Origin of the sequence: Pseudomonas citronellolis (assembly GCF_900112375.1) — a bacterium.
GTDB classification, from domain to species: Bacteria; Pseudomonadota; Gammaproteobacteria; order Pseudomonadales; family Pseudomonadaceae; genus Pseudomonas; species Pseudomonas citronellolis.
The window spans coordinates 1-57470 of record NZ_FOLS01000010.1 but is presented as its reverse complement, the minus strand read 5'-3'; the positions used below and the strand labels follow the sequence as shown (position 1 = coordinate 57470).

Genomic DNA, 57470 nt, shown 5'->3' with positions numbered 1-57470 from the left:
GACCTACATCGGCATCGACACCACCGGCATGGGCACCGGCGTGGCCCAGCTGGTGCGCAACTTCTTCCCCGGCCTGACCACCTTCAGCTACTCGCCCGAGGTGAAAGTCAGGCTGGTCATGAAGGCCTGGGACGTGATCAAGAACGGCCGCCTGGAATTCGACGCCGGCTGGACCGACTTCGCCGCCTCGCTGATGGCGATCCGCAAGACGATGACCGCTGGCGGGCGGCAGTTCACCTACACCGCCGGCCGCAACGACAACACCGGCCACGCCGACCTGGCGTGGGCACTGTTCCATGCCCTGCACAACGAGCCGCTGGAAGGCCAGACCAAGGCCAACACCGGATTCATGGAGACCTATTGATGAGCACCGACACCCGCCAGGACCTGGCTACGACTCCGAATGCCGCCCAGGGCGAACTGCTGCCGCGGGAGACCGCCATGGAGGCTTTCACCTTCGGCGAACCGGTTCCGGTGCTGGATAGCCGGGGCATCCTCGACTACGTCGAATGCTGGTCGAACGGGCGCTGGTACGAGCCACCGCTGTCCATGGCCGGCCTGGCCAAGGGGATGCGCTCGAGCCCCTACGTGCAGAGCGCGCTGATGTTCAAGCGCAACATGCTGGCCAAGACATTCGTCCCGCATCGGTTGCTGAGCCTGGCGGCCTTCGAGCAGTTCGCCCTGGACTGGCTGACGTTCGGCAACGCCTACCTCGAGAAGCGGCGCGCCCGGTTGATGAATACCCTGACTCTGCAGCCGCCGCTGGCCAAGTACGTGCGCCGCGGCGTCGAAGACGGGGTTTTCTTCCAGGTGCTGGGCTGGAAGGACGAGCACGAATTCGAAGCCGGCAGCGTCTTCCAGCTCCGAGAGGCAGACGTCAATCAGGAGCTGTACGGCATCCCCGAGTGGTTCTGCGCCCTGCAGAGCGCGCTGTTGAACGAGTCGGCCACGCTGTTCCGCCGGAAGTACTACAACAACGGCAGCCACGCCGGGTTCATCCTCTACATGACCGACGCCGCCCAGGACCAGGCCGACATCGACAACCTGCGCACAGCCCTGAAGAACGCCAAGGGCCCGGGCAACTTCCGCAACCTGTTCATCTACGCGCCCAACGGGAAGAAGGAGGGGATCCAACTGATCCCGGTCAGCGAGGTGGCGGCGAAGGACGACTTCGGGGCGATCAAGAACATCAGTCGCGACGACCAGCTCGCCGCGCTGCGCGTCTACCCGCAGCTGCTGGGTGTGGTGCCGCAGAATGCCGGCGGCTTCGGCTCGATCACGGACGCGACGGCGGTGTGGGAGGCGAACGAACTGGCGCCGCTGCAGGCCCGGCTGCGCCAGGTGAATGACTGGGTGGGGGAAGAGGTGATGCGGTTCCGCGAGTCCGCCTTGCCAGCGTAGCGCCAGACTGAAACGACAAAGCCGCCCTCGAGGCGGCTTTTTTCTGTCCTGCAGGCGAGGATTTTCGCCGTTCAGCAATACGAAAAACCCCAGCAAAACATACCATTCTCGCCCCTCGCAAACCAGCAAGAACGGGCTGAAAGCCCCGTATTTACTGGCCTGGCGACCAGTGGTGCGTGTCACGCCAGGGGATTGCGCATGCGCGCGCCGGCATCGTTGAGCAGCCGGTGCCGGCGCGCCAGGTCGGGGGCTGGGTGGGGGCCATGAGGGGGCGGAAAGGCACTGTATGGACAGCCAGTATTCACGGCCGGACAGGGCCTGGCAGCACCCGGCGCGCGCAGTCGTCCCCCCACCACGCCTGCGGGCTAAAGGGGGCACTTTTTCTTCACCCCTGCGGAGCCCTCCAGGCGGCCCAGGCTGGGCGCTGGCTGCACGTTTCGGCGGTGGGGAATACCTGCGAATCCCTGCACCGGAGCCCCTTTTCCTGGGCGCGGCAGAGGGCTGTCCCAGGCCGTGTTTTCGGTTGAGGCCTCGGAAAAAGGTAATTTTGGTAATTCGGGGTTCGAACACCCCTGGAAGCCGCGTCGTTACTGGCTTTGGGCGATTACCTTGAAAGGTAATTTGAGGTAATTGGAAAGGTAATTTTTCTGTAAGTGCTTGATTTACAAGGGGTTGATAAAACCGAAAACTTACCTTGGGGAAAGGTAATTCGATTACCCTAAAATTACCTTATTATTACCTTTAAGAAATCCTTGTAATCCATTGAATACAAAGGGAAAAACGGCATTTCAAAAATGAAATTACCAAAATTACCCAATTTCGATGGGTCAACATAAAATGGAGGGCTGGTACTGGAAAGGCGGTTTCGAGCCTGGCTCTCTGCCGCGATCCACTCTCTTGTGCATGCCCGCTGTCACGCTGGCACCCACACCAGCCTGGTGCAGGGATGGAGCGGCCGTAGCCGCCCCGCTTGTTACGTCGCTTGTTACGTAGAGGCCATTTCCAGGCCACGGGATGCGCCGCAAACCCTTGATGTAGATGGTGCCGGCACCAGGAGTCGAACCCGGGACCTACTGATTACAAGTCAGTTGCTCTACCAGCTGAGCTATACCGGCAAGGAGGGACGCCATTATAGCCACGCGCCGGGCGGTGTAAACCTCTGATTTTCCAGCTTGTGTCCGCTTGCTCAATGGCCGCTGGCGGCGGCTCCCGGCTTGGCGCCGAAGGGGGGCTTGGCCAGCCAGATGATGGCCAGCAGAGTCAGGAACAGCCAGCCGAGCAGGGTGAAGTATTCCACCGTGGAGAGCATGTAGGCCTGGCCTTCGACGATGCGGTCGAGCATGGCTGCGCCGTGCTGGTTGGCGCCGCCGAGCAGGTCCAGGGCGTCGCGGGTGGCCGGGTCGTAGGTGCTCAGGCTCTCCGTCAGGTGGGCGTGGTGCAGCGTGGCGCGGCGGTCCCAGATCCAGGTGGTGAGGGAGGCCGCGAAGCTGCCGCCCAGGGTGCGCAGGAAGGTGGCCAGGCCCGAGCCGTCGGCGATCTGGTCCGGCGGCAGGTCGGAGAGCAGGATGCTCAGGATGGGCATGAAGAAGAAGGCCACGCCCAGGCCCATGAGGGTCTGCACCAGGGCGATGTGGGCGTAGTCCACCTCGGTGTTGAAGGCGGCGCGCATGAAGCTGGTGACGGACATCACCAGGAACGCCAGGCCAGCGAGGATGCGCAGGTCGAAGTTGTTGGCGTAGCGGCCGACCAGCGGCGAGAGGAACACCGGCAGGATGCCGATCGGCGCCGCGGCCAGGCCCGCCCAGGTGGCGGTGTAGCCCATCTGCGTCTGCAGCCACTGCGGCAGCAGCAGGTTCATGCCGAAGAAGCCGGCGTAGCCGCCCACCAGCGCCAGGGTGCCGAAGGTGAAGTTGCGGTGCACGAACAGGCGCAGGTTGACGATCGGGTGCTTGTCGGTCAGCTCCCAGATGATGAAGGCCGCCAGGGCGATGACCGACACCACGGTGCCGCCGACGATGAAGTTCGACTCGAACCAGTCCAGGTCGTTGCCCTTGTCGAGCACGATCTGCAGGGCGCCCACGCCGAGGACCAGCAGGATCAGCCCCATGTAGTCCATGGGCGCGTGCTTGATCACCACCGGGCGTTTCTTCAGTTGCTGGTAGACCACGAAGGCGGCGAACAGGCCGATCGGCACGTTGATGAAGAAGATCCACGGCCAGCTGTAGCTGTCGGTGATCCAGCCGCCGAGGATGGGCCCGGCGATGGGCGCCACCACCGTGACCATCGCCAGCAGCGCCAGGGCCATGCCGCGCTTGGCCGGCGGGTAGATGGAGATCAGCAGCGTCTGGGTGATCGGGTACAGCGGCCCGGCGACGAAGCCCTGCAGGGCGCGGAAGCCCACCAGCATGCCCATCTGCTGGGCCACGCCGCAGAGGAAGGAGGCGATCACGAAGAGAATGGTGGCGGCGATGAACAGCCGCACCTCGCCGACCTTGCGGCTCAGCCAGCCGGTCAGCGGCAGGGCGATGGCGTTGCTCACCGCGAAGGAGGTGATCACCCAGGTGCCCTGCTCGGCGCTCACCCCCAGGTTGCCGGAGATGGTCGGCAGGGCGACGTTGGCGATGGTGGTGTCCAGCACCTGCATGAAGGTCGCCAGGGACAGGCCGATGGTGGCCATCACCAGGCTGGGCGGGCTGAAGGCGCCGTTGCTGCTGTTCTCGCTCATGATGCTTCCGGGCTCAGCGCGCGGCGGTGCTGCGGCCGCGGCCGTCGGCCATGTTGGCGTGGATCAGCTGCTCGATGAGCTGGTCCGCCGAGGCCAGTTGCTGCTGGTAGACGTCGGTGGAGAACAGCGCTTCCTTCGGCGGCTGCTGCGACAGGGCCGGGCCGCTCTGGTCGTGCAGGTCGACGTTGACGTCCATCGACAGGCCGATGCGTAGCGGATGCTCGTCCAGTTGCCTGGCGTCGACGCGGATGCGCACGGGCACGCGCTGGACGATCTTGATCCAGTTGCCGGTGGCGTTCTGCGCCGGCAGCAGGGAGAAGGCGCTGCCGGTGCCGACGCCCAGGCTTTCCACGCTGCCCTGGTACTTGACCGAGCTGCCGTAGAGGTCGGAACGGATTTCCACCGGCTGGCCGATGCGCATGTGCTGCAGCTGGGTTTCCTTGAAGTTGGCGTCGATCCACACCTGCTCCAGCGGGATCACCGCCATGAGCGCAGTGCCTGGCTGAACGCGCTGGCCGACCTGCACGGTGCGCTTGGCCACGTAGCCGGTCACCGGCGCGACTATCACCGCGCGGGCGTCGTCCAGGTAGGCCTGGCGCAGCTTGGCGGCGGCCGCCTTGACGTCGGGGTGGGAGGCGACGACGGTGTCGTCCACCAGCGCGCGGTTGGTGTCCAGCTGCTGCTCGGAGCTGGTCAGGGCGTTGCGCGCGGTATCCAGGGCATCACGGGCGTGGGCCAGCTCCTCGCGGGAGATGGCGCCGTCGTCGGCCAGGTGCTGGCGGCGCTTGAAGTCGGCCTCGGCCTTGGCCAGGGCGACCTTCTTCGCGGCGACGTCGGCCTTGTAGCCGTCGACGTTGCTGAACAGCCCGCGCACCTGGCGCACGGTGCGCGCCAGGTTGGCTTCGGCCTGCTGCAGGGCCACGTCGGCGTCGCTGGGGTCGAACTTCACCAGGACCTGGCCCTTGTGCACCAGGTTGCCGTCGTCGGCGCCGATGCTGACCACGGTGCCGGTGATCTGCGGGGTGATCTGCACCACGTTGCCGTTGACGTAGGCATCGTCGGTGTCTTCGTGCCAGCGCCCGTAGAGGAACTCCCAGAGCGCCGCGGCGATGCCGGCGAGGATGACGACGACCAGCAGGATCAGCAGCCAGCGCTTGCGCTGGGGGTTGCCGCCGGTGGTTTCTTGGGTATCGGTGGTCATGGCGGTTGCCTCTTAGTGCACGGCGGCTGCGCCCGCCTGGGCGAGCGGGGCGGAAGACGGGGGAACGGAGTCGGCCTGGAAGCCACCGCCCAGGGCTTGCACCAGCTGGACGGAGAGGTCGATGCGCTGGGCTTCCAGGTTGGCCAGCTGGCGCTCGGCGAGCAGCAGTTGTTGCTGCACGCTGAGGGCGTCGAGGTAGTTGCCGACGCCTTCGCCATAGCGGCGCATGGCCAGTTCGAAGTTGGACTTGGCGATGTCGCGGGCCTCGCGCTGGTCGACCAGTTGCTGCTCCAGCGAGTGCAACTGGCCGAGGTCGTCGCTGACCTCGCCCAGGGCGCCGACCAGGGTTTTGTTGTACTGCGCCACGGCGAGGTCGTAGTCCGCGTCCTTGCCGGCCAGGTTGGCGCGCAGGCGGCCGCCGTCGAACAGCGGCAGGGAGATGGCCGGGGCGACCTGGAAGAAGCGGCTCGGCGCCTCCAGCAGGTCGCTGGTGTGCATGCTGGCCAGGCCGATCATCGCGCCCAGGTTGAGGTTCGGGTAGAACTGCATCTTCGCCGCCTGGATGTCCTTGCCCGCGGCCTCGACGCGCCAGCGCGCGGCGACTATGTCCGGGCGGCGGCCGAGCAGTTCCGCCGGCAGGTCGGGCGGCAGGCTCAGAGCGTCGGTCTTGAGCGGTTGCGGGCGCTGCAGGTCGAGGCCGCGGTCCGGTCCCTGGCCGAGCAGCACGGCCAGGGCGATACGGTCGCTGGCGATCTGCTGTTCGGCGGCGGCCAGCTGCTGGCGGGCGCTGGCCACCTGGGTTTGCGTCTGCTGCAACTGCACCTTGCTGTCCAGGCCGGCGTCCATGCGCTTGCGGCTGAGCTCGAACAGGCGCTGCGAACGCTCCAGCTCATCGCGGGACAGGTCGCGCACGGCGAAGGCGTGGCCCAGCTCGCTATAGGCGCGGGCGACGTTGGCCGAGAGGGTGATGGCCGCGGCCTGGCGGTCCACCTCGGCGGCGTTGGCCTGGCCGAGGGCGGCTTCCCAGGCGGCGCGCTGGCCGCCCCAGAGGTCGAAATCGTAGTTGAAGCCCAGGGACAGGTACTTCACCGCCGAATAATGCCCGCCCGTTGGCGCGGGGAGCACGCTGGTGGGCGCGCGGATGCCCGCATAGCTGGCCTTGCCATTGAGCGTGGGCATGCGCTCGGCATCGGCGGCGCTGGCCGCGGCGGCGGCCTGGCGCGCGCGGGCGTCGGCGATCTGCAGGTCCGGCGTGCCTTTCAGGGCCTCGTCGATCAGGCTGTCGAGCTGGGCGTCGCCCAGGCTGCTCCACCAGTTCCGGCGCGGCCAGGCGGCACTGGACAGCGGCGTGCCGTCGAGGCTGCGGCCGGCCTGCAGCGAGGCGCTGTCGAGCGCCTTGCCGCTGGGCGCCAGGCCCGAGGAGCTGACGCAGCCGGCCAGCGCCACGGCGCTGGCCAGCAGGGTAGCGGCGGGTAAGCGGAATGCACGCATGGCCTACTTCTCCTGGGTCGCGCCGGGCGCGACGCCATGGCTGGCGAGGATCTTGTCCAGCAGCCGGGTGAGAGTCAGCAGTTCCTCGGGGTTGAGGCAGCCGACCAGTTCGTTCATCGCCCGCACGGCGATCTGTGGCGCCTGGGCGTTCACCGCCTCGCCGGCGGGGCTGAGCTGCAGGCGCACGCTGCGCCGGTCGTTGGGGCAGGGCTGGCGCAGCAGCAGGTCTTTCTTCGCCAGGCGATCGAGCATGCGCGTCATCGAGCCGCTGTCGATGGACAGCTCGCGGCACAGCTCGCCCGGGGTGTTGGCGCGGTTCTGGCCGATGAAGAACAGCACCTTGAATTGCGCGGCGGTGATGTCCAGGTGGATCAGGTGCTTGTCCAGCAGGCGGTCCTTGAGGATGGCCGCCAGCCCCAGCAACTGGCCGATCGAGCCCCTGAACGGGAAGTCCGTGACGCGGTAGTGATCCATGGCAAGGCTAATAACTGTCTAGGCAGGTAATGTGTTTCGAAATAATACTGCCTAGGCAGCTAATGACAAATAGCAGATTGTTGCAAATGGGCAACAATCCGTTCCTGAAAGCACTATGCGAGCGTTCCGTGAAACAGGATGTGCCCGCTCGGTGTGCGACGCGGCCCCGGCAGCAGTGCTTATGCACAATGCCGGGGCATGGCTTGGCGGCTAGTGCTAAAAAAGCCTCAGCGCTTTTCAGGTTTTTCTTAAAGCTATGTTTTTAAAAGAAATTATCTGATCTGTTCAAAATTCGAACAGAGCCGCGCCGGCAGGCCAGCAGCGGGCCGCGTGAGCGATTTTCCCGGTGTTCTCAACAGAGTTATCCACAGGTTCTGTGGGCTTCTCTCTGGAACGCTCGTACTAGACGTGCTCGGCGAGGATGAGCAGGTTTCGCGGCGTGACCTGGCTGGCGCAGAAGCGCCCCAGGCGTACCCGGTAGCCCTGTTCGACGAGGAACAGCGCGCGGTCGAGCAGCAGCCAGAGTTCCAGCGGGCGGCGGAACAGGCCGCGCACCAGTTCGAGATTGCGCACTTCGGCCAGGCGCCGCCAGCCTTGGGCCTCCAGCGCGCTCCAGTCGCGCTCGGCGGGGCGGGGCAGGCCCTTGAGCGCGGCCAGGTCGCGGCAGTAGTCGGCGAAGGGTTTGTGCAGCCAGTCCACGGGCACCGAGGGCACCGGCAGGTAGCTGTCCTCGCCGCGTAGTTCGCGCTGCAGCAGGTCGAAGGCCAGGCGCCGGGCCATGGAGTTGTCGCGCTGGCGCCGTATCCGGGCGCCGGCGGTGACCGTCTCGGCGAGCGGTAGGCGCAGGTCGTCCTGATCCAGCTTCAGGCGGGAAGCACCCGCGGCTGTGGATAACGGCTGGTAGTGCTCGCTGGCGATGCGGTTGTAGCAGCAGGGCGCCACCGCCAGTTGCCGGCAGCGCTTGCCCGCCGCCAGGCGCAGCAACTGGACGTGCAGGTCGCCGCAGGCGTGCAGGGCCACGGCGGTCTGGCCGGGCTGCAGGTAGCGGGCGGCGCCTTCGGCGAGTACGTCCTGCTCGACGTGCATGGCGCGCAGGCCCAGGCGGTCGCTCAGGCGCTGGCCTTCGCTGACCAGCGCGAGGTCACGCTCCAGGCTCAGCAGCGGTTGCCCGCCGTGGGCCAGCAGGCGCCCGAGGTGGCCCTTGCCGGCGCACCAGTCCAGCCACTGCACGGAGGGCGTGGCGAACTCCAGGCGGCTGGCGAAGGCTTCGATCTGCTGCCATTTGCGCCCGGGCACGTCGACCTGGAACTGCGCCGGCAGCCTGGGCAGCGGGTGGGACGGCAGGTCCTCGACTTCGCTCAGTTGCGCGGCGCGGCTCGCCAGCTCCGGGAAGGGCGCCGGCGCGGGCAGGCGTTCGGGCTGGTTGTGCGCGGTGTCGGCCTGTTCCAGGTCGCGCCCGCGCAGCCAGGTGGCCAGTTCCCGGTGTTCGGCTTCCCAGGGCAGTTCCAGCAGGGTGAAGGGCTTGGGCCGCCACAGCCCCTGGTGGGCGAGCAGGAAGGCGTCCAGAGCCTGGAAGCGCTGGAGCAGGACGTCGTCGGTGAGGCGGTTGGCCACGGCGGTGCGCTGGGAGTGAGTGGCGGGGCGGCGATTATAGCGGCCCCGCCACATCCGGGAAGCGCCGGTCAGCGCCCCTGCATGGAGTCCACCCGCAGCCAGCGCTCGGCGAGGCGGAACAGGCGGGTGAGGACCAGGGTGATGACCAGGTAGAACACCCCGGCGAGGCAGAAGAACAGCATGGCCTCGTAGGTGCGGGCGATGATGGTGCGGGTCATGCCCATGATGTCGAACAGCGTCACGGTGTAGACCACGGCGCTGGCCTTGAGCATGAGGATCACCTCGTTGCTGTAGGCCGGCAGGGCGATGCGCGCGGCGCGCGGCAGGATGATGTGCAGCAGTGCCTGGCGGCGCGACATGCCCAGGGCCCGCGCGGCTTCCACTTCACCCACCGGGATGGCGTGGATGGCGCCGCGGAGGATCTCGGCGATGTAGGCCGCGGTGTGCAGGGTCATGGTCAGCAGCGCGCACCAGTAGGGATCGCGCAGGTAGGGCCAGAGCGGCCCCTGGCGCACCGACTCGAACTGCGCCAGGCCGTAGTAGACGATGAACAGCTGCAGCAGCAGCGGGGTGCCGCGGAAGAAGAAGATGTAGGTGTAGGGCAGCGCGCGCACGTACCAGTGCCGCGAGGCGCGGGCGATGCCCAGCGGCACGGCCAGGGCCAGGCCGGCGACCACGGCGAAGGCCAGCAGCTCGAGGGTCAGCCCGGCGCCCTGGAGCATCTTCGGCAGCCACTTGAGGATCAGCTCCATGTCGGTCATAGCTCGTTCCTCACGAAACCGCGGCCGGCGCGGCGCTCCAGGAAGTGCAGGGCGGCCATGACGAATACGGTCAGGCCCAGGTAGATCAGCGCGGCGGTCATGTAGAAGGTGAAGGGCTCTTTGGTCGCGTTGGAGGCGACCTGGGCCTTGCGCATGATCTCGTCGAGGGTGATCAGCGAGACCAGGGCGGTGTCCTTGAGCAGGATCAGGTACAGGTTGCCCAGGCCCGGCAGGGCCACGCGCCACACCTGCGGCAGGACGATGCGCCAGAAGATCCGCGGGGCGGACAGGCCCAGCGCCTGGCCGGCCTCGCGGTGGCCCTTGGGCACGGCCAGCAGGGCGCCGCGGAAGACTTCGGTGGCGTAGGCGCCGAAGCACAGGCCCAGGGCGCAGGTGCCGGCGGCGAAGGGGCTCAGGGCCAGGTCGGGCTTGCCGAACAGGTCGCCCACGGCGTTCAGCCCGGCCACGGTGCCGAAATAGATCATCAGCACCCAGAGGGTTTCCGGCACGCCGCGCACCAGGGTGGTGTAGGCGCCGCCGAGCATGCGCAGCAAGGCATTCTTCGAGGTCTTGGCGATGGCGCCGAGCAGCCCGAGGATCAGGCCGAGGCAGACCGCGGCCAGGGACAGCTTGAGCGTCATCAGGGTGCCGGCCGCCAGCTGCGGGCCGAAACCGTGCAGGTCGAAAATCATGGGGATCGCGCCTGAAGGGGCGCGCCCTGGGTCACAGGGCGCGCCGGGCTGGCATCAGTAGATGCTGAAGGGGAAGTACTTCTCGTTGATCTTCTTGTAGGTGCCGTCGTCGACGATTTCCTTCAGGGCGGCGTTCAGCTTGTCACGCAGCGGGTCGCCCTTGCGCACGGCGATGCCGATCTTGTCGTTGTCGAACACCGGCTCGCCCTTGAACTCGAAGTCCTTGCCGGCGTCGCTCTTGAGCCAGTCGTACTGCACGAACTTGTCGGCCAGCACGCCGTCCAGGCGGCCCGAGGACAGGTCCAGGTAGGCGTTTTCCTGGGTGTCGTAGAGCTTGATGGTGACGGTGTCGGACATGTTGTCCTCAAGCCAGGTGCCGGCGATGGTCGCGCGCTGGGCACCGATCACCTTGCCCTTCAGGTAGCCCTTGTCGGTCTTGAAGTCCACCGACCTGGGCGCCACGAACTGCAGCTTGTTGGTGTAGTAGGGGTTGGTGAAGTCCACCGCCTGCTTGCGCTCGTCGGTGATCGACATGGAGGCGACGATGAAGTCGAACTTCTTGGCGTTCAGCGCCGGGATGATGCCGTCCCAGTCGGAGGTGACCACCTCGCACTCGACCTTCATCTTGGCGCACAGGGCCTTGCCGACGTCGAGGTCGAAGCCGACCACCTGGCCGCTGGCGTCGATGCCGTTGAAGGGCGGGTAGGCGCCTTCGGTGCCGATGCGCAACTTCTCGGCGGCGACCGCGTGGGCGCCGAAGGCCAGGGTGGCGGCAGCGGCCAGAAGGATCTTCTTATAGTTCTTCATGCAAAGTTGCTCCGTTAGCGGTGGCTGGACATGAACTGCTTGCAGCGCGCGGACTGCGGGTTCCCGAAGACCTGCTCGGGGGAACCCTGTTCCTCGACCAGGCCCTGGTGGAGGAACACCACCTCGCTGGAAACCTGGCGGGCGAAATTCATTTCGTGGGTGACCAGCAGCATGGTGCGGCCTTCCTCGGCCAGCGCGCGGATCACGTTGAGCACTTCCTGGACCATCTCCGGGTCCAGTGCGGAAGTGGGCTCGTCGAACAGTATGACCTTGGGCTGCATGGCCAGGGTGCGGGCAATGGCCGCACGCTGCTGCTGGCCGCCGGAGAGCTGCGCGGGGAAGCTGTGGCGCTTGTCGGCGATGCCGACCTTGGCCAGCAGGGCCTCGGCGATCTCGATGGCTTCGGCGCGGCTCTTGCCCAGCACGCGGCGCGGCGCCTCGATGATGTTGTCGAGGATGCTCATGTGCGGCCAGAGGTTGAAGTTCTGGAAGACGAAGCCCAGTTCGCTGCGCAGGCGGTTGATCTGGCGGTTGTCGGCGGCGACCAGCGCCCCGTCCTTGGCCTTCTTCAGCTTCAGCTCTTCGCCGGCGACGATGATCTGGCCCTGGTGCGGGTTTTCCAGCAGGTTGATGCAGCGCAGGAAGGTCGACTTGCCGGAACCCGAGGAGCCGAGAATGGAGATCACGTCGCCTTCGCGGGCGGTCAGGGAAATGCCCTTGAGCACTTCCAGGTCGCCGTAACGCTTGTGCAGGTTACGGATTTCCAGTGCGGGTATGGCCTCGGCCATTGGGGGCTCCTCTATTGTTGTTCGGATGCTTCGCGGCGCGCCGCGGCAGGGGGTAGGGCCTTCCTGGCGAACGCAACCTATCACGCGACCCGGGGGGCGCCAAGCGTCCGGGGGCCGCGCCGGGCCTGGATGGTGGCATCTTGTCGCATTGCCGCAGTGCCTTGTCGCCTGGGCTGAACACCGGGGGCCCGGAAGCCTGGCGAGGGGGCCGGCGAAACGAGGGGCGCGATAGTGCCAGCTTCGCCGGCGGGGGAAAAGACCGCAGGCCCCGACATTGGTCGGGGCCCGGGTTCACTGGGTGATCTGCGGCTCGGCGGCGTTGCTGTCGCGGCTCTCTTCGTCGAGCTGGTCGAGTTGGCCGGCCATCAGCGCCGGGCGGCCACCGATGCGCGGGCCGGGCAGCACGCTGCCGCCGGCCAGGCGGGTGGGATGCTCGCTGGCGTCGATGGTGGATTTGCGCGGCTGCGTCTGCACGTGGAAATCGGTGATCTCGATGATGCCCTTGCCTTCGGCCAGCAGGTGGAAGGAGAAGGCCTTGCGCGCCCGCTCGTTGTCGAAGCCGAAGCTTACCTCCAGCGGCTTATCGCGGGTCAGCCGCGGGAACTCGGGGATCGCCAGGTCCACCGGGCGCTCGAACTCGCGGGTCTTCAGCTGCACCTTGGCCCCGGCCTTGTCCATCTGCAGCGCGCGGATCTTCAGGTTCACCGTAGTGTGGCTGTCGGCCGGGAACTCCAGGTACTGGGCGCCGATCAGGTTGTCGGTGTACTCGTTGGTGACCTGCGGCTTGATGCGGATCTTCTCCTGGGTGGCGAACTGGTATTCGCCGCCCGGGCCGCTGCCGGTCACCGAGTGGTCGAGGATGCCGGCGCGGGCGGCGACCAGGCGGGCGTCGCGGCCGCTGAAGCGCCCGACGAACTGGGCGCTGTCGGCGATGAAGCCATCGCTCTTGTAGCGCCGGCAGACCTGCTGGAAGTCGCACTCGGTGAAGGTCTGCCTGCCGTCGTGGAAACGCAGCATGCCGTTGGTGAAGGAGACCATCTCGCGGCCCTTGTCGTACTCGCGGAACAGCGAGCGGCCGGAAACGTCCTTCGGCGGGGTGAAGCCGAAGTAGTCGAGGATCGAGGCATCCATGTCGACGTGGCCGTAGACGCCGCTCTTCACCGGCGGCAGCGCCGCCTGCTCGGGGGCCAGCACCAGGTTCAGGCCCCAGGACGAGGCCAGGCGCACGTTGTCGATGCCGTGGGATTCGTCGGAGGTGACGATCACCAGGGTGTCCTTGAGCACGCCCTGTTTCTCCAGGCCGGCGAGGAAGGCGTCGACGGCGTCATCCAGGTAACCGACTGCGGCCTGGCGCGGGGTGGGATACCTGGCCAGGTATTCCGGGGTGGCCGAGTAGGGCTGGTGGGTGCCGACGGTGAGCAGGGTGAGCATCCACGGCTTCTTGTTCTTGCGCAGCTCGCCGACGTAGTCCAGCGCGCCCTCGAAGAAGGCCTTGTCGTCCATGCCCCAGGCGAACTCCAGGTAGGGCTTCTTCTTGAACCAGTCGCGGCCGAGGGTCTTGTCGAAGCCCATGGCCGGCATCACCTTGTCCTTGGCCATGAAGCGCAGGCCGGCGCCCTGCAGGAAGTGGGTGCTGAAGCCGTGCCGGCGCAGCTGCGCCGGCAGGCACTCGGCGGCGCGGCCGGGGTTGGACAGCAGTTCGACGCCCTTGGGCGTGCCGTTGTCCAGCTTGCTGTAGTCGCCGCAGAGCAGGGCATAGAGGCCACGGATGGTCTGGTGGCTGTGCACCACGTAGTCCGGGGTGGTCATCGAGCGTTCGGCCCAGGCGCTGAGCCTGGGCATCATGGATTCTTCGTAGCTGCTGCTCAGCGCCGCGCGGTTGGTCGCCACGTAGGCGCCGGGGATGCCTTCCATGGTGATGATCAGCACATTCTTCGCCGTGCCCGGGCCGGACAGCAGCGGGGTGCCGGAGAGGTCGAGCTGGGTCAGCCCGGTGACGTCCGGCGGGGTGTCGCCCTGGTCGCCGGCCAGCCAGTCCTCGGCGGCGAGCTGGCCCTGGCTGGCGACGCCGGCCAGCAGGCGGTGCGGCAGGTTGAACTGCTTCCACACGTCGACGTCGTTGGGGATCACGTACTGCAAGCCGAAGTGGGCGCCCAGCAGGGCCACCGGCACGGCATAGGCGAAGCGCGACAGGCGCTGTTCGCGGCGCCGCCACAGCACTGCGCAGAGCACGATGGCGCCGAGCAGCGCACCGGCCAGCCATGGGTGGGCGATGCCGCCGCCCTGGGTGGAGTTGCCGACGAAGGTCGGGTCGGCCATGAAGTGCAGGTCGCTGGGATCGGGCATGCGGCCCACGGCGCTGACCAGCTCGGCGTTGCCGATCGTCATCAGCGCCCACAGCAGCATGATCGGCAGGGCTACGAACAGGCGCAGGCGGTGCAGCAGCAGGACCAGCAGGCTGCCGATGGCCAGATCCGAAAGGTAGCCATAGAGGTTGCCCCAGCCAAAGGCATGGCGGCTGGCCAGCGGGATCGCCAGGAACAGGATGGCAAGCGTCGCGAGGTTGCCGCGTTGTTGCCACCAGCGTTTTAGAGGATGCACGAGCACTCCCTTTTCAGGCATCGAAGGGCCTGAAAGTATCCCATCCATCGGGCGGAAATCATCCGGAATGTCATCATTCTGAAAAAACGTTGTGCTACGCGCCAGTAGACAACGGAAACAGAGGGAGTTTCGCCGGGCGGGCGACCAGTGGCGGAAGCGCGGCCGTGATCGGCTGAGGGCGGAAATGCAAAAGGCCCCTGGTTCTGGTGAACGCAGGGGCCTTTCGGAGTCTTGGTGCCCAGGGACGGAATCGAACCGCCGACACGGGGATTTTCAATCCCCTGCTCTACCAACTGAGCTACCTGGGCAACGTGGCGCGCATTAAAAGGGTTTTCCGAAAGGGTGTCAAGCGTGCCGCGAAAAAATTTTCAGTTAATACCGGAGCTTACGCGCTCGGCGGGACGTAGCCGTCGGCCTGGGCGTATTCCTCGCCGGAGAGGAACTTGTCCATCTCGCCCTGGAGGAACTTGCGGTCCTCGGCGTTCATCATGTTCAGCCTGCGCTCGTTGATCAGCATGGTCTGGTGCTTCTGCCACTCGTCCCAGGCCTGCCTCGACACGTGCTCGTAGATGTCCTGGCCCTTGGCGCCGGGGTAGGGTGGGCGATCGAGGCCGGGCAGCTCTTCTTTGTACTTGCGGCACATCACCATTCGGCTCATGTCATCTCTCCTGCATTCAACGCGTCGGCTGCTCGCTTGAGCAGCTTCTTGACCGGGGCCGCGAGACCGAGCCGCGGCGGGGTGGCCAGGTTATACCAGAGCCAGTCGCCCTCGGCCACGCCGCCGGCTGCGTCCTCCACGCGCACCAGCCAGGGCTCGATGGCCAGCTGGAAGTGGCTGAAGGTATGGGTCAGGCCGGGCAGTTCGTGGCGCTGCCCCAGGCGCAGGGCGTGCTGCGCGGCGAGCGGATCGAGCTGGGCGAGGTCGTCCAGTTCCGGGAAGCTCCACAGGCCGCCCCACAGGCCGGTGGACGGGCGGCGGTAGAGCAGGATGGCGCCTTCGCGGTTGGCCAGGATCGGCATCAGCGTGCGCCGCTGCGGCAGCTCCTTGCGCGGCTTGGGCACCGGGTAGGCGCTTTCGCGGCCGAGCAGGTGGGCGCGGCAGCCCTCGCTCAGCGGGCACAGCAGGCAGCTGGGCTTGCTGCGGGTGCAGAGGGTGGCGCCCAGGTCCATCATCGCCTGGGTGTAGTGGTTGACCCGCGCGTGCGGGGTGAAGCGTTCCGCCGCTTCCCACAGCTGCTTCGCCACCCTGGGCTCGCCCGGGTAGCCGTCGCAGGCCAGGTAGCGGGCCAGCACGCGCTTGACGTTGCCGTCGAGGATGGGCGCGCGCAGGCCCATGGAGATGCTGGCGATGGCCCCGGCGGTGGAGCGGCCGATGCCGGGCAGCTCGGTGAGCTGCTCGACGTCGCGGGGGAACTCGCCGGCGTGGCGCTCCATCACCAGCTTCGCGGTCTTCTGCAGGTTGCGCGCGCGGGTGTAGTAGCCCAGCCCGGTCCACAGGTGCAGGACTTCGTCCTCCGGCGCGGCGGCCAGGTCGGCGACCGTGGGCAGCGCCGCCATGAAGCGGTCGAAGTAGCCCAGCACGGTGCTCACCTGGGTCTGCTGCAGCATGATTTCCGACACCCACACCCGGTAGGGGTTGATGTCGCGCTGCCAGGGCAGGTCGTGGCGGCCGTGGCGGTCGTACCAGTCGAGGACCGCGGTATTGAAGCGTTCGGGGGTCATTTCTTCTTCAGCAGGTTCTTCAGGGCGTCCTTCAGGTCGGGGCTGACCTTGTCGCCGAATTTCTCTTCGAGTTTCTCGTTCAGGCGCTGCCCGGCCAGTTGCCCGGCGATGCGGCCGATGCCGTCCTGGTCCAGGCGGCAGGCCTTGGCGCCCAGTTCCAGCGGGCCGCGGCAGCGCAGCGGCCATTCGATGCCGACGTAGCGCTTGTTCACCTCGCAGGCCGGGTCGGGCATGTCGCTCTTGTCGCCTTCGATGATCACGCCGACGCGGTAGTCCATGCCCAGTACGCGCAGGTCGAGGTCGCCGTCGCCCTTGACCGTCAGGCCGGGCACCGCGACGCGCAGGTCGGGGTTGCTGGCCACGCCGTTGTGGAAGGTCAGGCTGCCGTTGAGCTCGCGGAAGGGCGTGTCCTTGCCGCCGTGCTCGGCGCTCAGGCTCTTCCGGTTGAGGGTGGCGATGCCGCGGCACAGTTGCTCTTCCAGGTTGGCGTTGAGCAGCACGCCCTTGCTCAGCTTGAAGTTGGCCTTGCCGTTGAGGTTGTCGATCCAGGCCTTCTGGCTGTTGCCCTGGGTGGTGATGTCCGCGTCCAGGTTCAGCAGGCCGGTGACCGGCGGCTTCTGGCCCTGGGCCTGGAGGAGTTTCTCCACCGGCACGCCTTCGATGTGCTTCTGCGCCGCCAGCAGCGCCACGTCCTGGCGCACGTCGAGGCTGGCCTTGGCGTTGAAGCGGCCGTCGTAGAGTTCGCCGCGCATGTCGTCGAGGCTGAACTGGCCGTTCTGCCCGCGCAGCTTGAGCACGGCGTTCTCGATCGGCAGCTTGTCGAGGGTGAGCTGGCCGAGGTTCAGGTTGAGGTCCAGGTCCAGCGTGCGCAGCTTGGCCAGCGGCAGCAGCGGTGCGTCGCTCCAGGCCTGCTGGGTGGGGGCGTTGGGCAGCGGGCTGTCGCCCTTGCCGGTGGCGCTGGCGACGGTGGCGTCGACTTCCGCCTTGCGGCTGGCGCTGGCCGCCTCGGCGCCTTTGGCGGCCTTGGCCGGCAGGTAGCGGTCGAGGTTCAGCTTGTCGCCGCTGAGCTGGGCGCGCACGGCCTGCTTGGCGATGTCGGCCAGGCCCAGGCTGCCGCTGAAGCTGCTGTCGTCGAGCTTGAGCTGGATATCGCTGAGGTTGACGGCGTTGCGGCTGCCGTCCAGGCGCGCGGCCAGTTCCAGCTTGGTCAGGGTGTTGCCGTCGGCCATCTCCGGCAGCTTCTGGCCGAGGCCTTCGAGGAATTCGCGCAGGTTGAACGGGGCGATGGACAGGCCGCCAGTGAACTGCGGTTCCTTGTCGAGGTTGCGCGCCTTCAGCTCGCCGAGGGCGCGCAACTGGTTGATCGACAGTTTCAGGCCGTTCCATTCGGCGACCTGCGCGGCCTGGTCGAGCAGCAGCTGGCCCTGGGCGGAGAAGGTCGCGGTGCGGCCCTGCAGCTGGTCGCCGGCCAGTTCGCCGGAGAGCTTGGCGTCTTCCAGCTGGTAGCGCTTGAGCGCGCGGTCGAAGCGCAGGTTGCCGGTCAGTTCGGTCTTGGCGCGGGTCACCGGCTGGTTGGTGCCCAGGTAGGCGTTGAGCTTGAAGGGGATGCTGCTGCCTTCGCGGATGGCGCCGGTGTTCAGGTCCAGGCCTTCGACGGTGTACTGCTTGCCGCTCTGCTCGTCGCTGTAGTCGATGCGCGCGCCGCTGACGTTGAGGCTGTCGATGTCCAGCTTCATCGGCGTGGAAGCGGTTTCGGCCGGCGCCTTGGGCGCTTCGGCGGGTGCGCCGGCCTGGCCGGCCGGCGTGGCGGGGGTGGCGCCAGCGGGCTGGGCCGGCTTGCCGATGTCTTCCCAGTTGCCCTTGCCGGCCTTATCGCGGTTCAGTGTGAGGGTCAGGCCCTGCACGCGGATGTCGCTCATCTGCACTTCGCGGCGCAGCAGCGGCAGCACCCGCACCGACAGGCCGAGCAGCTGCAGGTCGGCGAACGGCTTGTCCGGGCTGCGCACGCTGGCCACGCTGGTGTCGTGCAGTTCCAGGCCGAGCCAGGGGAACAGGCTCCAGCCGATGTCGCCGCGCAGGTCCAGCTCCAGGTTGGCCTTGTCGCGGGCGAGCTGGCGGATCTCGTCCTTGTAGTCGTTGGGGTCGAAGAAGTGGGTGAGGATGAAGCCGGCGGCGACTACCAGTAGCAGCAGGGCGAGGACGGCTATGCCCAGGATCTTGCCGAACGCTTTCATGGACGGGTCCTTGTTCTGGCGGCGGGTGAATTGGCGGGAGTATATCAATGCGCCCGCCCGCTTCAGCAGGCGGCGGCGACGCGTTCGGCGATGGCCAGGCTGGCGGTGAGCCCCGGCGACTCGATCCCGAACAGGTTGACCAGGCCCGGCAGGCCGTGGTCTACGGCGGTTTGGATGACGAAGTCGGAAGCGGGTTCCCCGGCACCGCTCAGTTTAGGACGAATCCCGGCGTAGCCGGCCTGCAGGCGCCCGGCGTCCAGGCCCGGGAAGTAGCGGCGGATGGCCTGGGCGAAGGGCTCGCGCAGCGCTTCGTCGACCAGATAGTCGATGGCCTCCAGGTAACGCACGTCCGGGCCGAAGCGCAGTTGGCCGCCGAGGTCGAGGGTGGCGTGCACGCCCAGGCCGGCGGTGTTGGCCTCGGGCATCGGGTAGATCAGGTGGCTGAACGGCGAGCGGCCGCCGTAGGTGAAGTAGCGGCCCTGGCACAGGTGCAGCGGCGGCACGCCTTCCAGGCCTTCGGTGCGGGCGGCCAGTTGCTGGGCGAACAGGCCGCCGGCGTTGATCACCTGTTCGGCCTGGATGCTGAACGGCTCGCCGACGCTGACGCCTTCGGCGATCCAGCCGTCGGCGGCGCGGCGCAGGCTGTCGATGCGGGTGTCCAGCACCAGCTGCGCGCCCTGGATTTGCGCGGCGTGCTGTAGCGACAGCATGTAGGCATGGCTGTCGATGATCCCGGTGCTCGGCGAGAGCAGGGCGGCCACGCCGCGCACCGCCGGCTCCAGCGCATGCAACTGGGCGGCGTCCAGCGGCTGCAAGTCATGTACGCCGCTGGCTTGGGCATTGGCGGCGAGGGCTTCCAGCTTGCCCAGTTCGGCGTCTTCCACGGCCACCAGCAGCTTGCCGACGCGGCTGTGCGGCACGTCGTGGCTGGCGCACCAGGCGTACAGGCGCTCGCGGCCTTCCAGGCAGAGCTCGGCCTTGAGCGAGCCGGGCGGGTAGTAGAGGCCGGCGTGGATGACCTCGGAGTTGCGGCTGGAGGTGTGGCTGCCGATCAGCCGCTCGGCCTCGACGATCAGTACGCTGCGACCGCTTTCCGCCAGGCGCGCGGCGCACGCCAGGCCGACCGCGCCGGCGCCGATGACCAGGATGTCGATGTCGTTCATGCGTCCTCGCTGGCTCTGTGCAGCACTGCGGCGATGGCGGCGCGGGCCTGCGGGCTGTTCTTCCAGCAACTGCTGCCGGTCAGCGCGGCGCCGGCGCTGAGGATGCTCTGCGCATCGCTTTCGCGCAGCTTGCCGAAGCTGTCCAGGCCCATCTGTTCCAGGCGTTGCAGGACCGTCGGGCCGACGCCCTTGAGCGCGAGCAGCGCCGCGCGTTCACGTTCTTCGAAAGGCATGCGTGCTCCTCGTGGTCATGCGCTGCGTCCCGGGCTGGCGGGGCTCAGGCCGGCTCCATGGCCAGGCCGAGGCGTTCGGCCAGTTCGGCCGCTTCCGCCTGCCCGGCCGGGGCCTGCAGGCGCAGCGGGCAGCCGGCGAGCACCGCCTGGCGCTGGGTTTCCTCCAGCAGCCGGCGGGCCACGCCGCGGCCGCGGGTGACGCGGCGCACGCACAGGCGCGAGAGGCGCCAGGCGTCGGCATCGCGCTGCAGCCAGGCGGCGCCCAGCAGGCGGTCGTTGAAGCGCCCGGTCAGCAGCGTGCCCGCGGCCAGCGCGGCGTCCACCAGGGCCTCGCCGTCGGCGAAGGGCGCGAGCAGCCAGGCCGGCGCCTCGGCGTAGAGCCGGGCCAGGTCCTGGCGGTCCTGGGCGGAGGGCTGGGCAAGGTGTTCGACGATCACGGGCATGGCGGCATCCTCGGCGGGGATGCGCAGTTTACGGACAAGCGGCGCCCCGCGGCCAGCGCCGCCGACCGTCGCCCGTAGCCCTGCGGGGCCCGCCGCGCCTATAATGCGGGCCCTCTTATAATTAAGTGCAGTGTTAGCTGTGGAGCTGGTGATGGCCGAACGCAAGGCAACCGTCGCGCGCGACACCCTGGAAACCCAGATCAAGGTGTCCATCGACCTGGATGGCACGGGCAAGGCCCGCTTCGATACCGGGGTGCCCTTCCTCGAGCACATGATGGACCAGATCGCCCGCCATGGCCTGATCGACCTGGACATCGAGTGCAAGGGCGACCTGCACATCGACGACCACCACACCGTCGAAGACATCGGCATCACCCTCGGCCAGGCTTTCGCCAAGGCTATCGGCGACAAGAAGGGCATCCGCCGCTACGGCCATGCCTACGTGCCGCTGGACGAGGCGCTGTCGCGCGTGGTGATCGACTTCTCCGGCCGCCCCGGCCTGCAGATGCACGTGCCCTTCACCCGCGCCAGCGTCGGCGGCTTCGACGTCGACCTGTTCATGGAGTTCTTCCAGGGCTTCGTCAACCACGCCCAGGTGACCCTGCACATCGACAACCTGCGCGGGCACAACACCCACCACCAGATCGAGACGGTGTTCAAGGCCTTCGGCCGCGCCCTGCGCATGGCCATCGAGCTGGACGAGCGCATGGCCGGGCAGATGCCGTCGACCAAGGGGTGCCTGTAATGCAGACGGTCGCCGTCATCGACTACGGCATGGGCAACCTGCACTCGGTGTCCAAGGCGCTGGAGCGCGTGGGCGCCGGCCGCGTGCTGGTGACCAGCGACGCCGCGGTGATCCGCGAGGCCGACCGCGTGGTGTTCCCCGGCGTGGGCGCCATCCGCGACTGCATGGCCGAGATCAGGCGCCTGGGCTTCGACGAACTGGTGCGTGAAGTCAGCCAGGACCGCCCCTTCCTCGGCATCTGCGTCGGCATGCAGGCGCTGCTGGAGCACAGCGAGGAGAACGGCGGCGTCGACTGCATCGGCCTGTTCCCCGGCCAGGTGCGCTTCTTCGGCAAGGACCTGTACGAGGACGGCGAGCACCTGAAGGTGCCGCACATGGGCTGGAACCAGGTCAAACAGAGTCTCGACCACCCGCTGTGGCACGAGATCCCCGACGAGGCGCGCTTCTACTTCGTGCACAGCTACTACATCGAGGCGGGCAACCCGCGCCAGGTCGCCGGCCGCGGCCACTATGGCCGCGACTTCGCCGCCGCGCTGGCCGAGGGCCCGCGCTTCGCCGTGCAGTTCCACCCGGAGAAGAGCCACACCCACGGCCTGCAGCTGCTGCAGAACTTCGCCGCCTGGGACGGCCGCTGGTAAGCCCATGGCCCGCCAGAAGGACAAACCCGCCATCCTCGAGCTCGATGGCGCGCAGCGCCAGAGCGCGGCGCGGGCCATCCAGCGCTTCCTCGAGGAGCGCTTCGAGCTGGACCTGGGCGGCTTCGAGGCCGAGGAAGTGCTGGACTTCTTCATGCGCGAGTTCGGCCCGCTGTTCTACAACAAGGCGATTCTCGATGTGCAGGCGCACCTGAAAGACAGGTTCGAAAGCATCGAAAGCGACTTGTGGGCGCTCGAGAAGAGCTGACCCGACCCCATTCACGACTTGGATTCGAGCAGGTTCAACCGATGCTGATCATCCCCGCAATCGATCTGAAGGACGGCGCCTGCGTGCGCCTGCGCCAGGGCCTGATGGAAGACGCCACCGTCTTCTCCGACGACCCGGTGGCCATGGCCGCCAAATGGGTGGACGGTGGCTGCCGCCGCCTGCACCTGGTGGACCTCAACGGCGCCTTCGAAGGCAAGCCGGTGAACGGCGAGGTGGTCACCGCCATCGCCAGGCGCTACCCGAACCTGCCGATCCAGATCGGCGGCGGCATCCGCTCGCTGGAGACCATCGAGCACTACGTGCGCGCCGGCGTCAGCTACGTGATCATCGGCACCAAGGCGGTGAAGCAGCCGGAATTCGTCGGCGAAGCCTGCCGCGCCTTCCCCGGCAAGGTGATCGTCGGCCTGGACGCGAAGGACGGCTTCGTCGCCACCGACGGCTGGGCCGAGGTCAGCGAAGTACAGGTGATCGACCTGGCCAAGCGCTTCGAGGCCGACGGCGTCTCCGCCATCGTCTACACCGACATCTCCAAGGACGGCATGATGCAGGGCTGCAACGTCGAAGCCACCGCCGCCCTGGCCAACGCCACGCGCATCCCGGTGATCGCCTCCGGCGGCATCCACAACCTGGGCGACATCCAGAAGCTGCTGGACGCGCGCACCCCGGGCATCATCGGCGCCATCACCGGCCGGGCGATCTACGAGGGCACCCTCGATGTCGCCGAGGCGCAGGCGCTTTGCGATCGGCGGGCAAAAGACGAATAAAAGCGCTGGAGGCTGAAGGCTGGACGTGACCGAGTCGCTTTTTCGTTCAGCCTCCAGCCTTCAGCCTCCCGCGAATTTCAAGATTGGGAGACACCAGAATGGCCCTCGCTAAGCGCATCATCCCCTGCCTCGACGTGGACAACGGCCGCGTGGTCAAGGGCGTCAAGTTCGAGAACATCCGCGACGCCGGCGACCCGGTGGAGATCGCCCGCCGCTACGACGAGCAGGGCGCCGACGAGATCACCTTCCTCGACATCACCGCCAGCGTCGATGGCCGCGACACCACGCTGCACACCGTCGAGCGCATGGCCAGCCAGGTGTTCATCCCGCTGACCGTCGGCGGCGGCGTGCGCACCGTACAGGACATCCGCAACCTGCTCAACGCCGGCGCGGACAAGGTCTCGATCAACACCGCCGCGGTGTTCACCCCGGAGTTCGTCGGTGAAGCCGCCGCGCGCTTCGGCTCGCAGTGCATCGTGGTCGCCATCGACGCCAAGAAGGTCTCGGCGCCGGGCGAAACCCCGCGCTGGGAAATCTTCACCCACGGCGGACGCAAGCCCACCGGGCTGGACGCGGTGGAGTGGGCGAAAAAGATGGAAGGCCTGGGCGCCGGCGAAATCCTCCTGACCAGCATGGACCAGGACGGCGTGAAGAGCGGCTACGACCTGGGCGTGACCCGCGCCATCAGCGAGGCGGTGAACGTGCCGGTGATCGCTTCCGGCGGCGTCGGCAACCTGGAGCACCTGGCGGCCGGCATCCTCGAAGGCAAGGCCGACGCGGTGCTGGCGGCGAGCATCTTCCACTTCGGCGAGTACAGCGTGCCGGAGGCCAAGGCCTACCTGGCCAGCCGCGGCATCGTGGTGCGCTGAAGGGCGCGCCGCACTGCCGGCGTGCAGCTTGCGACAGGGCCCGGCCCGCTCATGGCGGCCGGGCCTTGTGCTTTCTGGCGATGTTTCCTACAAGGCGTGACACGGTCTGAAAGATGCAAGGCCGAATGATGGCAAACTTGCGGTAAGCTCTGCGCCTTCGCTTACAACCAGGAATGTTCTGCGATGCTGAAACGCCTCCTGCTGGCCAGCTCCTTGCTGTTGGCTGGCACAGCGCATGCGGAAATCTCTCCGGACTACAGCATGGTCCTGCTGACGGAGAACTTCCCACCCTACAACATGGCCATCAACGGCAAGAACTTCGCCCAGGAAGACAACATCGACGGCATCGCCGTGGACATCGTCCGGGAGATGTACAAGCGCGCTGGCATCAAATACAGCATGACCCTGCGCTTCCCCTGGGAGCGTATCTACAAGCTGGCGCTGGAGAAGCCGGACTACGGCGTCTTCGTCACCGCGCGGCTGCCGGAGCGGGAAAGCGCCTTCAAGTGGGTCGGCCCCATCGGCCCGGACGACTGGGTGCTGCTGGCCCGCGGCGACAGCCCCATCGCCCTGAAGAGCCTGGACGAGGCGAAGAAGTACCGGGTGGGCGCCTACAAGGGCGACGCCATGGCCGAGTACCTCGCCGATCATGGCTTCGAGCCGGCGCTGGTGCTGCGCGACCAGGAGAACGCCGGCAAGCTGCAGAAGGGCGAGATCGACCTCTGGGCCAGCGGCGACCCGGCCGGGCGCTACCTGGCCAAGCAGGTCGGCGTCAGCGGCCTGAAGACGGTGCTGCGCTTCAACAGCGACCAGCTGTACCTGGCGCTGAACAAGGAAACCCCCGACGAAGTGGTGCAGAAGCTGCAGGCCGCGCTGGACAAGATGCGCGCCGAAGGCTTCGTCAACGATGTGCTGAACAGCTACCTGTGATCCGCCGGCGCCGCTCGAGGGGAGCGGCGCCGCGGTGCGTTGCCGGCCACGGCCGGAGCTGTGCCAGGGATGGTGTACAGGACGGGAATCGCGTCCACGATGCAGGGATGCCGCTAGCCATAACGATAACCAAGCGAGCGGTATGACCATGCTGAAACTCAAGACCTGCGGGCTGTTCATCGGCCTGCTGCTGGGGGCCGCCACGGCCCGCGCCGACTTGCCCGCCGACTACAAGGTGGTGCTGCTGACGGAGAACTTCCCGCCGTTCAACATGGCGGTGGACGACAAGAACTTCGCCCGCGACGAAGGCATCGACGGCATCAGCGCGGACATCGTCCGCGAGATGTTCAAGCGCGCCGGCATCGGCTACACCCTGAGCCTGCGCTTCCCCTGGGACCGGCTGTACAAGCTGACCCTGGACCGCGCCGGCTACGGCCTGTTCTCCACCACCTACACCCCCGAGCGGGTGCCGCTGTTCAAGTGGGTGGGCCCGCTGGCGAAGACCGGCTGGGTGGTGCTGGCCCCGCCGGGCAGCAAGATCACCGCGCTGAAGGACGTCAAGGAGGCCGGCAAGTACAAGCTCGGCGCCTACAAGAATGACGCCGTCAGCCAGGCGCTGGAGAGCCAGGGCATCCCGGTGATCAACGCCCTGCGTGACCAGGAGAACGTGAAGAAGCTGATGACCGGGCAGATCGACCTCTGGGCCACCACCGACCCGGTGGGCCGCTACCTGGCCAAGCAGGAGGGCGTCAGCGGTCTGCAGACGGTGCTGCGCTTCAACGAGGCGCAGCTGTACCTGGCGCTGAACAAGGACACCCCGGACGAGGTGGTCGAGCGCCTGCAGAAGGCCCTGGACCAGATGCGCGCCGAGGGGTATGTGGACGAGGTTACCAACAATTACCTCTGAGGCCGGATCGCGGACAGAGTCCGCTCCTGCGCCCGCGCTACGGTTCTGAGGATGCACGATTGTAGGAGCGGGCCCTGCCCGCGATCGCGCGCAGGGCGCGCTCCTACAGGTGTTGGCGAAGCTGTCCTACAGGCTGCACCGGGGTGCTCTTCGTAGGAGCGAGCTTGCTCGCGAACCGCATGGCACCGCGTTTGTTCGCGAGCAAGCTCGCTCCTACGAGAAGCCATGCTCGCCTGCAACGGCTGGTGCTCGGCCGGGCATGGTGATGGGTATCGCTTCGCTCTACCCATCCTACGAAAAACGTGGGTGGCTCAGCGGTAGACGCCGTCCTTGCCATGCGCCGCCATGGCGCGGTTGCCGCGTTCGGCGATCAGCAGGTCGGGCTTCACCAGTTCGATGCCCGCCGCCTTCAGCTTCGGCAGTTCGCGCAGCAGCACCCGCAGGGTGGCCGGGCGCGGGTGGCCGATCAGCAGCGCCGAGCCCTGCTTGCGCGCCAGGGCCACGCCGTTCTGCAACTGGCGGGCGATGCTGTCTTCATCCGGCTGGTCGTCGAGGAATACGTCGCGGGACAGGCTGGCCAGGCCGCGCTTCTGCGCTTCGGCGGCGGCCACGGTGGCGGCGCTGGTGCGGCTGTCGAGGAAGAACAGGTGGCGTTCCTGCAGGGTGCCCATCAGCAGGTCCATGCCGGCGCGGTCGGCGGTCATGCGGCTGCCTTCGTGGTTGTTCACGCCTTGCACGTAGGGCACCGCGGCCAGCGCCGCATCCAGGCGGCGGGCGAGTTCCGCCGGCGGCAGGTCGGGGCGCCAGGCGTAGGGGCCGCCGGCCGGGTCCATCGGCAGGTGCAGGATCAGGGTGCGCCCGCGCTGGTGGGCTTCGCGGGCCAGTTCGGCGGCGTGCGGGGTGTCCGGCATGATCGCCAGGGCCACTGCGGCCGGTAGTTCGAACACCTGGCGGTCGCGCGCCAGGTTCTGCCCGAGGTCGTCGATCACCACGCTCAGCAGCGGCTTGGCCTGCGCCTGGCCGAACAGGGCGGCCAGGCACAGGCCGAACAGCAGCCGTGCCCGGCGCACCGGTCAGTTGCCGCGGCTGACGCTGAGCCCCTTCAGCAGGCTGAGGGCCTGGCTCAGCTGGAAGTCGCTGTCCTGCGGGGCGGCCTGGGGCGCCTTGCCCGACTGCGTCGGACGGTCCTTGCCGCCGTTGCCGTTGGCCAGGTGGCCCTGCAGGTCGGCTTCCTTGAAGCCTTCGAAGTCGCTCTGCTCGCGGGTCACCTTGGCGCGTTCCACCTCGATGTCCGGGACTATGCCCTGGGCCTGGATGGAGCGGCCGTTGGGGGTGTAGTAGAGCGCGGTGGTCAGCTTCAGGGCGCGGTCGTTGTTCAGCGGCAGCACGGTCTGCACCGAGCCCTTGCCGAAGCTGTCGGTGCCCATGAGGATGGCGCGTTTCTGGTCCTGCAGGGCGCCGGAGACGATTTCCGCCGCCGAGGCGGTGCCGCCGTTGATCAGCACCACCAGCTGCACGCCCTCGCTGGGGTCGGCCGGGTCGGCGGAGAAGCGCAGCTCGGAGTTGGCGATGCGGCCCTTGGTGTAGACGATCAGGCCCTTGGTGAGGAAGGCGTCGGCCACTTCCACCGCGGACTGCAGCACGCCGCCGGGGTTGTTGCGCAGGTCCAGGACCAGGCCCTTGAGCTTGCCCTTGTTGTCCTTCTTCAGCTGCGCCAGGGCCTTGACCACCTCGTCACCGGTGTTGACCTGGAACTGGGTGATGCGCAGGTAGCCGTAGTTCGGCTCCAGCAGCTGGGTCTTGACGCTCTTGACCTTGATGATGGCGCGCTTGAGGGTGACGTCGAACGGCCGGCCGCCGCTGCGCACTATGGTCAGGGTGATGGACGAGCCGGGCTTGCCGCGCATGCTGTCCACCGCCTCGTTCATCGACTGGCCCTTGGTCGGCTTGCCGTCGATCTGCACGATCAGGTCGCCGGGCTGGATGCCGGCCGCGGCCGCCGGGGTGTCGTCGATCGGCGAGACCACCTTGATGAAGCCATCCTCGGTGCCCACCTCGATGCCCAGGCCGCCGAACTCGCCGCTGGTGCTTTCCTGCAGTTCGGCGAATTCTTCCGGGTCCAGGTAGGCCGAATGCGGGTCGAGGTTGCTGAGCATGCCCTTGATGGCGTTCTCCAGCAGGGTCTTGTCGTCCACCGGCTCGACGTAGGCGGCCTTCACCCGGTCCAGGACCTCGGCGAAGGTACGCAGTTCGTCCAGCGGCAGCGGCGCCTCCTTGCCGCTGGCCGCGGCTGGCGCGGCGGGCGGTGTCTCGGCGGCCTGGGCCGCCCCGATACCGAGCAGCAGGGCCAGGGTGATGAGACGGAAGCGATGCGACATGTTTGGCTCCTAAGGCGTGTCCGCCGCTTATCCTTGCGTGCGACACCAGGTAGTGGGGTCCGTCGGGCGGCCCTGATGACGAATGGCGAAATACACCGCCGGAGTTTCCTGCCCGCCGCTGGTGCCGACGGTAGCGATGGGATCCCCGGCCTTGACCGTATCCCCGGCGCCTTTCAGCAGACTCTGATTATGACCATAAAGGCTCAGGTATCCACCACCGTGGTCGAGGATAACCAGTAGCCCGGCGCCGCGCAGCCAGTCGGCGAACACCACCCTCCCACCATGCACGGCGCGTACCGTGGCGCCTGCGCTGGCGCCGATCAGCACGCCGTCCCAGGTGGCGCGCGGGTCGTCGCCGCGCGGGCTGCCGAAGCGCGCCAGGATGCGGCCGTTGACCGGCCAGGGCAGCTTGCCGCGGGTGGCGTCGAAGGCGCCGCCGAAGCCGGCGCCGCTGGACACCAGCGGGCCGCTGTAGTCCGCGCGGGGCTTGGGCTTCGCGCTGCCGCCGCTGCTGGCCATCTCGCGTTCGCGGCGGGCGCGCTCGCGTTCGGCGGCCAGGGCGCGCTGGCGCGCTTCCTCGGCTTCGCGGGCCTGGCGGGCGAGGGTTTCCTCGATGGTCTTGAGCACCTTGTTCAGCTCGGCCTGGGCCTGCTGGCGGTCCTGCAGCTTGCGGTTGCTGTCGCTGTAGTCGCTGTTGAGCTTGGCCAGGGCTTCCTGGCGCTGCTTGCGCGCCTCGGCCAGTTCCTGGCGGCGGGCCTCGAGGTCCTGCTGCTGGGCCAGTTGCTGGCTCTTCTGCGCGGTGATGTCGCGCTCGACGTTTTCCAGCTGGCGCAGGGTCTCGTTGAAGGCGTTGAGCTGTTCCAGGCGCGCGCGGTTGATGTAGTCGTAGTAGGTGAGGGTGCGGCTGAACTTCTCGGGATGTTCCTGGTTCAGCAGCAGCTTGAGGTATTCCTCGCGGCCGCTCTGGTACGCGGCGCGGGCCTGGATGCCGATCAGCCGTTGCTGTTCAAGGCGCGCGCCCTGGAGTTTTTTTTTCTCCTCGTCCAGGCGCTGGAGCTCCTTTTCGCTCTTCTCCAGCTCCTCCTGCAGCGCCTTGACCTGCTTCTCCAGGTCGCCCATCTGCGTCTCGGTGGACTTGAGCTGCTTCTGCACCCCGGATTTCTCTTCCTGGATGCCGCTGAGGGTCTTCTTCAGCTCGGCGATGTCTTTCTGCGTCCGCTCGATCTGCTTCTGGGTGTCGGCGCGATCGTCGGCGACGGCCGCCAGCGGGCTCAGCAGGCAGATCAGCAGCAGGGAGGAGAGGGCGCGATGCATGGGGTGGCGGGCACCTGGAGGCGGAATCGGCCTAGTATGCATAAAAAAATCGTTACAAGCCGCAAGCGGCGCGTGAAAAGCATCACGCCGCCTGCAGCTCGCGAGGGTCACTCCAGGGTGACGATGGATTTGCCGGTCATCTCGGCCGGCACCGGCAGGCCCATCAGCGTCAGCATGGTCGGCGCCACGTCGGCCAGCACGCCGCCTTCGCGGATGCTCAGCTTGCGCTTGCCGACGTAGATGAAGGGCACCGGCTCGCAGGTGTGCGCGGTGTGCGCCTGGCCGGTGCTTTCGTCTTCCATCTGCTCGACGTTGCCGTGGTCGGCGGTGATCAGGGCTTCGCCGCCGACCTTGTCCAGCGCCGCGGCGATGCGCCCGACGCAGGTGTCCAGGCATTCCACGGCCTTGACCGCGGCCTCGAACACGCCGGTGTGGCCGACCATGTCGCCGTTGGCGTAGTTGACCACGATGACGTCGTAGCGCTGGTTTTCGATGGCCTCGACGATCCTGTCGGTGACTTCCGGCGCGCTCATTTCCGGCTGCAGGTCGTAGGTGGCGACCTTCGGCGAGGGGATCAGGATGCGCTCTTCGCCCTCGAACGGCTCTTCGCGGCCGCCGGAGAAGAAGAAGGTGACGTGGGCGTACTTCTCGGTCTCGGCGATGCGCAGCTGGGTCTTGCCGTTCTTCGCCAGGTATTCGCCGAGGACGTTGTCCAGCGACTCGGGCTTGAACGCGCTGGGCGCCGGGATGTTCGCCGAGTACTGGGTGAGCATCACGTACTCGGCCAGGTGCAGCTCGCGCCGGCGCGGGAATTCCTTGAAGCCCGGCTCGACGAAGGCGCGCGACAGTTCGCGGGCGCGGTCGGCGCGGAAGTTCATGAACACCACGGCGTCGCCATCTTCCACGCGCACCTGTGCGCCGATGCGGGTGGCCTTGACGAACTCGTCGCTCTCGCCGCGCTCGTAGGCGGCGTGCAGCGCGGCCACGGCGTTGTTGGCGGTGAATTCGGCGGCGCCTTCGGTGATCAGGTTGTAGGCGGCTTCGACGCGGTCCCAGCGGTTGTCGCGGTCCATGGCGAAGTAGCGGCCGATGATGCTGGCGGTGCGGCCCTTGCCGATGCGGGCGAAGGCATCGTCGACCAGCTTCAGCGACGGCTCGGCGCTCTTGGGCGGGGTGTCGCGGCCGTCGAGGAAGGCGTGCAGGTAGATTTTCTGCGCGCCACGCTGGGCGGCCAGTTCGGCCATGGCGATCAGGTGGTCCTGGTGGCTGTGCACGCCGCCGTCGGAAAGCAGGCCGAGGATGTGCACGGCCTTGCCGGCGCCCACCGCCTTGTCCACCGCGCCGGTCAGCACCGGGTTGTCGAAGAACTCGCCGTCGCGGATGGCCTTGGTCACGCGGGTGAAGTCCTGGTAGACGACGCGCCCGGCGCCGAGGTTCATGTGACCGACCTCGGAGTTGCCCATCTGCCCGTCCGGCAGGCCCACGTCCATGCCCGAACCGGAGATCAGGCCGTGCGGCTGGGTGGCCAGCAGGCGGTCGAGATTCGGCTTCTTCGCGGCGAAGATGGCGTTGTACTCGGGGCTGTCGCTATGGCCGAAGCCGTCCAGGATGATCAGGACCAGGGGTTTGGGCGATGCAGTCATAGGTGCGGCTCTTTCCAAAACGGGGGTCAGAAAAGGATCGGCATTTTACCGTCTGGGGGCGACGGGCGCCATGATTCGCAGGGTTCAGCCGTCAGGAGGGCGCGTGTATACTGGCCGGCATTTTTACCTGTGGATGCCTTGCGCCATGTCGTCGTTCCTTCCCCGTCTGATCGAATTCGCCACCCATCACTACCTGCTGGTCGGCGCCCTGGTGGTGCTCCTGGTCCTGCTCGCGCTGCACGAGCTGAACAAGGCCGGCCGCGCGCTGTCGACCCGCGAGCTGACCGCGCTGGTCAATGCCGAGCAGGGTGTCGTACTGGACATCCGCCCGAGCAAGGAGTTCTCCGGCGGCCACATCTCCGGTTCGCTGAACATCCCCGCCGACAAGCTGAACAGCCGCATGAGCGAGCTGGACAAGCACAAGGCCAAGACCATCATCGTGGTCGACGCCATGGGCCAGCATTCGGGCACCTGGTGCGGCGTGCTGAAGAAGGCCGGCTACAACGTGGCCAAGCTGGGCGGTGGCATCGGCAGCTGGCGCGGCGACAACCTGCCCCTGGTGAAGTGAGATGCAGGCGGTTCTGATATACACCACGGCCTGGTGCCCCTACTGTATCCGCGCCAAGGCGCTGCTGGACAAGAAGGGCGTGGCCTACGAGGAGATCGGCGTGGACGGCAAGCCCGACCTGCGCGCCGAAATGAGCCGCAAGGCCGGCCGCACCTCGGTACCGCAAATCTGGATCGGCAGCACCCACGTCGGCGGCTGCGACGATCTGTACGCGCTGGAGCGCGCGGGCAAGCTGGATGCGCTGCTGTCGGCGTGATCCCCTTATTACTGCAAACGAGCCATAAGAAGGTCCTGAAATGACTGAGCAATCTAGCAACGGCGCCAACGAGCAAGAAAACGGCCCGCAGTTCTCCCTGCAGCGCATCTACATCCGCGACCTGTCCTTCGAAGCGCCGAAGGCTCCGGAAATCTTCCGCCAGGAATGGCAGCCGGCGATCAGCATGGACCTGAACACCCGCCAGAAGCAGCTCGACGGCGACTTCTACGAAGTGGTGCTGACCGTTTCGGTGACCGTGAAGAACAAGGACGACGTGGCCTTCATCGTCGAAGTGCAGCAGGCCGGCATCTTCCTGATCAAGGGCCTGGACGCTTCCAGCATGAGCCACACCCTGGGCGCCTTCTGCCCGAACATCCTCTTCCCCTACGCCCGCGAAGCCCTGGACAGCCTGGTGGTGCGCGGCTCGTTCCCGGCGCTGATGCTCTCGCCGGTGAACTTCGACGCCCTGTACGCCCAGGAAATCGCCCGCCTGCAGGCTTCCGGCGAGATTCCTTCGGTCCAGTAAGGTCCGTCGTAGCGAAGAAAGGCGCCCAAGGGCGCCTTTTCTTTTGCCTGGCGTAGGGCGGTTCTTCCGCGCGTCTATTGGGTTCCCGCGTTCGCGGGAACCCAGAAAACAATGTAGGAGCGGGCTCTGCCCGCGATTCGCGCGCAGGGCGCGCTCCTACAATTACCGGCTGGCTGTTCTTTTCGTAGGAGCGAGCTTGCTCGCGAACCGCATGGCACCACGTTTGTTCGCGAGCAAGAACTAGGCGTCCCCCTCGCTCCTACGAAGAGCATCGTTGCGCGTTCAAATTTGGTGCGCGTGCACTAGCAAGGCGCCTTCTCGGCCAGCCTGTGCGGGCATTTCGGCCATGCCTTTTCTGCCTGGACGTTCACCGGGGAGTTCGCTGAAAGCCCCGTGAATACTGGCCTGCGCGGCTGTTTCGCGAGGGAAATACGACCCGTCGGCAAAACTGGCACAGCCCCTGCAATAGTCCCAATAACGATTTCGGGGGCCTCGGTACAGGCAGGCTGGGGAAACCCCACTTTTACACAAGGCGCGCCGCCGCGACCCGATGCGGTGGAAGGCGTGAACGGTTCGGGGGTCCTGGTACAGGCAGGCCGGGGAAACCCCCTTTTTACACCGGAGGTTCGCGATGCGGCCTCCGCCCCTTTCGGGGCCCTCGGTTCAGGCAGGCCGGGGAATCCCCTTCTTTCTTCCCGAGGGTGGCCGCCGGCCCCCTCAGCGCAATTGCGGATGAACCCGCAGCACCCAGTCCCCGTCCTTCTCCTCGCTGTCCCAGCTACCGCCCAGGTGGCGGGTGGAGAGCAGGGTTATCCACAGTTCTCCCTCCCGGGTTTCCACGCGCCAGCGCAAGGGTTGGCCGTCCAGGCGCATCTGGCCCTCGGCGGCCGCGCCCGCTGCCCGCACGCGCAGCGCCAGGGCGCCCTCGATCTGCCCGGCCTCGACCCTGGCACTCTGGTCGAAGCGCAGCAACAGGGCGCCATCCTGCGCCTGGACGGCGAGCAGATGCGGCTCGCCCGGCGTGGGCCCGGTGAGGCGGCCGAGCATCAGGCCGATCATCAGCCCGCCGATGGCCAGCGCCGAAAACACCCGCATCCACGGCCGGGGCCGCACATCCGCCGCCGCGGGAGTAGAATGCCGGCCGTCCTCAGGCCCGGAGCGCTGCATGTTCCACGTCATCCTCTTCCAACCGGAAATTCCACCCAATACCGGCAACATTATCAGGCTCTGCGCCAATTCCGGCTGCAGCCTGCACCTGATCGAGCCGCTGGGCTTCGAACTGGACGACAAGCGCCTGCGCCGGGCCGGGCTGGATTATCACGAATATGCCCCGGTGCAGCGCTATGCGAGCCTGGAGGAATGCCTGGAGAAGCTCGGCCACCCGCGCCTGTTCGCCTTCACCACCAAGGGCTCCCACGCCTTCCACGAAGTGGCCTACCAGCGCGGCGACGCCTTCCTGTTCGGCCCGGAAAGCCGTGGCCTGCCGGAAGATGTGCGCAACGCGCTACCGCCGGAGCAGCGCCTGCGCCTGCCGATGCGCCCGGATAGCCGCAGCCTGAACCTGTCCAACACGGTCGCCGTGACTGTCTATGAAGCCTGGCGTCAACTCGGCTTCGCCATGGACTGAGCAGAGATTGATCGATCCGGTGCAGGGCCCGTGGGGCCTGCGTCGTGGCCATTCATCCCAAGGTTGTCCACAGGTGGGCGCACAGCGGTTGTGGGCAACGTGGGAAATCCTGCACAGAATTCAGTCGGGGCTGTGAGGGGCGCGGGGCCTGGGCTGCGGGGGGATCGATCCCCGGACTGTGCACAGGGTTATCCACAGTTTGTGTGGATAGAGAATTGCGGACGGAGTCAGCTCCTACGGTTCCAGGAAGCACGGGCGTAGGAGCGGACTCCGTCCGCGATTGGCTCGCCCTCTGCCAGGCCTTTACCATATGTGGCTGTGGATAACCCTGTTCCCCGCGTGAGGACGAAAAAGGGGCCCGAAGGCCCCTTGCGAAAGGCGCTGACGTTTCAGTCGTCGCCTTCGTCGTCCGGGCCGTCCACTTTCATGCCCAGTTCCTTGATCTTGCGCGTCAAGGTATTGCGTCCCCAGCCCAGCAGCACGGCGGCGTCGCGGCGGCGGCCGGCGGTGTGCTTGAGGGCGGTCTCGATCATGATCCGCTCGAAGGCCGGCACGGCGCTGTCCAGCAGGCTCGACTGGCCGCGGCCCAGGGCCTGGTCGGCCCACTGGCGCAAGGCCTGCTCCCAGTTGGCCGCCGGCAGGCTGTCCTGGGGCTGGGTCAGCAGCTCCGGCGGCAGGTCGTCGATGTGTACCTCGCGGCCGGAGGCCATCACCGTGATCCAGCGGCAGGTGTTCTCCAACTGGCGCACGTTGCCCGGCCAGCCGAGGTTCTTCAGGTAGTCCTCGGTCTCGGGCTTGAGCAGCTTGGGCTCCACCGCCAGCTCTTGCGCGGCGCGGGCGAGGAAGTGCCGGGCCAGCGCCGGGATGTCCTCGCGGCGGTCGGCCAGGCGCGGGATGTGGATGCGGATGACGTTCAGGCGGTGGAACAGGTCCTCGCGGAACTTGCCCTCGCGCACCAGGTTTTCCAGGTTCTGGTGCGTCGCGGCGATGATGCGCACGTCGACCTTCACCGGGGTGTGGCCGCCGACGCGGTAGAACTCGCCGTCGGCCAGCACGCGCAGCAGGCGCGTCTGGGTGTCGGCCGGCATGTCTCCGATCTCGTCGAGGAACAGGGTGCCGCCGTCGGCCTGCTCGAAGCGCCCGCGGCGTTGCGCGGCGGCGCCGGTGAAGGCGCCCTTCTCGTGGCCGAACAGCTCGGACTCCATCAGGTCCTTGGGGATCGCCGCCATGTTCAGCGCGATGAACGGCTCGGCCGCGCGCGGGCTGTGGCGGTGCAGGGCGTGGGCGACCAGTTCCTTGCCGGTGCCCGACTCGCCGTTGATCAGCACGGTGATGTTGGAGTGGCTGAGGCGGCCGATGGCGCGGAACACCTCCTGCATCGCCGGCGCCTCGCCGATGATCTCCGGGGTGCGCGCCTGGTTGGCCGGCGCCTCCAGGCCTTGCTGCTCCTGGGCGTGCTGGTTGGCGCGCTTGACCAGGGACACGGCCTCGTCGACGTCGAACGGCTTGGGCAGGTATTCGAAGGCGCCGCCCTGGTAGGAGGCCACCGCGCTGTCCAGGTCCGAATGGGCGGTCATGATGATCACCGGCAGGCGCGGGTGCAGCTCGCGGATCTGCGCCAGCAGGTCGAGGCCGCTGGAGCCGGGCATGCGGATGTCCGAGATGATCACGTCCGGCTGCTGCCGGCCGAGGCGGTGGATGACGCTGTCGGCGTTCTCGAAGCTGACGGTGGTCATGCCTTCCTGTTGCAGGGCTTTTTCCAGTACCCAGCGGATGGAGCGGTCGTCGTCGACGATCCAGACGGTCTCTGAACGGCTCATGGGTGGTGCACTCCTTGTTCCAGGGGCAGGAACAGACTGAATACGGTGTGGCCGGGGTGGCTCTCGCATTCGACCAGCCCCTGGTGCTGGCTGATGATGTTCTGGGTGATGGCCAGGCCCAGCCCGGTGCCGTCCGGGCGGCCGCTGACCATGGGGTAGAAGATGGTGTCCTGCAGCTCGGCCGGGATGCCCGGGCCGTTGTCGATGATTTCCACCTTGCACACCAGGCGGTGGCGCGTGTGGCCGATGGTGAACTGGCGCAGGGTGCGGGTGCGCAGGGTGATGCGGCCCAGGCGCAATTCGTTGTGCGCGGTGACGGCCTGCATGGCGTTGCGCACGATGTTGAGCACCGCCTGGATCATCTGCTCGCGGTCGAGCAGCAGGTCGGGAATGCTCGGGTCGTAGTCGCGGATCAGCGGGATGCTGCCCTGGGTCTCGGCGCCCACCAGGCTGCAGACGTGCTCCAGCACCTCGTGGATGTTGGTTACCCGCAGTTGCGGCAGCTTGTTCGAGCCGAGCATGCGGTCCACCAGGTTCCGCAGGCGGTCGGCTTCCTCGATGATGACGTTGGTGTAGTCCTTGAGCGCTTCGTCCGGCAGCTCGCGGGACAGCAGCTGGGCCGCGCCGCGGATGCCGCCCAGGGGGTTCTTGATCTCGTGGGCCAGGCCGCGCACCAGCAGCTTGGTGGTCTCCTGCTTGGACAGCTGGGCCTCTTCCTTGGTGATGCGCATCAGCCGGTCGCGCGGGTGCACTTCCAGCAGCAGCAGGGTCTCGCGGCGGTTGAGGATGGGCGTCACCGCGTAGTCGACGGTGATGCTCTGGCCGGTGAGCGAGGTCAGCGTGGCTTCGCGCTTGGTGAACGGGTGCGCTTCCTCCACCGCCTGGCGCAGCGACTGCAGGGCCTCCTGGGATTCGGTGAACAGCTCGCTGATGAACTGCCCGTGGCTACGTTGGCCGCTGACCGCCAGGAGCATCTCGGCGGCCGGGTTCATGTACTCCAGGCGCAGTTCGGCGTTGAGCAGGATCACCGCCGTTGTGAGGTTGTCGAGCAACAGTCTGAGCTGGGTTTCTGTAGGCATGGCGGACAAGCGTTCCAAGGTTGGGCAGGAAAATGCAAAAAGCAAACCAAGCCCCGAGAAGACGCGCCAGGCCGCGATCTGCGCCGACTCGTGGCATTTCCTCAAGGAAAACGGGCCGTCAGCGTGACCCGAAATGGGGAGAGTATAGAAAGTGGTGCAGGCGCGCGCACCAATGTGGTGCGCATCTTCAGGGAAGGCTTCTTAAGAGGGCGTGCGAAAATTCGCTGGGTTCAGGGGCGCGATGCCAGGGCGGGCCGCTCGCCGGCGTCGCTTTCGGCGACCGATACGCGCTTCATGTGGAACGGCTGGTTGGGCGTCTGTTCCAGGGTCTGGCCGCGCTGGTCGAGGATCTCCACCGACAGCTGGTGAGTGCCGCGATCGAGGTTGTGCAGGGGGAACACCGGGCTGCGGCTTGGCTCGCCCACCGGAACGCCGTCGAGGAACAGCCGGTAGCTGTGCCCGGGCAGCAGGTTGGGGTCGCTGGAGACGGTGACGATCAGCTCGCCGTTGTTGGCGCGGACGGTGGCGTCGGGCTCGGGCACCAGGATGCGCAGCACCTGGTATTGCGGCGGTTGCGGCGGCAGGGCCGAGGCGGCGGGCGCGTACAGTGGCGGGGGCATGTTCGGCATGCCGTTGGGCGGCGCCAGGTTCAGGCGCTGGGCGTTGCTGCGCTTGGGCTGGTCGGTGAAGACGCGGTTGCCGTCCTTGTCGATGTAGGTATAGACCTCGGCGCTGGCCTGGAACGCCGCCAGCAGAAGCAGGCCGAGCAGCAGCGGGCGTTTCATCAGTTGCCGCTCCTCGGCATGGGCCTGACGCGCGCCGGGCTGTTGGTGCTGATGCGCTGCAGGGTGAAGCTGACCGGCGCACTGGATTGCAGCACGCGGTCGCCCTGCACCACGTCCACCGAGAGGCTGTGGTCGCCGCGTTCGAGGTTGTTCAGGCTGAAGCGCGTGGAGCTGCTGGGCGCGCCGTAGGGCTGGCCGTCCAGGCGCAGTTGCAGGCGGTCGCCCATGGCCAGTTGCGGCTGGATGGCCACCTCGATGTCGAAGTTGCCGTCGTTGGCGCGCAGGGACTCCTCGTCGGGCAGCCCGGTGATGGCCAGGATGGCGTAGCGGGCCTGGCGCTGCTCGCCATCGCCGCTGCCCATGGGCGCGCCGGGCTGCTGGGCGCCCACGGTGTTGGTCGGCGGCAGTTCCACTGGCTTGGCGTCCACGCCGCTGGGCGGCTGGTTGGTGAATACCGTCTTGCCGTTGGCGTCGGTGTACTTGTAGATCTGCGCGCTGGCCGGCACGGCCAGGGCGAGCAGCAGGCAGAGGACTGGCACGCGCATGCGTGATCTCCCGGAAGACAATGGGCTAAGCCTTGCATCGGCGCCGACGGGTGGCAAGTGAAACGCCATCACGCCGCCGGGTTTGCGCGGGAGTTAACAGTGCGCAGCCGACGGAGTGCTGCTGCTTTTGTCGAACTTATTTGATATCTAGCGTGGTTTCGTTGTTGATCTCTGCGTTTTCTGACAAATGTCAACGGTACTTCCCGGGGCATGGCTTGAGATAGGCGCACCGAATCGTACGCGCGCCCCTTCGCCGGGGCGCCCGGAGTGAACGCCATGTCCATCCCTTCGCCACGCTGCCTGCGGGCCGGCTCCTTCAGCGGGAGGCGCCGAGCATGACCCTCCTGCTGCCGCTGTTCATCGCCCTGCTGCTGGTGGCCTTGCCGCGCCTGTTGCCGCTGCCCGTCGTCAGCACCGCCAGCGTGCCGGCCGGCGCCGCCGCGGCCACCTGGCACGCCTGCGAACTGCCCGAGCCGCCGTCGTTGCCGAAGCCGCAGGCCAGCACGGCGCCGAACAACCTGCTCTACCTGCCGCTGGGCCTGCACCCGGCCGATCGCTGCCTGCACGGGCCGCTGGTGGTGGAGGGGCTGGTGCGCATCCGCCCGCCGCTGCAGTTCTGGCGCATCTGCGCGGGCGAGATCCGCTTCGGCGACTGTTCGCGCACGCCGACCGGGATCGTCGCTGCCGGTAGCGGCCGGCGCCAGGTCGAGGAGGGCGAGTACCGCGTGGCCGCCGGCGGCTGCCTGGAGGGCGACCTGCTGGTGCGCGGCGACCTGTATCTCGGCCGCTATTCCCGCGTGCTCGGCTCGGTGCGGGTCGAGGGTGGCGTGTGGATGGACGAAGGCGCGGAAGTGGCCGGCGCCATTCTGGCCCGGGGGTCGGTGCGCGTCGGCCGCCGCTCGCGCGTCGCCGGGCCGCTGAGCGCCGGGCGCAGCGTCAGCCTGGGGCGCGATTGCGTGGTCGGCGCGCAGGGCTCGCCGACCAGCATCAACGCCGAGCGGGTGCGGATCAACGAGGGCTGCAAGGTCTATGGCCAGGTGACGGCCGAGAAGGGCGCCCAGGTCAACGCCCGGGCCGGCGCCGAGGCCCCGCGCGAGCCGGTCTGAACCGCGCCGGCGGCCTCAGATGCCCCCGTCGGCGGGCTCGGCGTGGTCCTGCGGGCCTTCCTCGCGCGGCTTGCGCATGCGTGAGAGCTGCACGTTCAGGCGCGGCATGGCCAGTTCCAGCCCGGCCTTGTCCAGCTTCTGGCGCAGGCGCAGGTTGAAGGCGCGCTGCACTTCCCACTGGCGGATCGGCGCGGTCTTGAAGCGGAAGCGAAGGATCGCCTGGCCATTGTCGAAGCTCTCGACGCCCTGCATTTCCAGCGGCGACCAGATCGCCCGGTTGATGGTGCGGTCGTTGCGCAGCTCGCTGGCCACTTCCTTCACCAGCGCCAGGGCGTCGTCGATCGGCATGCTCGCCGGCACCGGCCAGCGGAACATGGCGTAGCCGAACTGCCGCGAGTAGTTCTTGATGCTCTTGATCTCGCTGAACGGGATGGTGTGCACCACGCCGTCCAGGTCGCGCAGGCGCACGGTGCGGATGGTCAGGCCCTCGACCGTGCCCAGGTGGCCGCCGACGTCGACGTAGTCGTCGATCGACAGCGAGTCCTCGATGATGATGAACAGCCCGGTGATCAGGTCGGCCACCAGCGACTGCGCGCCGAAGCCGATGGCCAGGCCGATGACGCCGGCGCCGGCCAGCAGCGGGGTGACGTTCATGCCCATGTTGGCCAGGGCGACGATCAGCGCGATCACCGCGATGGTGATGAACAGCACGTTGCGGATCAGCGGCAGCATGGTCAGCGCGCGGGTGTTGGCGCGGTTCTTCCCGCCCAGGCCGAGGCTGTGCTGCACCGCGGTGTCGGTGAGAATCCAGATCAGCCAGGCCACCAGCAGGGTACTGCCGAAGCTGATCAGCTTGAGGCTGATCTGCGAGCCGTCGCCCTCGGCGAAGCCGATCAGCGACATGCCCCAGACGCGCAGGCCCACCTCCAGGAACACCAGCAGGGTGGCCAGGTGCAGCAGGGTGTAGCCGAAGTTCTGCAACTGCTCGATGTAGGGTGCGCTGCGCCGGCTGCTGCGTTGCGCCGAGCGCAGGTGGGCGCGGCGGATCAGGCCGTTGACGGTCATCGCCACCACCGCGATCAGCGCGCACAGCAGGGCCCGGCGCAGGGCATAGCTGCTGTCGCCGGCGGTGACCACGGTGGCGAACAGCGAGATGCCCACCAGCAGCAGGACCGGCACGTACCACAGCGAGCCGACCAGCTCCACCAGCTCGTGCAGGCTGCGGCGCTTGAGGCGGCGCTCCAGCGGCTGGTTGCGGATCAGGTGGGCGATGGGCCGGCGGAACTGCAGCACGAACAGGGCGGTGAACAGCGCGGCGCAGATGTTCGCCAGCGAGCCCACGGTCAGCGCGATGTTCTGCCCGAGGCTGTCGGTCACCCGCGGGTCGTGCATCACCTCGCCCAGGGCGGCCAGGCTGCCGATCAGCCACAGCGGGCGGAAGGCGCGGCGCCGCAGGATGTCCAGGGCGCGCGTGCGGTGCGGGCCGCCGAGCAGCGACAGGGAGATCACGCAGAGCGCGGAGAACAGCGTGCCGCACACCAGCACGTAGGCGATCACCATGGCCAGCAGCTTGCCCAGGGAGCTGGGCAGCACCACGGAGAGGTACACGGTGATCAGGAAGGCCACCAGCCAGGGCCCCAGCTTGCGCAGGGCGAACAGCAGCAGGTCGCGGGTCTTGGGGTGCTGCGGCAGCTCGTCGGCCAGGCCGAAGCGCTCGCGCATGCGCCGCGCCAGCCAGCGCAGGCCCAGGGCCAGGCAGGCCCAGAGGAGGATCACCAGGGAGAAGTCGAGGATCATCCCCGGCCATTCCTGCCAGGACGGCGTGCGCTCCTGCAGCTCCACGCCGGCCTGCTGGAACAGGCCGCTCCAGCGCAGCGTCGGGCTGTTGGCGCCTTCGAAGCGCTTCTCCAGGCTGCCCAGGGTGTCGCCGAGCAGGCCGAGCACGCCGCTCTGGTCCTCCGCGCCCTTCTTGGTGGCGTCGCGCAGCTGCTTGAGCTTCTTCAGCAGGTCGCTGCGCTGCTGGTCGTTCTCCAGAGTCTTGATCACCTGGTCCAGCGACTGCTGCAACTGGGCGTCGCTGACCTTGGCATCGCTCCCGGTCACGCCGGGGATGCTCGGCAGCGCGGCGGACGCCGGCCCGGCGAGGAGCGGGCCCAGGCTGAGGCAGCACAGCAGCAGGAAGCGGCGAAGAAGATCGGTCACGAACGGGTACTCCGGAGCAGGCGAAACTCGGCACATCATACAGATGCCGGGGGCTGAGCCGAATTGGAGGGGAGGTGCTCGCTTTGTAGGAGCAACTGTCTTGCGCCGAGGCGCTCTTCGTAGGATGGGTTGAGCTTGCGATACCCATGCTACCGTGGTGATGGGTATCGCTTCGCTCAACGCCATCCTACGAAAAGCCATGCTTCCCTGGAACTGTAGGAGCGAGCTTGCTCGCGAAGGGGGGGGGCAGGTGGGCTGGGTGTTTCGGTTTGACGCCGTTCCCTCTCCCCAGCCCTCGGCTGCGTGCCCCGCCCTGAAGGGAGAGGGGGCTTGTCCGTGCCGAGAAAGGATATGGTGTCAGCCGGGTACTCGGTACAAGCCGGCTAACTCCAGAACATCCAGCTCTGCCCAACGGTCCCCTCTCCCTTCAGGGAGAGGGTTAGGGAGAGGGCGTTCTTCAGGATGCGCACAGTCCCCGCCGACAGAACTCCTTCGCGAGCAAGCTCGCTCCTACGAAAAGCGACAGTCCGGGGCACCAACAATAAAAAAGGCCTCCCGAAGGAGGCCTTAATGTTGCCGCTACTTATAGGTATTCGTGGATCAGACGCTGTAGTACAGGTCGTATTCCAGCGGGTGCACGAAGGTGCGCACCTTGATTTCTTCCTCGGACTTCAGCTCGATGTAGGCGTCGATGAACTCGTCGGTGAACACGCCGCCCTTGGTCAGGAACGCGCGGCCCTTGTCGAGTTCTTCCAGCGCCTCTTTCAGGCTGCCGCAAACCTGCGGGATTTCCTTCGCCTCTTCCGGCGGCAGGTCGTACAGGTTCTTGTCGGCGGCGTCGCCGGGGTGGATCTTGTTCTGGATGCCGTCCAGGCCGGCCATCAGCAGCGCGGCGAAGGCCAGGTAGGGGTTGGCAGCCGGGTCCGGGAAGCGCGCTTCGATGCGGCGGGCTTTCGGGCTGGAGACGTAGGGGATACGGATCGAGGCGGAACGGTTGCGGGCCGAGTAGGCCAGCATGACCGGGGCTTCGAAGCCCGGGACCAGACGCTTGTAGGAGTTGGTCGACGGGTTGGTGAAGCCGTTCAGGGCCTTGCCGTGCTTGATGATGCCGCCGATGAAGTACAGGGCGGTGTCGGACAGGCCGGCATAGCCTTCGCCAGCGAAGGTGTTCTTGCCATCCTTGGAGATGGACATGTGCACGTGCATGCCCGAGCCGTTGTCGCCGTACAGCGGCTTCGGCATGAAGGTCACGGTCTTGCCGTAGGCGTCGGCGACGTTGTGCACGCAGTACTTCAGGGTCTGGACTTCGTCGGCCTTGGCCACCAGGGTGTTGAACTTCACACCGATTTCGTTCTGGCCGGCGGTGGCGACTTCGTGGTGGTGAACTTCGACCACCAGGCCCATTTCTTCCAGGGCGTTGCACATGGCGGTACGGATTTCGTGGTCGTGGTCGACCGGCGGTACCGGGAAGTAGCCGCCCTTCACGCCCGGACGGTGGCCCTTGTTGCCCGACTCGATGTCGGCGTCGGTGTTCCAGGAAGCCTGCTCGGAGAAGATCTTGAACATCGAGCCGGAGATGTCGGACTTGAACTTCACTTCGTCGAAGATGAAGAACTCCGGCTCCGGGCCGACGAAGACGGTGTCGCCGATGCCGGTGGACTTCAGGTATTCCTCGGCGCGCTTGGCGATGTTGCGCGGGTCGCGCTCGTAGCCTTGCATGGTGCTCGGCTCGATGATGTCGCACACCAGGATCAGGGTCGGCTCTTCGGTGAACGGGTCCAGCACGGCGGTGCTGTCGTCCGGCAGCAGGATCATGTCGGAGGCTTCGATGCCTTTCCAGCCGGCGATGGAGGAGCCGTCGAACATCTTGCCGGCTTCGAAGAAGTCATCGTCCAGCGCGTCGCGGGCCGGCATGGTGACGTGCTGCTGCTTGCCTTTGGTATCGGTGAAGCGCAGGTCTACCCACTTCACGTCATGGTCTTTGATCAGTTGGTGCGACTTGTACGACATGCTGTCCTCCAGGAGGGATTAGAGCTGGGAGCTTTCTGTGCCCCAGTATCGGGTGATGCCGGCCGGAATACTCCGCCAGGGCAACCTGCCTCACAAGAGAGCAAGTAGCGTGCCAGTGCCCGATTTTGGACAGAGCCCCGCGCTACAGGGCTTTGCGTACGGTAGCTGGCGCGAATGACGGAATTGTTGCACCGATTTGGTGCTACGCAATGGTGCGTGCGTCCATTTTGGTGCACTAAAAAGAATCTGCGCCCGACTGCTCAAGTCTTGAGCAATTTCGGGTATAATTCCGCCCCTTTTTTTCGTCCTTTCGCGTTCGCGCCTGTCCCGCATGAAACTCATCGTCAAGGTCTTCCAGGAAATCACCATCAAGAGCCGGCCGGTGCGCAAGCGCTTCATCCGCCAGCTCGCGAAGAACATCCGCACCGTGCTGCGCGACCTGGACCCGGCGCTGCTGGTCGAGGGCGAGTGGGACAATCTTGAAGTGGAAACCCGGGTGACCGACGCCAAGGCGCTGCGCGAGATGATCGAGCGCCTGACCTGCGTGCCGGGCATCGGCCACTTCCTGGAAGTGCACGAATACCCGCTGGGCGACTTCGACGACATCCTCGAGAAGTGCAAGCAGCACTTCGGCCACCTGCTGCCGGGCAAGGTCTTCTCCATGCGCTGCAAGCGCGCCGGCAAGCACGCCTTCACCTCCATAGACGTGGAACGCTACGTCGGCGGCGGCCTGCGCCAGCACTGCGGCGCGGCCGGGGTATCGCTGAAGAACCCGGAAGTGCAGGTGCGCGTGGAAATCCGCCACGACCGCCTGTACGTCATCCACGCCCAGCACGAGGGCCTGGGCGGCTACCCGCTGGGCGCCCTGGAGCAGGTGCTGGTGCTGATGTCCGGCGGCTTCGACTCCACCGTGGCGGCCTACCAGATGATGCGCCGCGGCCTGATCAGCCACTTCGTGTTCTTCAACCTCGGCGGCCGCGCCCACGAGCTGGGCGTGATGGAAGTGGCCCACTACCTGTGGGAGAAGTTCGGCCGCTCGCAGCGCGTGCTGTTCGTCAGCGTGCCCTTCGAGGAAGTGGTCGGCGAGATTCTCACCAAGGTCGACGACAGCTACATGGGCGTGACCCTCAAGCGCATGATGCTGCGCGCCGCCAGCCGCGTGGCCGAGCGCCTGGAGCTGCACGCGCTGGTCACCGGCGAGTCGATCTCCCAGGTGTCCAGCCAAACGCTGCCGAACCTCTCGGTGATCGACCGGGTGACCGACACCCTGGTGCTGCGCCCGCTGATCGTCAGCCACAAGCAGGACATCATCGACACCGCGACCAGGATCGGCACCGCCGAGTTCGCCAAGCACATGCCCGAGTACTGCGGCGTGATCTCGGTGAACCCGACCACCCAGGCCAAGCCCTACCGCGTCGAGCACGAAGAGACCAAGTTCGACATGGCCGTGCTCGACCGCGCCCTGGAGCGCGCCACGCAGATGACCGTCGACCGCGTCATCGACGAGCTGGGCAAGGACCTGCCGGTGGAAATGGTCGGCGAAGTGCTCCCCGGCCAGATCGTGGTCGACATCCGCCACCCCGACGCCCTGGAAGACGAACCCCTGGTGCTGGAAGGCATCGAAGTGCTGGCCATGCCGTTCTACGCGATCAACAGCAAGTTCAAGGAACTGGACCCCAACCGCCAGTACCTCCTGTACTGCGACAAGGGCGTGATGAGCCGCCTGCACGCCCACCACCTGGTCAACGAAGGGCACACCAATGTGCGGGTCTATCGACCTGCAGGCGACAGGCCGCAGGCGGCAGGCGGCAGGCAGTGATAGGCGCCCGACCGACCCGCAATGCGGTGGAGCCGCAGCAACTGCGGCCTCCCGACCCTGTAACCGGATTTGCACAAATCGCCTGCAGCCTGACGCCTGCAGCCTGAAGCTTTCTTTATCGAGACAGACACCGTGATCGAAAATCTCCGCAACATCGCCATCATCGCCCACGTCGACCATGGCAAGACCACCCTGGTGGACAAGCTGCTGAAGCTGTCCGGCACCCTCGACCGCAAAGAAGCGGAGTCCGAGCGCGTGATGGACTCCAACGACCAGGAAAAGGAACGCGGCATCACCATCCTGGCGAAGAACACCGCGATCAAGTGGAACGGCTACAACATCAACATCGTCGACACCCCCGGCCACGCCGACTTCGGTGGCGAGGTGGAGCGCGTGATGAGCATGGTCGACTCCGTGCTGCTGGTGGTCGACGCCCAGGACGGCCCCATGCCGCAGACCCGCTTCGTGACCCAGAAGGCCTTCAAGGCCGGCCTGCGCCCGATCGTCGTGGTCAACAAGATCGACCGCCCCGGCGCGCGTCCGGACTGGGTCATCGACCAGATCTTCGACCTGTTCGACAACCTCGGCGCCACCGATGAGCAGCTCGACTTCCCGATCGTCTACGCCAGCGCCCTGAACGGCATCGCCGGCATGGACCACGAGAAGATGGACGACAACATGGACGCCCTGTTCCAGGCGATCATCGACCACGTCCCGGCCCCGGTGGTCGACGTCGACGGCCCGTTCCAGATGCAGATCTCGCAGCTGGACTACAACAGCTTCCTCGGCGTGATCGGCATCGGCCGCATCACCCGCGGCAAGGTCAAGTCCAACACCCCGGTGGTGGCGGTCAGCGACGACGGCAGCAAGCGCAACGGCCGCATCCTGAAGATCATGGGCCACTCCGGCCTGCAGCGCGTCGAAGTGCCGGAAGCCGAAGCCGGCGACATCGTCTGCGTCTCGGGCATGGAAGAACTGTTCATCTCCGACACCTTGTGCGATCCGCAGAACGTCGAGGCCCTGCCGCCGCTGACCGTCGACCAGCCGACCGTGAGCATGACCTTCCAGGTCAACGACTCGCCGTTCGCCGGCAAGGAAGGCAAGTTCGTCACCAGCCGCAACATCAAGGAGCGCCTGGAGAAGGAACTGCTGCACAACGTGGCCCTGCGCGTCGAGCAAGGCGACAGCCCGGAGAAATTCAAGGTCTCCGGCCGTGGCGAGCTGCACCTGTCCGTGCTGATCGAAACCATGCGCCGCGAAGGCTTCGAGATGGCCGTGGGCCGTCCGGAAGTGGTGATCATCGAGAACGAGGCCGGCGAGAAGCAGGAGCCCTACGAGAACGTCACCATCGACATCGAAGAGCAGCACCAGGGCTCGGTGATGGAACAGATGGGCCTGCGCAAGGGCGATCTGAGCAACATGATCCCCGACGGCAAGGGCCGCGTGCGCCTGGAATACACCATCCCGGCGCGCGGCCTGATCGGCTTCCGCAACAACTTCCTGACCCTGACCTCGGGCACCGGCATCCTGACCTCGACCTTCAGCCACTACGGCCCGATCAAGGCCGGCGAAGTCAGCAACCGCCAGAACGGCGTGCTGGTCTCCATGGCCACCGGCACCGCGCTGACCTACTCGCTGGAAACCCTGCAGAGCCGCGGCAAGCTGTTCCTCGGCCCGGGCGACGAGATCTACGAAGGCCAACTGGCCGGCATCAACAGCCGCGACAACGACCTGGTGATCAACCCCACCAAGGGCAAGAAGCTCGACAACATGCGCGCGTCCGGCAAGGACGAAGTCATCGCCCTGGTTCCGCCGATCCGCTTCACCCTGGAGCAGGCGCTGGAATTCATCGCCGACGACGAGCTGGTGGAAGTGACGCCGAAGTCCATCCGCCTGCGCAAGAAACTGCTGAACGAGAACGACCGCAAGCGCTACGAACGCGCCAAGGTCTGATCCCGACCGCAGCATGAAGAAGGCCCCGCCGGAGCGATCCGGCGGGGCCTTTTTCATTTTTCCGTGGCGCCTGCCCGGCTTGCGATGCGCATCCTGAAATGCTCGTCCGGCTCGCTCACGCAGCGCCGGCAAGCCTTGCACTGAAACATCCGCTTGCCCTGGTGCCGGCCGTCGACGAAGCCCATGCGGAAAAAGTGCTCGTGGTTACCGCAGCGTGGGCATTTCAGGGCGGGCAGTTCGGGCCGCATGCCCAGCTTGACCTTCGCCTCCCATTCGCCGCTGGGGTCGAGCCTCAGCAGCCACTGGCGGAACGCCCTGACCCAGCGGGACAGCATCCTGTGCGACACCCCCAGCCGTTCGCTGGCATTGGCTATCGAGCGTTGTTGCGACAGCAGGGGCAGGAACGCCTCCAGCTTGTCGCAGCGCAGGAAGCTCTGCAGCGCCGTACCGGTACGCCGGTTGAAGCCCTTGCCGCAGTGCCGGCAATTGAAATAGGGAATGCCGTTCGGCGGCCTGCCCCGGTAGCGCAACACCACCTGGTGGCTACCGCAGTGATGGCAGGGCGGCGGTGTTGGGTCCTTGGACAGGACTTCGTCGATGTGCCGTTGCAGGAAGGCGGTCAGTGCGGGGTCTTCGTGCCGGGGGATGTCCTGGCCACGGTCGAGGATGGGCAAGGCGTGGTCGAGTTGGCGGCGGGGCATGGGGCGGGCTTTGCGTGACATCGGAGCGCTATTTGAGCTGCGGCGCCGGCACCTTGTGAATGTGCTCCGTGGGTGACTGGGCATAGTTCGGAAAAGGCCTACGCAAGGAGGCTGGAACTCCTCAAGGCCCCATGCCGAGTAGGGGAATAGAGTCCGCCGGGTCAACGATTACCCCGCGCGAGCCCCCCGATATGGACATCCGCCGCCCCCTCTATCAAGCCATCGCCAGCGCCCTGGCCGGCATCCTGTTCCTCGAGCCCATAATCGCGACCGCCGCCCAGTTGGCGGTGGATGCGGCCGCCGGCGGCAACACGCAGATCGGCGCGGCGGGCAACGGCGTGCCCATCGTCAACATCGCCACGCCCAACGGCAGCGGCCTCTCGCACAATAAATTCAGCGACTACAACGTCGGCCAGCAGGGCCTGATCCTCAACAACGCCACCGGCAAGACCGCCAGCACCCAACTGGGCGGGATCATCCTCGGCAACCCCAACCTCAAGGGCCAGGCGGCGCAGAAGATCCTCAACGAAGTCACCGGGGCCAATCCCTCGCAACTCAAGGGCTACACCGAAGTGGCCGGGCAGGGCGCCCACGTCATCGTCGCCAACCCCCACGGCATCACCTGCAACGGCTGCGGCTTCATCAACACTCCGCGCGCCACCCTCAGCACCGGTAAACCGATCCTGGCCGGCGAGCGTCTGCAGGGCTTCGACGTGGATGGCGGTGAAATCGCCATCGAAGGCGCCGGGCTCAACGCCAGCAACCTCGACCAGTTCGAGCTGATCACCCGCAGCGCCAAGCTCAACGCCGACCTGTACGCCAAGCAGCTCACCGTGGTGGCCGGGCGCAACACGGTGGATGCGGAAAGTCTCGCCGCCACCGCCAAGCCCGGCGACGGCAGCGCCAAGCCGCAACTGGCCATCGACAGCTCGGCCCTGGGCGGCATGTACGCCAACACCATCCGCCTGGTCGGCACCGAACAGGGCGTGGGCGTGAGACTGGCCGGCAACATGGCGGCCAGCGCGGGCGACATCCGCATCGACGCCAACGGCAAGCTGCAGCTGGCCCAGGTGGCGGCCAGCGGGGACCTGGCTCTGAAGGGCCAGGACGTGGCACTGAACGGCCCGGCCTATGCCGGGGGCAGTGCCAGCGTGCAGGCCAGCGGGGCGCTGAGCAATGCGCAGAGCCTGGCGGCGGGTTCGACCCTCGAACTGACGGCGAACCAGCTCAGCAACAGCGGCGTGATCGAGGCCGGCGTCAATGCCGACAACAGCCGCAACGCCCGCGGCGACGTGGCTATCGACGCGCAGAGCCTGCGCAATAGCGGCAGCCTGATCGCCACGCGCCAGCTGCAGGCTCGCGCCGCCGTGCTCGACAATCGCAACGGCCAGATCGGCGGCCAGCACATCCACATCAACGGCGGTGCCCTGGACAACCGCCTCGGCCTGTTCGCCGCCGAACAGAGCCTGCGCCTGGACCTGGCCAGCCTGGACAACAGCGGCCAGGGCACCCTCACCAGCCGCGGCACCCTGCACGCCAACCTCGCCGGCAAGCTGGACAACAGCGCCGACGGCCTCATCCACAGCGCCGGCAACCTCACGCTGGCGGCGCAGCACATCGACAGCAGCCAGGGCGAAATCTCCACCCAGGCCGATGCCGACATCCGCACCCGGCAACTGAGCCTGCGCGGCGGGCGCCTGCTGGGCAACGGCGCGCTCGGCCTCGACCTGCAGGGCGGCGACCTGGACAACAGCCAGGGCGGGCTGCTCAGCGCCGGCACCCTGCGCTTCAAGCAACTGGGCACGGTGGATAACCGTGGCGGCGAAATCTCCAGTCAACAGAGCTTCGCCCTCGGCGCCCGGCTGCTGGACAACCGCGACAGCGGCCACATCATCAGCGCCGGACGGCTCGACCTGCAGGCCGACCGGCTGCTCAACGCCGGCCTGGGCCTGCTGTCCGGCTGGCAGGGGCTGAGCGTCGGCGGCGGCAGCCTGGACAACAGCCAGGGCGGCACCCTCTCCAGCAAGGCCGGCGCGCTCGCCGTCAGCCTCGCCGGCGCACTGAACAACGCCAGCCAGGGCGCCCTGGTCAGCCAGGGGGACCAGCGGATCAGCGCGGCCAGCCTGGACAACCGCGGCGGCATCGTCTCCGCCGAGGGCAACGTCGAACTCGCCATCGCCGACACCCTCGACAACCGCGACGCCGGCCTGATCGACGCCCAGCGCCGGCTCGACTTCAGCCACGCCGCCACCCGGCTGCTCAACCAGGGTGGGCAGATCAGCGCCGGCAGCCTGCTGCTCAAGGGCCGCAGCCTGGACAACAGCGGCGGCCAACTGCTCAGCCAGGGGGCCCTGGAGGCGACGCTGAGCGGCGCGCTCATCAACGCCAACAACGCCCGCCTGAGCAGCGGCGCCGGTCTGCTGCTCAAGGCCGCCAGCCTGGACAACCGTGGCGGCCAGCTGTCCAGCCAGTCCACCCTCGAGCTGATCCTCGGCCAGGGCGGCCTGGACAACCGCGACCGCGGCACCCTGGCCAGCCAGGGCGCGTTGCGCATCGAGGCGCTCGGCGGCCGCCTGCTCAACGGCAACGACGGCCTCGTCCACAGCGGCGACAGCCTCAGCCTGCGCGCCGCCGGCCTCGACAACCAGCAGGGGCAGGTTTCCAGCCAGGGCGACGCCAACCTCGCCCTGAGCGGTGCGTTGAACAATGCCAGGGGCCGCATCCAGAGCGACGGCGGCAGGCTCGACCTGGGCGCCGCGAGCATCGACAACAGCGGCGGCGTCCTTAATGCCGCCCTGGGCCTGCTCAGGATCGTCACCGGCTACTTCGGCAACGATGCCGGCGTGGCCCAGGGCGTGGACCTGGACGCCAGGGCCAGCGGCGGTATCGGCAATGGACAAGGGCATCTCGCCGCCACCGCCGGCCAGGCCAAGATCGACACCGGCGGCGCAGCCCTGGACAACCGCGACGGTGGTCTCTACGCGGGCAACCAGCTGACCCTCGCCGCCGGCGACTTCCTCAACGGCAACGGCAAGGTCGGCGCGAAAGGCATCGACTTCAGCCTGCGGGGCGCCCTGAACAACGACGGCGGCCTGATCGAAGCCGGCGACTGGCTGAGCCTCGACGCCGCCAGCCTGAGCAACGCCCAGGGCCGCCTGCGCGCCCTGGGCCAGAGCGGCAGCACGCGGATCGCCACCCGCGGCCTGCTCGACAATCGCCAGGGCACCCTGGAAACCGCCGCCGACACCCTGCAACTGAGCGGCGGCGCCCTGCACAACGCCGGCGGCACCGTGTTGCACGCCGGCAACGGCCAGTTCCTCGTCGACCTGGGGCAACTCGGCCAGGCCGGCGGCCACTTCATCACCCAGTCCGCGCTGGACATCAACGCGCCCGACTGGACCCTGAACAGCAGCCTGCAGGCCCGCCAGCTCACCCTCAACGTCGACCGTCTGCAGCTCGGCAGCGACGGCCAACTGCTGGCCGTGCAGGGCCTTGGCGGCAGCGGTGGCCACTGGCGCAACGACGGGCTGATCGCCAGCGACGCCGGCCTGAGCCTGAACCTGAGCGGCACCTACAGTGGCGCCGGGCGCCTCACCAGCCTGGGCGAGCTGAGCCTTGGGGCGAACCAGATCGAACTCGGCACCGCCGCCAGCATCGCCGGCGGCAGCGCGGCCAGCGTCAACGCCAACGGCCTGAGCAACCACGGCCGCATCAGCTCCGCCGGCGACCTCGGCGTGCGCGTCGCCAGCCTCGACAACTTTGGCAGCCTCGGCAGCGCCGCCGGGCTGCGCGTGGAGGCCGGCAACCTGCTCAACCAGGGCGGGCTGCTGTTCAGCGGCGGCGACATGGCGCTGCGGGTCGGCACCCTCAGCAACCGCGCCGGCGACCTCTACAGCCTCGGCAACCTGCACATCGCCGCCAACGACCAGAACGGCTGGGCGGCCAAGGTCGAGAACGTCTCCGGCAGCATCGAAAGCGCCGGCGCCCTGACCCTGCTGGCGCAAGACTTCGACAACCGCCGTGGCGACGACTTCCGCATCGGCCAGCGCATCATCGCCGGCAACATCCGTATGTATGCCGACGACATGTGCGACGGCAAGGGCTGCGAATTCCGGTTCCAGTCCTGGGAGCGCTACGAGGACGTCATCACCCAGGACTCGCCCCAGGCGACGATCACTGCCGGCGGCGACTTCGTCTTCCGCGGCGGCGCCTTCGCCAACCTCTACAGCAGCATCGCCTCGGGCGGCGACATCGACATCCAGGCCGCCCGCTTCCGCAACCAGGGCGCGGCCGGCGGCGTGGAGCGGCACCTGGACGGGGCCTTCTACACCCGCACCGACGCCTACTACTGGACGTTCCGCAGCAACCAGGAACTCTACAACCGCTACAACGACCCCAACTCGCCGGACTACGACCCCGGCGCCCTGAGCCGCCAGCAGGTGCTGGAGTCCGGCGGCTACCCGGAACACAACTTCCACAACCTCATGATCTCCGAGGTGCAGGTGTCCGGCACCCCGGCGGCCAGCGCGGTGATCCAGGCCGCGGGCAACGTCAGCATCATCGCCAGCGAGCAATTCGACAACAGCGTGGTGCGCCGCGACGCCGGCGCCCAGAGCATCGACCCGCGCGACGTGAGCACGGCCACCGGCGCCGCCACCGGCCAGTTCGCCATCACCTCGCAGCTGCCGCCGGACCTGGCGCAGCAGCAGGTCAACCCACTGGAGCTTCCTGGTTTCAGCCTGCCCAGCGGCAGCAACGGCCTGTTCCGCCTCAGCGGCCAGGACGCCAGCGCCGGCGCCCAGAACGGGCCCGATCTCGCCGGCCTCGGCCTGGGGCTTTCCCGCGTCCAGGGCGTGCCGGGCAACGCCGCGCCGGGCAACAGCCACAAGTACCTGATCGAGACCAACCCCGAGCTGACCAGCCTGAAGAGCTTCCTCAGCTCCGACTACCTGCTGGGCCTGCTCGGCTACGACCCGGACCAGGCGCAGAAGCGCCTGGGCGACGGCCTCTACGAACAGCGCCTGATCCAGCAGGCGCTGGTGGCCCGCACCGGCCAGCGCTTCATCGACGGCATGGCCAGCGACGAGGCGCTGTTCAAGTACCTGATGGACAACGCCATCGCCTACAAGGACAGCCTCAACCTGACAGTAGGTGTGGGCCTCACTGCCGAACAGGTGGCGGCGCTGACCCACGACATCGTCTGGCTGGAAGAGGCCGTGGTGAACGGCGAAAAGGTACTGGTGCCGGTGCTCTACCTGGCCCAGGCCGACAACCGCCTGGCGCCCAACGGCGCGCTGATCCAGGGCCAGAACCTGAGCCTGATCAGCGGCGGCGCACTGAACAACGCCGGCACCCTGCGCGCCAGCGGCGACCTCGGCGCCAGCGCGGCGAACATCGGCAACAGCGGCCTGATCGAAGCGGGCAAGCGCCTCGACCTGCTGGCCACCGAGAGCATCCGCAACACCGCCGGTGGCATCCTCAAGGGGCGCGACGTCAGCCTCACCGCGCTGACCGGCGACGTGATCAACGAACGCAGCCTCACCACCCTCGACCTCAGCGCCGGCAACGACCGCATCCACAAGGAAATCGCCAACGCCGCCGCCCGCATCGAAGCCAGCGGCAACCTGGCGATCAACGCCGGGCGCGACCTGCTCAGCGTAGGCAGCGCGATCCAGGCCGGCGGCGACGTCCACCTGCAGGCCGGGCGCGACCTGCGCCTGGAGGCTGCCGGGGAAACCGACAGCGCCGATTTCCACAGCCGGCGCATGCAGGGCAGCCTCGCCAGCACCACCCAGCACGCCAGCGACATCAGCATCGGTGGCAACCTCGATGCCAGCGCCGGCCGCGACCTCAGTGTCATCGCCAGCCACATCGACGCCAAGGGCGACATCGCCCTGGGCGCCGGCCGCGACGTCACCCTCGCCTCGGCGGCGAACGAAGACCATAGCCAGACGAAGTACAAGGGCGGCGGCAAGAAGGTCGAGCAGCAGGCCGACCAGGTGCGGCAACAGGGCGCCAGCCTGAGCGCGGGCGGGGACGTGGTCGTCAGCGCGGGGCAGAACCTCACCCTGGTGGCCAGCCAGATCAGCGCGGGCAACGAAGCCTACCTGGTGGCCGGCGACAAGCTGGAACTGCTGGCGGACTACGACAGCGACTACGCCCTGTACAGCGAGGAGAAAAAGGGCGGCTTCGGCAGCAAGAAGACCCAGCGCGACGAAGTCACCGACGTGAAGGCGGTGGGCAGCCAGATCAGCGCCGGCTCCGACATCACCCTGCTCAGCGGCGGCGACCAGAAATACCAGGGCGCGAAGCTCGAAAGCGGCAACGACATCACCCTCCTCAGCGGTGGCTCGGTGACCTTCGAAGCGGTCAAGGACCTACACCAGGAAAGCCACGAGAAGAGCAAGGGCAACCTGGCCTGGCAGTCCGCCAAGGGCAAGGGCCAGACCGACGAGACCCTGCGCCAGAGCCAACTGATCGCCCAGGGCGAACTGGCGATCAAGGCGGTGGAAGGCCTGAAGATCGACATCAAGCACATCGACCAGAAGAGCGTCGGGCAGACCATCGACGCCATGGTGCAGGCCGATCCCAACCTGGCCTGGTTGAAGGAAGCCGAACAGCGCGGGGACGTGGATTGGAACCGCGTCAAGGAGGTGCACGACTCCTTCAGCTACAGCAGCTCGGGGCTGGGCGTGGGGGCGCAGTTGGCCATCGCCATCGTGATGGCCGCCTACGTCGGGCCGGCCGCCCTGAAAGCCATGGGCGGCGGCGCCGTCGCCGCCGGTGGCGCGGCCATTGCCTCGGGGGCCGCGATCAACGCCTCGATCAGTCTGGTGAACAACCGCGGCGACCTCGGCGCGGTCTGGCAGGACATCACCTCAAGCGATGCCCTCAAGGGCTATGCCATCTCCGGCATCACCGCCGGCCTGACCCAGGGCTACTTCAACGACTGGACCGGCGCCCCCAGCGACATCACCGGCAAGATCACCATCGACCTGGGCTCCCTCAAGGGCATCGGCCAATTCGCCGCCAGCCAGGGGCTGCAGAACGGCACGGCATTGGCGCTGGGCCGGATCATGGGGCAGGGCGGCGACCTGGGCGATGCCCTGCAGAGCACCCTGCTCAATACCCTGGCCGCCGTCAGCTTCAACGCCGTGGGCGACTACACGAAGGGCGTCTACGCCGACGGCAGCATCCAGAAGGTGATGATCCACGCCATGGTCGGCGGCCTGCTGGCCGAGGCCAGCGGCGGCGACTTCAAGACCGGTGCCCTGGCGGCGGGTGCCAACGAAGCCCTGGTGGACCAGCTCGACACCTGGGTGGGCGGCGACAAGTTCCTGCTCGACATGACCTCCCAACTGGTTGGCCTGCTGGCGGCCTCGACCCTGGATGGCGCCGATGCGCAAAGCCTGCAGACCGGGGCCTGGGTGGCGCAGAACGCTACGCAGTACAACTACACGCTGCACGAAGAGAAAGCCCAGACAGCTATCGAAGAGGCCCAGCAACGCTGCGAGGTCGATCCTGCTTGTCCGAGCCAGGGTAAGAGCGTCGATCAACAGCAAGCGCTCGACGCGCTGCGGGCATTGGCGGCCAAGGATGAAAAGGCGGTCCAGAGCCTGGATAAGGACACCCTGGCCTTTGCGTACTACACGCTGCGCCGAGACCCGAACGTCCGATCCGAGATATTCCTCCCCGACACACCCCTGGAGCACGGGCTTGACTGGGGGCAGGTCGTCATAGACCTGGGATACCCCACTCCGACTGGCAAGGTGGGTGGTGCCGTCAAGGTGACGGAGAAGGTCAGTGCCGAGGTCATTGAGGCGCTGGGGAAGAAGTTTGGGGATGATTTAACTAATATTGCAAAAGAGGCTGGGAGTGCGTCTTTTGGTGAAATTAAGACTGTCCTTGAGTCTGCTCAAGTTCCTTACAAGGGCAGTACTATAGTCGGCCATGCACTGTCTAAGCATGCCGGTAGAAACCCAGATATCTGGGGTAAGACTACAGGAGCAATGAGTACGTGGAACGATCAGGCAATGAAACATTTGCGTGAAATCACACGGGCCCCAGGAGATTTCAAAAAAGTTACGACAGATAAAGGGCTTGCCTTCATGGAAAAACGACTACCTGATGGCCGTGGTGTTCGATTGAACATGGATGGAACTTTCAAAGGTTTTATTGACTAATAGCTTATGACTGAGTCTTATGAAGTTGTTTTTCAGCAAGTTGCGGTAGGTGATTTGCTTGAGCTTTTGAATGCTATAGAGGTGAGTTCTGAAGTGCTTTCTGATCTGGGTGTCTCGGAGAGCCTTGGGGATATTCTATTGGCTGAGATCGACAAGAAATTGATTGATGGAATTGTTTCTTATGAAGGAGATATATGTCTGACTGGGCGGCTTTATAAATTTAATGTATCGAATGAAATATGTCTGCCCTTTGTTTTTTTAAGAGTGATCAAATATGCGAATGGCATAGATGTTGAATTGTCTTTTGACGATACTCGGCTTTTTGATATTGGAGGTCTGATGCGTGTTATGCAGATATACGCGGATGGGCTCTCGAAAAAAATTAATATGGTAGGTTTTTATGGTGGTTTAGAACCGGCCATAGACATTGATACTCGGTACTTTACTGGTGATGTTTTGGGGCCTTTGGGCTAGTTGGTTTCTATGGTGGGTTGGAGTAATGCCCAAAAGAGGGCAGATTTATTTCTCCTGCTCTAAAGTTGGTTGGCTGGGCAGGATTGGAGTGCGGGAAATAAATCTTTTCCATTCTTATGGGTCAATTAAATATCTGATTAAGTAGAGTTGGGTATGTTTGACAAGCAGGTTTATGAGTTGACTATTAATGATCTTGCTTGTTATGGGGTTTGGTTCTTTCCTATGGATGACACTGTAGAGGATGAGCTTACTGTGCGGCCTCTTTTGGATATGGAGTGCTGCACTGACTTTCAGTTGATTGTTCGGGCCAGTTTTGAGGGGGATGGATATAGGTATTCTGGATATTTATATTGGGATGGTAGTGGGAAAGTAGAGTATTTAAAGCCCGTAGTGCTTCTTGAGGATGATACTGCTGTTTCGTTTTGGGCTGGGATAGCTAAACCATCATGGGAGGAGTATCCGGAGAAGGCCAAGGAGTTGAGAAGTGCTTTGCCCCTCTCTTATGTCTCAGACTCTCTCCCTGGGTTGCCGGAGATATCTGGAGTACTTGAAGGCCTTGGGTACATAGATGGAGACACAGTTTGCTGGGTAAGATAAATTTCACGATTTCACTGGGTCGAAAAAGAGAGGGGCCGAAAAGGGGACAGATTTGAATGGCACTTACTTAAGCGCTAAGCGATTGATTCAGAAAAGAAAGGCTGCTCTTGGTCTACGGTGATGGTTGCGAACACACACCGAGCCCAAGGAGCAGCCCAGATGAATCCTAGGCGCCAAGCCGTCATTCATCAACAGCAGCGCGCCCGTCGGCATACATCGAATACGGACGCTTACGCCTTCTTCAACCTGCTAACCGGCCCTGAATTATTCGAGCATGTCGAGTCGTTGCTGCCGTTTCATCGGGAGCGCTTGTTCCCGCCGACAGAGACGTTGTCCATGTTCATGGCCCAGGCCTTGAGTGCCGACCGTTCCTGCCAGAAGGCGGTCAATGAGAT

Annotated in this window: 47 protein-coding genes, 2 tRNA genes and 1 pseudogene (1 of these 50 running past the window's edge); 20 read left to right on the top strand and 30 right to left on the bottom strand. The window is 66.6% G+C overall.

The genetic code is table 11. From position 1 onward, the window contains the following. Both BM060_RS11390 and BM060_RS11385 read left to right on the top strand, forming a co-directional pair. Positions 1–364, top strand: the end of a protein-coding gene (locus tag BM060_RS11390) for a terminase ATPase subunit family protein (protein ID WP_074980152.1). The gene continues 1397 nt to the left of window position 1, outside the view; only the last 364 of its 1761 coding nucleotides appear in the window; its start codon lies beyond the left edge, outside the window; its stop codon occupies positions 362–364. After that, a complete protein-coding gene (locus BM060_RS11385; protein ID WP_074980150.1) occupies positions 364–1401 on the top strand; it encodes a phage portal protein in 1038 nt (345 codons plus the stop codon). Before BM060_RS11390 ends, BM060_RS11385 begins: the two co-directional genes overlap by 1 nt. Before the next feature lie 1039 nt (positions 1402–2440). On the opposite strand, the gene BM060_RS11380 is transcribed toward BM060_RS11385, so the two are convergent. The 18 genes from BM060_RS11380 to BM060_RS11295 all read right to left on the bottom strand — a co-directional run bounded on the left by BM060_RS11380 (position 2441) and on the right by BM060_RS11295 (position 20350). After that, positions 2441–2516: transfer RNA gene (locus BM060_RS11380), tRNA-Thr, on the bottom strand. Between the two features lie 71 nt (positions 2517–2587). Then, positions 2588–4126 carry a DHA2 family efflux MFS transporter permease subunit gene (locus BM060_RS11375; protein ID WP_074980147.1) on the bottom strand — a complete coding sequence of 513 codons (1539 nt, stop codon included), beginning with the start codon at positions 4124–4126 and terminating at the stop codon, positions 2588–2590. Positions 4127–4139: 13 nt separating this feature from the next. After that, positions 4140–5327 (bottom strand): HlyD family secretion protein, encoded by a 1188-nt coding sequence (locus BM060_RS11370; protein ID WP_058070810.1) that lies wholly within the window; start codon positions 5325–5327, stop codon positions 4140–4142. 12 nt (positions 5328–5339) lie between these two features. After that, positions 5340–6818, bottom strand: a complete 1479-nt coding sequence (locus tag BM060_RS11365) for an efflux transporter outer membrane subunit (protein WP_074980144.1) — start codon at positions 6816–6818, stop codon at positions 5340–5342. 3 nt (positions 6819–6821) lie between these two features. After that, positions 6822–7292 (bottom strand): MarR family winged helix-turn-helix transcriptional regulator, encoded by a 471-nt coding sequence (locus BM060_RS11360; RefSeq protein ID WP_009613856.1) that lies wholly within the window; start codon positions 7290–7292, stop codon positions 6822–6824. Between the two features lie 402 nt (positions 7293–7694). Next, positions 7695–8906 carry a methyltransferase gene (locus BM060_RS11355; protein ID WP_074980359.1) on the bottom strand — a complete coding sequence of 404 codons (1212 nt, stop codon included), beginning with the start codon at positions 8904–8906 and terminating at the stop codon, positions 7695–7697. A gap of 68 nt (positions 8907–8974) precedes the next feature. Continuing rightward, positions 8975–9667 carry an ABC transporter permease gene (locus BM060_RS11350; RefSeq protein WP_074980141.1) on the bottom strand — a complete coding sequence of 231 codons (693 nt, stop codon included), beginning with the start codon at positions 9665–9667 and terminating at the stop codon, positions 8975–8977. After that, on the bottom strand, positions 9664–10359 hold the full coding sequence (locus BM060_RS11345; protein ID WP_058488105.1) for an ABC transporter permease: 696 nt from the start codon (positions 10357–10359) through the stop codon (positions 9664–9666). Before BM060_RS11345 ends, BM060_RS11350 begins: the two co-directional genes overlap by 4 nt. A 54-nt stretch (positions 10360–10413) precedes the next feature. Then, the gene (locus BM060_RS11340; RefSeq protein ID WP_074980139.1) at positions 10414–11166 is read right to left on the bottom strand and encodes an ABC transporter substrate-binding protein; all 753 of its coding nucleotides are present in this window, start codon (positions 11164–11166) and stop codon (positions 10414–10416) included. A 14-nt stretch (positions 11167–11180) separates the two neighbouring features. Beyond that, positions 11181–11954, bottom strand: a complete 774-nt coding sequence (locus tag BM060_RS11335) for an ABC transporter ATP-binding protein (RefSeq protein WP_043268338.1) — start codon at positions 11952–11954, stop codon at positions 11181–11183. A 291-nt stretch (positions 11955–12245) separates the two neighbouring features. Then, the gene (locus BM060_RS11330; protein WP_371857852.1) at positions 12246–14555 is read right to left on the bottom strand and encodes an LTA synthase family protein; all 2310 of its coding nucleotides are present in this window, start codon (positions 14553–14555) and stop codon (positions 12246–12248) included. A 232-nt stretch (positions 14556–14787) separates the two neighbouring features. Then, positions 14788–14863, bottom strand: a tRNA-Phe gene (locus BM060_RS11325). A 77-nt stretch (positions 14864–14940) separates the two neighbouring features. Next, complete coding sequence (locus BM060_RS11320; RefSeq protein ID WP_074980133.1) at positions 14941–15213, bottom strand: oxidative damage protection protein; 273 nt, start codon at positions 15211–15213, stop codon at positions 14941–14943. Continuing rightward, the gene (gene mutY / locus BM060_RS11315) at positions 15210–16277 is read right to left on the bottom strand and encodes an A/G-specific adenine glycosylase (RefSeq protein ID WP_074980130.1); all 1068 of its coding nucleotides are present in this window, start codon (positions 16275–16277) and stop codon (positions 15210–15212) included. Before mutY ends, BM060_RS11320 begins: the two co-directional genes overlap by 4 nt. Beyond that, positions 16274–18511 (bottom strand): AsmA family protein, encoded by a 2238-nt coding sequence (locus BM060_RS11310; RefSeq protein ID WP_074980128.1) that lies wholly within the window; start codon positions 18509–18511, stop codon positions 16274–16276. Before BM060_RS11310 ends, mutY begins: the two co-directional genes overlap by 4 nt. A gap of 62 nt (positions 18512–18573) precedes the next feature. Next, positions 18574–19674, bottom strand: coding sequence for an NAD(P)/FAD-dependent oxidoreductase (locus tag BM060_RS11305; protein ID WP_074980125.1), 1101 nt, complete (start codon positions 19672–19674; stop codon positions 18574–18576). Continuing rightward, positions 19671–19907, bottom strand: coding sequence for a Pathogenicity locus (locus tag BM060_RS11300; RefSeq protein WP_074980122.1), 237 nt, complete (start codon positions 19905–19907; stop codon positions 19671–19673). Before BM060_RS11300 ends, BM060_RS11305 begins: the two co-directional genes overlap by 4 nt. 44 nt (positions 19908–19951) lie before the next feature. Continuing rightward, positions 19952–20350, bottom strand: coding sequence for an acetyl-CoA sensor PanZ family protein (locus BM060_RS11295; RefSeq protein ID WP_074980119.1), 399 nt, complete (start codon positions 20348–20350; stop codon positions 19952–19954). 151 nt (positions 20351–20501) lie between these two features. Between BM060_RS11295 and hisB the strand changes: the two genes are divergently transcribed. From hisB to BM060_RS11260, 7 genes are all read left to right on the top strand, one after another. Beyond that, a complete protein-coding gene (hisB, locus tag BM060_RS11290) occupies positions 20502–21095 on the top strand; it encodes an imidazoleglycerol-phosphate dehydratase HisB (protein WP_043256084.1) in 594 nt (197 codons plus the stop codon). After that, positions 21095–21733, top strand: a complete 639-nt coding sequence (gene hisH, locus BM060_RS11285; RefSeq protein ID WP_074980117.1) for an imidazole glycerol phosphate synthase subunit HisH — start codon at positions 21095–21097, stop codon at positions 21731–21733. Before hisB ends, hisH begins: the two co-directional genes overlap by 1 nt. A gap of 4 nt (positions 21734–21737) precedes the next feature. Beyond that, positions 21738–21998, top strand: a complete 261-nt coding sequence (locus BM060_RS11280; protein WP_043268350.1) for a DUF2164 domain-containing protein — start codon at positions 21738–21740, stop codon at positions 21996–21998. 41 nt (positions 21999–22039) lie between these two features. Then, the gene (gene hisA, locus BM060_RS11275; protein WP_074980115.1) at positions 22040–22783 is read left to right on the top strand and encodes a 1-(5-phosphoribosyl)-5-[(5-phosphoribosylamino)methylideneamino]imidazole-4-carboxamide isomerase; all 744 of its coding nucleotides are present in this window, start codon (positions 22040–22042) and stop codon (positions 22781–22783) included. Positions 22784–22881: 98 nt separating this feature from the next. Then, positions 22882–23652 carry an imidazole glycerol phosphate synthase subunit HisF gene (gene hisF, locus BM060_RS11270; protein ID WP_009613829.1) on the top strand — a complete coding sequence of 257 codons (771 nt, stop codon included), beginning with the start codon at positions 22882–22884 and terminating at the stop codon, positions 23650–23652. A gap of 183 nt (positions 23653–23835) precedes the next feature. Beyond that, the gene (locus tag BM060_RS11265; protein ID WP_074980112.1) at positions 23836–24582 is read left to right on the top strand and encodes a substrate-binding periplasmic protein; all 747 of its coding nucleotides are present in this window, start codon (positions 23836–23838) and stop codon (positions 24580–24582) included. 148 nt (positions 24583–24730) lie between these two features. Further along, positions 24731–25489 carry a substrate-binding periplasmic protein gene (locus tag BM060_RS11260; RefSeq protein WP_043269104.1) on the top strand — a complete coding sequence of 253 codons (759 nt, stop codon included), beginning with the start codon at positions 24731–24733 and terminating at the stop codon, positions 25487–25489. 311 nt (positions 25490–25800) lie between these two features. Here the strand turns inward: BM060_RS11260 and BM060_RS11255 are convergent, their stop codons facing one another. The 4 genes from BM060_RS11255 to gpmI form a co-directional block, all read right to left on the bottom strand. Continuing rightward, positions 25801–26559, bottom strand: coding sequence for a divergent polysaccharide deacetylase family protein (locus BM060_RS11255; protein ID WP_074980109.1), 759 nt, complete (start codon positions 26557–26559; stop codon positions 25801–25803). Between the two features lie 3 nt (positions 26560–26562). Next, a complete protein-coding gene (locus BM060_RS11250) occupies positions 26563–27867 on the bottom strand; it encodes a S41 family peptidase (RefSeq protein ID WP_074980106.1) in 1305 nt (434 codons plus the stop codon). Positions 27868–27894: 27 nt separating this feature from the next. After that, positions 27895–29181: a murein hydrolase activator EnvC family protein gene (locus tag BM060_RS11245; protein ID WP_074980103.1), complete on the bottom strand. Its 1287-nt coding sequence runs from the start codon at positions 29179–29181 to the stop codon at positions 27895–27897. Between the two features lie 107 nt (positions 29182–29288). After that, the gene (gene gpmI / locus BM060_RS11240; protein ID WP_074980101.1) at positions 29289–30824 is read right to left on the bottom strand and encodes a 2,3-bisphosphoglycerate-independent phosphoglycerate mutase; all 1536 of its coding nucleotides are present in this window, start codon (positions 30822–30824) and stop codon (positions 29289–29291) included. 145 nt (positions 30825–30969) lie between these two features. On the opposite strand from gpmI, the gene BM060_RS11235 reads away from it, so the two are divergent. From BM060_RS11235 to secB, 3 genes are read left to right on the top strand one after another with little or no spacing between them, the layout of a single operon-like run. Then, the gene (locus tag BM060_RS11235; RefSeq protein ID WP_058070782.1) at positions 30970–31392 is read left to right on the top strand and encodes a rhodanese-like domain-containing protein; all 423 of its coding nucleotides are present in this window, start codon (positions 30970–30972) and stop codon (positions 31390–31392) included. A 1-nt stretch (position 31393) separates the two neighbouring features. After that, the gene (grxC, locus tag BM060_RS11230) at positions 31394–31648 is read left to right on the top strand and encodes a glutaredoxin 3 (protein ID WP_009613820.1); all 255 of its coding nucleotides are present in this window, start codon (positions 31394–31396) and stop codon (positions 31646–31648) included. A 40-nt stretch (positions 31649–31688) separates the two neighbouring features. Beyond that, entirely contained in the window at positions 31689–32174 is a 486-nt protein-coding gene (gene secB / locus BM060_RS11225) for a protein-export chaperone SecB (RefSeq protein ID WP_009613819.1), read from the top strand. A gap of 717 nt (positions 32175–32891) precedes the next feature. Here secB and BM060_RS11220 read toward each other — a convergent pair. Continuing rightward, a complete protein-coding gene (locus BM060_RS11220; protein WP_135500011.1) occupies positions 32892–33263 on the bottom strand; it encodes a hypothetical protein in 372 nt (123 codons plus the stop codon). Between the two features lie 76 nt (positions 33264–33339). On the opposite strand from BM060_RS11220, the gene trmL reads away from it, so the two are divergent. Beyond that, positions 33340–33801, top strand: coding sequence for a tRNA (uridine(34)/cytosine(34)/5-carboxymethylaminomethyluridine(34)-2'-O)-methyltransferase TrmL (trmL, locus tag BM060_RS11215; RefSeq protein WP_074980097.1), 462 nt, complete (start codon positions 33340–33342; stop codon positions 33799–33801). Positions 33802–34190: 389 nt separating this feature from the next. Here the strand turns inward: trmL and ntrC are convergent, their stop codons facing one another. The 4 genes from ntrC to BM060_RS11195 all read right to left on the bottom strand — a co-directional run bounded on the left by ntrC (position 34191) and on the right by BM060_RS11195 (position 38030). Continuing rightward, positions 34191–35621, bottom strand: coding sequence for a two-component system response regulator NtrC (gene ntrC / locus BM060_RS11210; protein WP_074980095.1), 1431 nt, complete (start codon positions 35619–35621; stop codon positions 34191–34193). After that, positions 35618–36700, bottom strand: a complete 1083-nt coding sequence (gene glnL, locus BM060_RS11205; protein WP_074980092.1) for a nitrogen regulation protein NR(II) — start codon at positions 36698–36700, stop codon at positions 35618–35620. The genes ntrC and glnL overlap by 4 nt, the downstream gene beginning before the upstream one ends. Positions 36701–36930: 230 nt before the next feature. Beyond that, on the bottom strand, positions 36931–37485 hold the full coding sequence (locus BM060_RS11200; RefSeq protein WP_074980089.1) for a DUF4124 domain-containing protein: 555 nt from the start codon (positions 37483–37485) through the stop codon (positions 36931–36933). Next, positions 37485–38030 carry a DUF4124 domain-containing protein gene (locus BM060_RS11195; protein ID WP_074980086.1) on the bottom strand — a complete coding sequence of 182 codons (546 nt, stop codon included), beginning with the start codon at positions 38028–38030 and terminating at the stop codon, positions 37485–37487. The genes BM060_RS11200 and BM060_RS11195 overlap by 1 nt, the downstream gene beginning before the upstream one ends. A gap of 335 nt (positions 38031–38365) precedes the next feature. Between BM060_RS11195 and BM060_RS11190 the strand changes: the two genes are divergently transcribed. Beyond that, positions 38366–39136, top strand: a complete 771-nt coding sequence (locus tag BM060_RS11190) for a bactofilin family protein (RefSeq protein ID WP_074980084.1) — start codon at positions 38366–38368, stop codon at positions 39134–39136. 15 nt (positions 39137–39151) lie between these two features. Here the strand turns inward: BM060_RS11190 and BM060_RS11185 are convergent, their stop codons facing one another. Together BM060_RS11185 and glnA are read right to left on the bottom strand one after the other, a co-directional pair. After that, positions 39152–41374, bottom strand: a complete 2223-nt coding sequence (locus BM060_RS11185) for a mechanosensitive ion channel family protein (RefSeq protein ID WP_074980081.1) — start codon at positions 41372–41374, stop codon at positions 39152–39154. A gap of 564 nt (positions 41375–41938) precedes the next feature. Beyond that, complete coding sequence (gene glnA, locus BM060_RS11180; protein ID WP_074980078.1) at positions 41939–43348, bottom strand: glutamate--ammonia ligase; 1410 nt, start codon at positions 43346–43348, stop codon at positions 41939–41941. 331 nt (positions 43349–43679) lie between these two features. Between glnA and thiI the strand changes: the two genes are divergently transcribed. Further along, positions 43680–45167, top strand: coding sequence for a tRNA uracil 4-sulfurtransferase ThiI (gene thiI, locus BM060_RS11170; protein ID WP_074980075.1), 1488 nt, complete (start codon positions 43680–43682; stop codon positions 45165–45167). A 132-nt stretch (positions 45168–45299) separates the two neighbouring features. Continuing rightward, a complete protein-coding gene (gene typA / locus BM060_RS11165; RefSeq protein WP_009613807.1) occupies positions 45300–47120 on the top strand; it encodes a translational GTPase TypA in 1821 nt (606 codons plus the stop codon). A gap of 53 nt (positions 47121–47173) precedes the next feature. Here the strand turns inward: typA and BM060_RS11160 are convergent, their stop codons facing one another. Then, entirely contained in the window at positions 47174–47821 is a 648-nt protein-coding gene (locus tag BM060_RS11160) for a DUF746 domain-containing protein (protein WP_074980072.1), read from the bottom strand. 191 nt (positions 47822–48012) lie between these two features. Here BM060_RS11160 and BM060_RS11155 point away from each other — a divergent pair, with 191 nt between their 5' ends. The 4 genes and pseudogenes from BM060_RS11155 to BM060_RS11145 form a co-directional block, all read left to right on the top strand. Beyond that, positions 48013–56004, top strand: a complete 7992-nt coding sequence (locus BM060_RS11155) for a two-partner secretion domain-containing protein (protein WP_074980069.1) — start codon at positions 48013–48015, stop codon at positions 56002–56004. Between the two features lie 6 nt (positions 56005–56010). Next, the gene (locus BM060_RS32325) at positions 56011–56478 is read left to right on the top strand and encodes a Cdi1I family immunity protein (protein ID WP_135500013.1); all 468 of its coding nucleotides are present in this window, start codon (positions 56011–56013) and stop codon (positions 56476–56478) included. A 153-nt stretch (positions 56479–56631) separates the two neighbouring features. Next, a complete protein-coding gene (locus BM060_RS11150; protein WP_074980066.1) occupies positions 56632–57075 on the top strand; it encodes a hypothetical protein in 444 nt (147 codons plus the stop codon). Positions 57076–57234: 159 nt separating this feature from the next. After that, positions 57235–57470, top strand: a pseudogene (locus BM060_RS11145) (IS4 family transposase); the annotation flags it as partial.

Bases quoted from the DNA above. Each gene is read 5' to 3' on its own strand.
- BM060_RS11310 (WP_074980128.1), bottom strand. From the start codon at position 18,511: ATGAAAGCGTTCGGCAAGATCCTGGGCATAGCCGTCCTCGCCCTGCTG.
- thiI (WP_074980075.1), top strand. From the start codon at position 43,680: ATGAAACTCATCGTCAAGGTCTTCCAGGAAATCACCATCAAGAGCCGG.
- grxC (WP_009613820.1), top strand. From the start codon at position 31,394: ATGCAGGCGGTTCTGATATACACCACGGCCTGGTGCCCCTACTGTATC.
- ntrC (WP_074980095.1), bottom strand. From the start codon at position 35,621: ATGAGCCGTTCAGAGACCGTCTGGATCGTCGACGACGACCGCTCCATC.
- BM060_RS11320 (WP_074980133.1), bottom strand. From the start codon at position 15,213: ATGAGCCGAATGGTGATGTGCCGCAAGTACAAAGAAGAGCTGCCCGGC.
- BM060_RS11155 (WP_074980069.1), top strand. From the start codon at position 48,013: ATGGACATCCGCCGCCCCCTCTATCAAGCCATCGCCAGCGCCCTGGCC.
- BM060_RS11335 (WP_043268338.1), bottom strand. From the start codon at position 11,954: ATGGCCGAGGCCATACCCGCACTGGAAATCCGTAACCTGCACAAGCGT.
- hisB (WP_043256084.1), top strand. From the start codon at position 20,502: ATGGCCGAACGCAAGGCAACCGTCGCGCGCGACACCCTGGAAACCCAG.
- BM060_RS11195 (WP_074980086.1), bottom strand. From the start codon at position 38,030: ATGCGCGTGCCAGTCCTCTGCCTGCTGCTCGCCCTGGCCGTGCCGGCC.
- BM060_RS11340 (WP_074980139.1), bottom strand. From the start codon at position 11,166: ATGAAGAACTATAAGAAGATCCTTCTGGCCGCTGCCGCCACCCTGGCC.
- BM060_RS11160 (WP_074980072.1), bottom strand. From the start codon at position 47,821: ATGCCCCGCCGCCAACTCGACCACGCCTTGCCCATCCTCGACCGTGGC.
- hisF (WP_009613829.1), top strand. From the start codon at position 22,882: ATGGCCCTCGCTAAGCGCATCATCCCCTGCCTCGACGTGGACAACGGC.
- BM060_RS11280 (WP_043268350.1), top strand. From the start codon at position 21,738: ATGGCCCGCCAGAAGGACAAACCCGCCATCCTCGAGCTCGATGGCGCG.
- BM060_RS11375 (WP_074980147.1), bottom strand. From the start codon at position 4,126: ATGAGCGAGAACAGCAGCAACGGCGCCTTCAGCCCGCCCAGCCTGGTG.
- BM060_RS11385 (WP_074980150.1), top strand. From the start codon at position 364: ATGAGCACCGACACCCGCCAGGACCTGGCTACGACTCCGAATGCCGCC.
- BM060_RS32325 (WP_135500013.1), top strand. From the start codon at position 56,011: ATGACTGAGTCTTATGAAGTTGTTTTTCAGCAAGTTGCGGTAGGTGAT.
- BM060_RS11150 (WP_074980066.1), top strand. From the start codon at position 56,632: ATGTTTGACAAGCAGGTTTATGAGTTGACTATTAATGATCTTGCTTGT.
- BM060_RS11250 (WP_074980106.1), bottom strand. From the start codon at position 27,867: ATGTCGCATCGCTTCCGTCTCATCACCCTGGCCCTGCTGCTCGGTATC.
- glnA (WP_074980078.1), bottom strand. From the start codon at position 43,348: ATGTCGTACAAGTCGCACCAACTGATCAAAGACCATGACGTGAAGTGG.
- gpmI (WP_074980101.1), bottom strand. From the start codon at position 30,824: ATGACTGCATCGCCCAAACCCCTGGTCCTGATCATCCTGGACGGCTTC.
- BM060_RS11190 (WP_074980084.1), top strand. From the start codon at position 38,366: ATGACCCTCCTGCTGCCGCTGTTCATCGCCCTGCTGCTGGTGGCCTTG.
- BM060_RS11350 (WP_074980141.1), bottom strand. From the start codon at position 9,667: ATGACCGACATGGAGCTGATCCTCAAGTGGCTGCCGAAGATGCTCCAG.
- trmL (WP_074980097.1), top strand. From the start codon at position 33,340: ATGTTCCACGTCATCCTCTTCCAACCGGAAATTCCACCCAATACCGGC.
- BM060_RS11345 (WP_058488105.1), bottom strand. From the start codon at position 10,359: ATGATTTTCGACCTGCACGGTTTCGGCCCGCAGCTGGCGGCCGGCACC.
- BM060_RS11365 (WP_074980144.1), bottom strand. From the start codon at position 6,818: ATGCGTGCATTCCGCTTACCCGCCGCTACCCTGCTGGCCAGCGCCGTG.
- BM060_RS11305 (WP_074980125.1), bottom strand. From the start codon at position 19,674: ATGAACGACATCGACATCCTGGTCATCGGCGCCGGCGCGGTCGGCCTG.
- BM060_RS11300 (WP_074980122.1), bottom strand. From the start codon at position 19,907: ATGCCTTTCGAAGAACGTGAACGCGCGGCGCTGCTCGCGCTCAAGGGC.
- BM060_RS11260 (WP_043269104.1), top strand. From the start codon at position 24,731: ATGCTGAAACTCAAGACCTGCGGGCTGTTCATCGGCCTGCTGCTGGGG.
- glnL (WP_074980092.1), bottom strand. From the start codon at position 36,700: ATGCCTACAGAAACCCAGCTCAGACTGTTGCTCGACAACCTCACAACG.
- BM060_RS11185 (WP_074980081.1), bottom strand. From the start codon at position 41,374: ATGTGCCGAGTTTCGCCTGCTCCGGAGTACCCGTTCGTGACCGATCTT.
- BM060_RS11235 (WP_058070782.1), top strand. From the start codon at position 30,970: ATGTCGTCGTTCCTTCCCCGTCTGATCGAATTCGCCACCCATCACTAC.
- BM060_RS11245 (WP_074980103.1), bottom strand. From the start codon at position 29,181: ATGCATCGCGCCCTCTCCTCCCTGCTGCTGATCTGCCTGCTGAGCCCG.
- BM060_RS11360 (WP_009613856.1), bottom strand. From the start codon at position 7,292: ATGGATCACTACCGCGTCACGGACTTCCCGTTCAGGGGCTCGATCGGC.
- mutY (WP_074980130.1), bottom strand. From the start codon at position 16,277: ATGACCCCCGAACGCTTCAATACCGCGGTCCTCGACTGGTACGACCGC.
- BM060_RS11370 (WP_058070810.1), bottom strand. From the start codon at position 5,327: ATGACCACCGATACCCAAGAAACCACCGGCGGCAACCCCCAGCGCAAG.
- BM060_RS11265 (WP_074980112.1), top strand. From the start codon at position 23,836: ATGCTGAAACGCCTCCTGCTGGCCAGCTCCTTGCTGTTGGCTGGCACA.
- hisA (WP_074980115.1), top strand. From the start codon at position 22,040: ATGCTGATCATCCCCGCAATCGATCTGAAGGACGGCGCCTGCGTGCGC.
- BM060_RS11200 (WP_074980089.1), bottom strand. From the start codon at position 37,485: ATGAAACGCCCGCTGCTGCTCGGCCTGCTTCTGCTGGCGGCGTTCCAG.
- secB (WP_009613819.1), top strand. From the start codon at position 31,689: ATGACTGAGCAATCTAGCAACGGCGCCAACGAGCAAGAAAACGGCCCG.
- BM060_RS11295 (WP_074980119.1), bottom strand. From the start codon at position 20,350: ATGCCCGTGATCGTCGAACACCTTGCCCAGCCCTCCGCCCAGGACCGC.
- hisH (WP_074980117.1), top strand. From the start codon at position 21,095: ATGCAGACGGTCGCCGTCATCGACTACGGCATGGGCAACCTGCACTCG.